The sequence below is a fragment of the Pseudomonas sp. NY15374 genome (assembly GCF_048068255.1).
GTDB classification, from domain to species: Bacteria; Pseudomonadota; Gammaproteobacteria; order Pseudomonadales; family Pseudomonadaceae; genus Aquipseudomonas; species Aquipseudomonas machongensis.
On record NZ_JBLUPZ010000009.1, the window covers coordinates 57,672 to 113,718 of the forward strand.

Below are 56,047 nucleotides of genomic sequence, written 5' to 3' on the forward strand. Positions count from 1 at the left end.
GATCGCCCAGTGAAACCCCTCCGGCCAGCCTGCAGAATTCTGACCCCCAGGTCCGGTTCCACCGCCCGGCAGCATTGCCCTCTGGCGGGTGCCGAAAGCCGTCGAATTAGGCTAGAATGCACGGCCTCTAAGCACACCCCTTCCTGAGGCTGTCCCGACGATGTTGATCCTGCGCGGCGCTCCTGCCCTTTCTGCCTTTCGCCACGGTAAATTACTCGAGCAACTGAGCCAGAAAGTCCCCGCTGTTACTGGTTTGTATGCCGAATTCGCCCACTTCGCCGACGTCGACGGCGAGCTGACCGCCGACCAGCAGCAGGTGCTGGGCCGTCTGCTCAAGTACGGCCCGAGCGTGCCGGTACAGGAGCCGAGCGGCCGCCTGTTCCTGGTCGTGCCGCGCCTGGGCACCATTTCGCCCTGGGCCTCCAAGGCCAGCGACATCGCCCATAACTGCGGCCTGCAGTCGATCCAGCGCCTGGAGCGCGGCATCGCCTACTACGTGGCCGGCTCGCTCAGCGACGCCGACGCCGCGCAGGTGTCCGCCGAACTGCACGATCGCATGACCCAGCGCGTGCTGACTCAGCTGGAGCAGGCGGCAGACCTGTTCAGCCACGCCCAGCCCAAGCCGATGACCTCGGTCGACATTCTCGCAGGTGGCCGCGCCGCCCTGGCCCAGGCCAACGTCGACCTGGGCCTGGCCCTGGCCGAAGACGAGATCGACTACCTGGTCAACGCTTTCCAGGGGCTCAAGCGCAACCCGAACGACATCGAGCTGATGATGTTCGCCCAGGCCAACTCCGAGCACTGCCGCCACAAGATCTTCAACGCCAGTTGGGACATCGACGGCCAGGCTCAGGAAAAGAGCCTGTTCGGCATGATCAAGAACACCTACCAGATGCACAACGAAGGCGTGCTGTCGGCCTACAAGGACAACGCCTCGGTGATCGTCGGCAACGTCGCCGGCCGCTTCTTCCCGAATCCTGAAACCCGCCAGTACGGTGCGGTGCAGGAGCCGGTGCACATCCTGATGAAGGTCGAGACGCACAACCACCCGACCGCCATCGCCCCGTTCTCCGGCGCCTCCACCGGCTCCGGCGGCGAAATCCGCGACGAAGGCGCCACCGGCCGTGGCGCCAAGCCCAAGGCCGGCCTGACCGGCTTCACCGTGTCCAACCTGCGCATCCCGGGCTTCGAACAGCCATGGGAGCAGGCCTACGGCAAGCCTGAGCGCATCGTCGACGCCCTCGACATCATGATCGAAGGCCCGCTGGGCGGCGCCGCGTTCAACAACGAATTCGGTCGTCCGGCCCTGACCGGCTACTTCCGTACCTTCGAGCAGAGCATCAACACCCCGCACGGTGAAGAAGTACGCGGCTACCACAAGCCGATCATGCTCGCCGGCGGCATGGGCAACATCCGTGAAGACCACGTGCAGAAGGGCGAGATCACCGTCGGCGCCAAGCTGATCGTGCTCGGCGGCCCGGCCATGCTGATCGGCCTGGGCGGCGGCGCTGCTTCGTCGGTGGCCACCGGTGCCAGCTCGGCTGACCTGGACTTCGCCTCGGTCCAGCGTGAAAACCCGGAAATGGAGCGCCGTTGCCAGGAAGTCATCGACCGCTGCTGGCAGCTGGGCGACGACAACCCGATCGCCTTCATCCACGACGTCGGCGCCGGCGGCATCTCCAACGCCTTCCCGGAACTGGTCAACGACGGTGGCCGCGGTGGTCGCTTCGAACTGCGCAACGTGCCCAACGACGAGCCAGGCATGGCCCCGCACGAAATCTGGAGCAACGAATCGCAGGAGCGCTACGTGCTGGCCGTCAGCGCTGTCGACTTCGAGCGCTTCAAGGCCATCTGCGAGCGTGAGCGCTGCCCGTTCGCCGTGGTCGGCGAAGCCACCGAAGAACAGCACCTGACCGTCACCGACAGCCACTTCGACAACACCCCGGTCGACATGCCGCTCGACGTGCTGCTGGGCAAACCGCCACGCATGCACCGCTCGGTCACCCGCGAAGCCGAGCTGGGCGATGATTTCGACCCGAGCGAGCTGGACCTGGACACCGCCGTACAGCGCGTGCTGAGCCACCCGGCCGTGGCCAGCAAGAGCTTCCTGATCACCATCGGCGACCGCACCATCACCGGCCTGGTCGCCCGCGACCAGATGGTCGGCCCGTGGCAGGTACCGGTGGCCGACTGCGCCGTCACCGCCACCAGCTTCGATGTCTACACCGGCGAAGCCATGGCCATGGGCGAGCGGACTCCGCTGGCACTGCTGGATGCCCCGGCATCCGGGCGCATGGCCATCGGCGAAACCATCACCAACCTGGCCGCCTCGCGCATCGACAAGCTGTCCGACATCAAGCTGTCGGCCAACTGGATGTCCGCTGCCGGCCACCCAGGCGAAGACGCGCGCCTGTACGACACCGTCAAGGCTGTCGGCATGGAGCTGTGCCCCGAGCTGGGCATCACCATCCCGGTCGGCAAAGACTCGATGTCGATGAAGACCAAGTGGAGCGAAGAGGGCGTCGAGAAGAGCGTTACCTCGCCGATGTCGCTGATCATCACAGGCTTCGCCCCGGTCACTGACATCCGCAAGACCCTGACCCCGCAACTGCGCATGGACAAGGGCGAGACCGACCTCATCCTGATCGACCTGGGCCGCGGCAAGAACCGTATGGGCGCCTCGATCCTGGCCCAGACCTACGGCAAGATCGCAGCCCAGGCGCCGGACGTCGACGACGCCGAAGACCTCAAGGCGTTCTTCGCCGTGATCCAGGGTCTGAACGCCGACGGTCACCTGCTGGCCTACCACGACCGTTCCGACGGCGGCCTGGTCACCACCGTGCTGGAAATGGCCTTCGCCGGCCATTGCGGCCTCGACCTGCAACTCGATCCGCTGACCGACAGCAAGGGCGACGTGCCGGCCATCCTCTTCAACGAAGAGCTGGGTGCGGTCATCCAGGTTCGCCAGGACGCCACGCCGGACGTACTGGCCCAGTTCAGCGCCGCCGGCCTGGGCGAGGAGTGCGTCGCGGTAATCGGCAAGCCGGTCAACAACGGTGAGGTGTCCATCAGCCTGAACGGCGAAGTGCTGTTCGACGATGACCGCCGCATGCTGCAGCGCCAGTGGGCCGAGACCAGCTATCAGATCCAGCGCCTGCGCGACAACGCCGACTGCGCCGACCAGGAGTTCGATGTCCTGCTCGAAGAGGACAATCCAGGCCTGTCGGTCAAGCTCGGCTACGACGTCAACGAAGACGTCGCCGCGCCCTACATCAAGAAGGGTGTGCGTCCGCAAGTGGCGATCCTGCGTGAGCAGGGCGTCAACGGCCAGCTCGAGATGGCTGCAGCCTTCGACCGTGCAGGCTTTGCCGCGATCGACGTGCACATGAGCGACATCCTCGCCGGTCGCGTCGACTTCGAAGCCTTCAAGGGGCTGGTCGCCTGCGGTGGCTTCTCCTACGGCGACGTACTGGGCGCCGGTGAGGGCTGGGCCAAGTCGGCGCTGTTCAACAGCCGTGCCCGCGACGCCTTCCAGGCCTTCTTCGAGCGTACCGACAGCTTCGCCCTGGGCGTGTGCAACGGTTGCCAGATGATGTCCAACCTGCACGAGCTGATCCCGGGCACCGAGTACTGGCCGCACTTCGTGCGCAACCGCTCGGAGCAGTTCGAAGCGCGTGTAGCCATGGTCGAGGTGCAGAAGTCCAACTCGATCTTCCTGCAGGGCATGGCCGGTTCGCGCATGCCGATCGCCATCGCCCACGGCGAAGGCCATGCCGAGTTCGCCAGCGAAGAGGCACTGCTGGAAGCCGACCTTTCCGGTTGCGTGGCCCTGCGTTTCGTCGACAACCACGGCAAGGTCACCGAGCAGTATCCGGCCAACCCGAACGGTTCGCCACGGGGCATCACCGGTCTCACCAGCCGCGACGGTCGCGTCACCATCATGATGCCGCACCCTGAGCGTGTGTTCCGTGCCGTGCAGAACTCCTGGCGTCCGGATGAGTGGCGGGAAGACGCTGCGCTGATGCGCATGTTCCGCAACGCGCGGGTGTGGGTGAACTAAGCGGTGCACAAGCTCGCCTTCTTCGTCCCCGCCAGCCATGTCGAGGTGGTCAAGGCCGCCGTGTTCGCCGCTGGAGGCGGACGTATCGGTGACTACGACCACTGTGCCTGGCAGACACTTGGCCAGGGTCAGTTCCGCCCGTTGGATGGCAGCCAGCCATTCCTCGGGCAGGTGGGCCAGGTCGAGGTGGTGGAGGAGTGGAAGGTGGAGCTGGTGGTGGCCGATGAGCGGGTTCGCCAGGTGGTCGCCGCATTGAAACAGAGCCACCCTTATGAAACGCCGGCGTATGAGGTCTGGCCTTTGCTGGACATCTGAGTGCGCTGAAATTTTGCTGCTGCACATCGACAAGCCCCGGCAGTCTTCTGCCGGGGCTTGTCGTTTCTACAGGTTTTAACTGAACAGCCCTTTCAGACGTTCCCAGGCGCTTTCATCCACCGCTGGCGCCTCATGATCGTGGTTGAGCGCTTCGAAGACAGCAGGGTCGCTGGATTTCTGGATTTCCTTGGGATGCTCGCTTGCCCATTTGCTGACCAGTTCGTCCTGCCATTCGCTGTCATTGGGGTGGGTAAAGTAGCTGCGCGCTATCTTGACCGGATCGCGCAACCGCCCCCCCTCCCAGTATTTGAACATGGCGAAACCGACATCGCGCACTGCAACCCGGGCCATCAGGGTGGCCAGGGTATGCAGCGGATGCACGTCATGGTCCTTGGCAAGCTGGGAGTGGGTCGGATTGGTCGAGCCGGTGAGCATGGGATTGCCCATTCTGTACGTCTGGATATCGTCGACCGAGTTGCCGATCAGGTTGAGGATGGCCCGGTAGCCAACCTTGGGCAGGTCGGCCGCAAGGCGCAGCGGTGAGCCCGTGATCCAGGAAATGCGCCTCGCCACATTGAACCCTGGCAGGTCCGCCAACGTGTCGCGAACTTCCAGTGCGGTGTTCAGGTATTCCTGCCACTGCGGATCGGGGTGGTCCTGAAGCAGGATCAGCAGCGCCAGTTCAGTGTCCGAGCGCTGCCCTGGCGTGATGTTCTCGAAGTCGCCGGAGGGGGCGAAGAGTGCATTGGCCATCGGCTCGGCCAGGCTGGCTATCACATCGCTGCCGGCGAACATGCCGGTGACGATGGGCCAGCCGTGCTTGCAGTCGGCTTGTGCGGTCCAGGTCAGTACCGTGTCGTGACCCTGCTTGTGCAGGCTCAATTCGGCGTAGTTGGAGTGGGCGAAGTAATCTTCCAGCACGTGCAGTGCTGCACCGAATTCGCGCATGCCCTCAGGGGTCGGGCCCGCCGCCATTGCCTCGCGTAGTCGTTCGCACATGTAATCGACCGAACTGAAGATGTGGCGCTTCATGGACGTATCCGGATCGACCTGCAACCGCGGATCGTCCTGTGCGACAGGCGGCTCGAAGTCTGCATCGATGGTGCTTGGATCAGTCGCTGACGGGTTGGGGTTATAGGGATTGTCGATGTGCTCGGTAGGACGATACACCCCGAGCATCTGCGGTGTGACCACGTAGTGCGCGCGCTCTTGCGGCGTGGATTGCAGGCTGGGAAATGCCTTGAGCGCCAGCAGGTCTACGAGTTGGGTCAGGACTTTCCGGGAGAGCTTGCGCGGGAACTCTTTGGGCGCGTCCTCGGCGCGGACCAGCTTGGGATCGAGCAACTGCGAGTAGTCGCGCAACCAGTTGCCGAAATAGATCGCCTTGCGTTGTTGCTCATTGAACCCGGCGTACTTGAGGTCGTCCTCGATCGACTCATGCCCCCAGGACATTTCAGGGTTTTTCTTGTCGCCCTTGCCCGCAGAAAAGCCCTCGGTGCTGCCTTCATGGGTGTTGGCGCGTTGCGCATGTTCATCCTGGCTCTGGCGGATGAACAGGCGCATGGCCTGGTCATCGGCTCGCAGGGTGATGGTTCGGCCTGCTTCGGTCAGTTGGGCAATCTGCAGCTCACCGCTTGGGCGTGACTTCATGCAACCGATCAGGTAGGCGAAGCGCGCACCTTCCTCAAGTTCTGCATCCTCGGCGATCGAGGCAAAGCCATCGTCCAGGCCTTTCGCGAAGTCTTGGCGCAGAAGGTTGTCCAGGTGATGACCGAACTCGTGCAGCAGGATGGTCGCCAGTTCACAGGCCGCCTGTGGCTGCAGCAGCGCGGTAGCGATCACCTCGGGGTGCAGGTGGATGATACGCGTGGCATTGTCGTAGCAGGCTTTGCCTGCCACCTGTGGGTTCACCTGGTGTACAGGGTTGCTCAGCGTGCCGTCGCGCAGTGCGTCCTGCAACTGCTGGTAGCAACTGTCTGGCAGGTCGTCACCGAACACAGGGATGAGCATTTCGCGGAAGGCCTGTGCTGAGAGTGGCCGGCTGATTTCGGTGAGTCGATCAAGAGCGAAGCGGGTGTGCAGGCGTAGTGGGATCATGCTGGGGACTCATCAATTGACGGAGTCCCCAGCATGTGAGCCGCGTGGTGCAAGAGGGAGCAGGCAACGCCTCCCGCTGTAGGCGCTACGAAAGGCGGGTGCGGTTTTGAAGGGACCCGCAGGCCAGCAGGCCGATCTCGAACAGCAACCACATCGGGATGGCGAGCATGGTCTGGGAAAACACGTCAGGAGGCGTGAGGATCATACCGGCCACGAAACAGCCGACGATCACGTAGGGCCGGCTACGGCGCAAGCTGGCAACATCGGTCAGGCCTGCCCAGACCACGATGAAGGTTGCCACCGGAATTTCGAATGCCAGGCCGAATGCCAGGAACAGGGCGAGAATGAAGTCCAGGTACTGGCTGATGTCGGTCATCATTGCCACGCCTTCGGGGGTCACGCTGGCGAAGAAGCCGAACATCATCGGAAACACCAGGAAGAACGCGAACGCCATGCCGCCGTAGAACAGCAGGATGCTCGACACCAGCAGCGGCAGGGCTATGCGTTTCTCTCGCCGATACAGCCCCGGCGCGATGAAGCCCCAAGCCTGATGCAGCAGCACTGGCATGCTGATGAACAGCGCGCACATGGCCGTCAGCTTGAAGGGCGTGAGAAACGGCGAGGTGACGCTGGTTGCGATCATGCTCGCGCCCTCGGGCAGGAAGCGGCGCAGCGGCTCGGAGACCAGGGTGTAGAGGGTCTGGGCGAAGGGGAACAACACAGCGAACGCCAGGGCGATGGCCAGCAGGCAACGCACCAGGCGCTTGCGCACGTCTCGCAGGTGTTCGGTCAGCGGCACTGCCGACCTTCCGTGGACAGCGAAGCTCATGATGTACGTTCCCTGGCGGGTGCTTCATCGAGGCTGACACCCTGGCGGATGTCCTGCTCCAGTTTGCGCAGCGCCGCATCGTCCAGGGCTGGCATGTCGATTTCCCGCTCGACCTGGGCGCGCAGCATATTCATTGCCTGCCGCGCCTGCCCAAGACCGCGCCCGACGGTGCGCATCGCCACCGGCAGGCGTTCGGGCCCCAGGACCAGCAGAGCGACGACGCCAACCAGTAGCAGTTCGCTGAAACCGATCTCGAACATCAGCCTTGGCGATCCGTTGGCTGCTGCTGTTGAACCTGTGCGTTGGGTGATGCGCTGCTGTTGTCGTCACCGCCCATCGACTTGCGAAAACCCTGGATCGCTTCGCCGACATCGCTGCCCAGGCCTTTGAGGCGCTTGGTGCCGAACAGCAGGAAAACGATCAGCAGCACGATCACCAGTTGCCAGATGCCTATACCGCCCATGTGCGAGAACTCCTGTAAGGTCATGAAAAGGAAGGCCAATCCTGCCTGCTTCAGATGACGCCAACGTGACTGTCGGGAAACGTTGCCATGTGCTTGCAACACGCACCGTGTTGACTGGCGCCTCCACGGATGACGAGGCGCGGTGCAATGGGTGGTGGGCGACAACAGGGTGCAGCGTTGCTGATGGTGATGGTGGCGCTGGCGATGCTTGCAGCGGGCCTGGCCTGGCTGGTTGAGGAGGGGCGTCGGCAGGTCGATGAGACGCGCTTGCTGCGCCAGCGCGTGCAGGTGCGGGCGATGGAGCAGGCTGGCCTTGCCTATGCCAGCCAGGCCCTGCGCGATCCGACCTGGCGCGCCAGCCCCCTGTTCTGGCAGGCCCTGCGCGGCCAGGCGCTGGAGTATGACTTTGGTGCAGGCAAGGCGCGCCTGCAGGTGCGCGACCAGCACACCTGCTTCAACGTCAATGCCTTGCTGGGGGAAGACGCCGAGCGTGCCGAGCGCCAGTTGCGTCGATTGCTCGGCGACGACATGGCTGCCGAGCGATTGGTCGACGCCCTGGCCGATTGGCTGGACGTTGACAGCGACACCCGCCTGCAAGGTGCCGAGAGCGGCCAGTACCTGCGCCAGCAGCCACCACGTCTGGCGGCCAACCAGGCGATGCTCGACCCGAGCGAGTTGAACCTGCTGCTGGAGCCCGATGCCGGGCGCCAGGGGCGCTATCCGATGCTGTGCGCATTGCCGCAGACCAGCGGTTGGCGGCTCAATGCCAATGCCTTGAACCTTGAGCACCTGCCGTTGCTGGAGGCGCTCTACGAGGGGCATTTTTCCCGCTCGCTGCTTAGCCGGATCATCACCAATCGGCCGGCGTCGGGTTATGTCGATGCGGGAGGGTTACGCCAGGCACTGGGCGCTTTGGATGACGAGAGCTTTGCTCGGTTGAGCGAGGGATTGTTGCTCAACAGCGGGTTCTTCCTGTTGCAGCTTTCGTTCGAGGAAGACGGGCGAGTGGTGCGCAGCCAGTTTCAGGTCGAGGCGTTGGGGGTGGTGCAGTGGCATGCGCGGGTGCCGGCGCAACAGGTTCGGATTCGCGGGCGCGAGCCAGTGTTCTAGCGTTCAAGCGCCGAAGCCAGATGGGGCCGCAAGGCGGCCCCGGCGAGGGTGAGCTGGGCAGGCAATCCGCGGCCTTTGAGCACCGCGGACTACAGGCTCCGGATCAGGCCGTTCCGATCTCACCGCCATCATTGCGCTGAATCACCACGGTAGACGCCCGTGGTCGCACTCGGCTCCCCGCAGGTGTCACATCCGTCGCCTTGTCGGTATAGGGCCAGTTGCCCGGGTGCTGGATGTTGATGAACAGCGTCTTGTTGTCCGGCGTGAAGCTGATCCCCGTCACCTCGCAGCCGTTAGGGCCGACGAAGAAGCGCCGCAGGTCCACCTGATTCTGCGCGTTGACCGGAATCTGCTTGCCGGTGGCATCGACCAGGTCGGTCGGGATCACCGCCAGCAACTGGTCATTGGTGTAGCTGGTCAAGGTGGTCTCACCGTTGTCGGTCTCGAACCACAGCACCCCGCGGCTATCGAAGCTCATCCCGTCGGGGCTGGCGAACTGGTTCAGTTCGGTCAGGCCCGAGCGGTTGATATCCGGTGCACCGGCGGCGTTGGCGCCGAACACGAAGATATCCCAGGTGAAGCTCTTGTGATCGTCGCTGTCGTGCCAACGGATGATGTGGCCGTGACGGTTCGGGCCGCGGGGGTTGGCCGCATCCACCTTGGCGGCGGTACGCGCGCTGTTGTTGGTCAGCGTCAGGTAGACATCGCCGTTGAGCGGGTTGACGGCGGTCCACTCAGGGCGGTCCATCGGCGTGGCGCCGACCGCGTCAGCCGCACCGCGGGTGTTGAGGATGATGCCCGGCAGGTCGCCGTACAGTGCACCCAGCGTGCTGCCGGCGGTGGTGGGGGTGGCAACGTCCAGCAGCAGCCACACACCCTTGCCGTCGGCATTGAAGCGGGCCACGTAGAGCTTGCCCTTGTCCATGTATTTGGCACCGGTGGCCAGGCGGTCGGCCGGGGTGGCGTCGGCCGGATCCCAGACGGCGTCGGAGACGAACTTGTACAGGTACTCGTTGTTCGAGTCGTCGCCGGTGTACCACACCAGCGGCTTGCCAGCGACCGCCAGGCCCGGGCAGCAGCCCTCGTGGCGGAAGCGACCAAGGGCGGTGCGTTTCACCGCCAGGGTGGCGCTGTTGTACGGGTCGATCTCGACGATGTAGCCATAAGTGCTGGCTTCGTTGCGGTAGTCGTCGGTGGCGCTTGCACCGGTCGGTGTCACGTTGAAGCGGGTGAACTCACCGTTGACCTCGCTGGCATCACCGGCAGCGGTCTCCCACTTGTACTGGCCGCTGCTGGCACTGACGCCGATGCGCACCTGGTCTGCCGGGCGCACGCCCTTGTTGACGAAGATGCCAGGCCAGTTTTCTTCGCACGTCAGGTACGTGCCCCACGGCGTATAGCCGTTACCGCAGTTGTTGTTGGTGCCGCGTGCCTGGGTGCCGGTCGGCGAGAACTTGGTCTTGACGTGATCGGTGCCGCGCAGGGGCCCGGCGATGTCCATCAGCGAAGCGGTGGTGAAGCGGCGGTTGAGCGGGTCGTTCTGCATCACCTGCCAGCGGCCGTTGACCTTGCTCAGGCGCACCACGCCGGCGCCGTGGGCGTTGATCTCCTTGCGCACTTCCTCGACCGGGCGCTTGCCAGTGCCATCGGTGGTCGGGCCGTTCGGGTGCAGCGCGTCGGCTTCGATGTATTCGAAGTTGATCGCCAGCAAACCATCGTCGGAGCTGCCGTTGAGGGGGAAGAAGTGCATGCCGTCATGGTTCATGCCCATCGCGTTGGCCTGGTCGGTCGAGGTATTGCTGCCGTCGGACTTCCACGGGTTGCCGTTGCTGTTCAGCGGCGTGCCCCACGGCGCGATCACGTAGGCGCTGTAACCGGCGGCAATGACGCAAGCGTCGGTGCGCGAGCCGGCGATGGACTGGAAGCCCAGCTTGAGCTTGGCTGGCGGTTCGGTCACAGGCGGCTCGGTGACCGGATCATCGTGATGGGAGCTGCCGCCACCACCGTCGAAACAGGCGGTCAGGCCGGTGCCTGCGATCATCGCGATGGCCGCGCCGAGGCTGCCGCGCATCACGGTACGACGGCTCAGGTAGGTATCCATCACACTGGCCATCGGCAGGTTGCCGCTCTGGTTCCGGTCCAGGTTATCGCCGGTTTCTCGACTCATCAGGGTGTCCTTGTAATGGCTGAGTAAGAGGAACCGCGACTGTAGGGGGCAAGTGTGATGATTGATTGGCAAAAATATTAACGGGGTTTTAAAACCTAGCGCTATTAGTAACAAGATTTGTCAGAGCTTTACCGCATCGGTTGTCGGATTTCTGCCATCAAACTGTCACGCAGCCACCCCAATATCCGGGGCCGAACGTGAACTCAGGTTAGGGATGGCGGGGTCGATGGCGAGCAGTGTGCGCAGACGCGAAGTGATTGGCTGGATGGGCGTCGGGGCCTTGGCGCCTTTGTTGGGCGCCTGCTCCGCGATCCCCGGTCAGCGCGGCGGCGATGCCTCGCTCGAACTGCTCTATGTCGCCGACACCCTCGATGCCCGCGAGCCTGGCCTGCCAGTGGTGCCTGCTACGCGCCTGGGGCCGGTCAGCCATCTGGGGCGTGCTCCATGGATGACCGGCAGCCATGCCAGTAGCGGCCATGCCGAGCTCGCGCCATTGCTCGATGCCGGCCAGGCCAGCCAGGCGCGCCTCGGCGGTTATGCCGTGTTGGCCGCACTGATGGAGCAGATGCGCAACGAGGCCGGCGCCGAGCGCTGCCTGACCCTGGAGAACGGCCAGAACTGGAATGGCAGCGGCCTGGCCTACCTGACCCAAGGCGATAGCGGCGTGCAAGGCAGCCGGATACTGGCCAGCGACGTGCGTGTGAGCAGCGATGAGCGCGTGCTGTGGCCGCAACGCTGCGCCGCCCTCTATCGCCAGTCCCCTGCAATCACCCTCGGCGCAGGTCTTGGTGCTGAACAGGCCAAGGGCCTGGGTGTCGAGCCCCTGCGCGTGTTCGAGCGCGGCGGCGTGCGCATTGCGGTGGTCGGTGTGACTGACCCTTACGCCCAGGATCAGAAAGCCTCGCTCAAGCAGTGGTACCAATCATTGCTGCCAAGTTTCCAACAAGCGCGGCGCGAGGCCGACCTGGTGGTCGCCCTGGCGGATATCGGCACTGGCCCCGGCCTGTGGCTTGCCGAGCGGATCGACGACATCGATGTGCTGCTGTGTGCCCGTGGCCAGGACCTGTGGCCGACTCCGGTACCTGTCACGCAAGCATCGGGGCGCCAGGTGCCGGTGCTGTTCGCCGGGTGTCGCGCCAGTGGCGTCTATCGCCTGCGTTGTCAGCAAACCGCAGGGCAGTGGCGCTTCGAGGCGCGCTTCGTACCCGCTTCCGACGATCAACTTTCGCCCACTGCCCAGGCGCGTGCCAGCCAGTTACGCAGCACGCTGCGCCAGCAACGCGCCGGTCATGCCGCCTGGCTCGACCAGCCGCTGGCCCGTGCGCCGCAGCCCCTGTGGCGCCGCGACACCCGTGGCGGCAGCTGGGACCGTCTCCTGCACCAGGCCCTGGCCGACGACTCGAGCATGCCGGTGCTATTGCCGGGCCTGCGTTACGACCATCCGCTGCCAGCAGGCCAGGCGATCACCCGCGAGCACCTGATCAGCCTCACCGGCGGCTACCCGGCGCCGGTGGTCGAGGCGCCTGCGCGCCAGGTGGAACAGGTGCTGGAGAATGCCGCCGAGCAGTTGTTCGGCGATCCGCTGCTGCTCGACAACAGCCAGGACCTGCCGCGCTGGCAAGGCCACGCCTGGCAGGTCAGCTACAGCCCGATGGGCAAGCGTGTCGCCGGGTTGCCCACGGTGCAGGGCCTGTGCCGCACCTTCGGCCTGCACTTCGATGCCCAGGCCGGCGAGCCGCTGTGGCAGAAGGTCGAGGCCTGGCTGGCGCGCCAGGAGCCGAACTGGCAACTGGCGCCGCTGCAACTGCCCCAGGTGCGCTATGTGCAGGGGCATCCGGGGTGGCATCCGCGCCAGGTGGCCTCGTGATCGGGCTGTCGCGCCTGCCCAACGTGATGCTGCTGACCCTGGCCGGCTGGCTCGCTGCCCAGTGCATGCTGCAACTGAGTCGCCAGCCGCAACCGCTCAGTGTCCCGCGCGAACAGACACCCACCTTGCCAGGCCTGATGGCCGGTCACTGGCAGGCGCCACCCGAAGAGGGCGGCATTCCCCTGACGCGCCTGCCCCTGCAATACCTCGGCGGGCTCAAGGCCGAGCCGCTGTCCGCCACCGTGGTGGTGCTGCGCTTCGGCCAGCAGGTTCGCACCCTGGGCCGCGGCCAGCGCCTGGCGCCAGGGATCGTGCTGCAGGACATCGACGCCGATGGCCTGATTTTCGACAACCAGGGGCGGCGCGAGCGCCTGCCCTGGCCGCCACGGCCCGCCGTGACCGGCTTCAAGCGGCAAGGATGAGCAATGATCGCAAGATACGCTGTGGCCTGCGTGCTGAGCCTCGGCCTGTGCTTTGCGCAGGCCTGGGCCGAAGACCCTGAAGTCGACGAAGAGGGCGTGCCCCAATACGAGGTGAACTTCGTCGACACCGACATGGGCGAGTTCATCGACAGCGTCTCGCGCATCACCGGCACCACGTTCATCGTTGATCCGCGGGTCACCGGCAAGGTCACGGTACGCACCGTCGATCGCCATGACGCCGAAGCCATCTATGACATCTTCCTCGCCCAGTTGCGTGCCCAGGGCTTTGCCGCCGTCGACCTGCCCAACGGCAGCGTGAAGATCGTCCCCGACCAGGCCGCGCGCCTGGAGCCGGTGCCGGTGGAGAACGCCGGCAAGCAGAGCAAGGGCAGCGACGGCGTGGCGACCCGAGTATTCAATGTGCGCAACGCCGCCAGCGAACAGATGCTCGGCATCCTCAAGCCGCTGATCGACCCGCGCGTCGGGGTGATCACCCCATACCCTGCCGCCAACCTGCTGGTGGTCACCGACTGGCGCAGCAACCTGGAGCGCATCGACAAGCTGCTACGCCAGCTCGACCAGGTCAGCGACGAACCCTTGCAGGTGATGCCACTCAAGCATGCCAGCGCCGCCGACACCGCGCCCCTGGTCACCCGCCTGCTGGCCCGCGAGCAGGGCGCCGACAGTGCCCAGGTGGTGGCCGACCCGCGCAGCAATGCGCTGCTGGTGCGCGGCAGCGCCGACAGCCGCGAGCGCGTGCGTGCGCTGCTTGGTCAACTCGACCGGCCCAGCGACAACCTGCACAGCAGCAACACCCAGGTGATCTACCTGCGTCACGCCAATGCTGCGGAAGTGGTCAAGGTGCTGCGCGGTCTCGGCCAGGACGGCGGGGTGCCCGATGCGCCCGCAGGCGAAGGCAGGGAGGCGCCGGTACGCACGGCCAGCGATTCTGGCGTGCGCCTGGAGTATGAAGAAGGCGCCAACGCGGTGGTCATGGTTGGCCCTGACAGCGAGCTTGCGGCCTATCGCAACATCGTCGAGCAACTCGATATCCGCCGCGCCCAGGTGGTGGTCGAGGCGATCATCGCCGAGGTGTCCGACAGCAGCGCGCAGGAGCTCGGCGTGCAGTGGCTGTTCGCCGACGAGAAGTTCGGCGCCGGCATCGTCAACTTCGGCAGCAACGGGGTGAACATCGCCAGCATCGCGGGCGCTGCTGCCAGCGGCGACAACAAGGAACTGGGCAAACTGCTCTCGGCCACCACCGGCGCCACCGCCGGCATCGGCCATTTCGGCAGCGGTTTCAACTTCGCCATGCTGATCAATGCGCTCAAGGGCAAGAGCGGTTTCAACCTGCTGTCGACCCCGACCCTGCTGACCCTGGACAACGCCGAGGCGTCGATCCTGGTCGGTCAGGAGGTGCCCTTCGTCACCGGCTCCGTGACCCAGAACAACGCCAACCCCTACCAGACCATCGAACGCAAGGAGGTGGGGGTGAAGCTGCGCATCAAGCCGCAGGTCAACAGCGACAACAGCGTACGCCTGGACATCGTCCAGGAAGTGTCCTCGATCGCCGATTCGCGCGCCGCCAGCGATGTGATCACCAACAAGCGCGAGATCAAGACCAAGGTCATGGTCGATGACAATGGCCTGGTGATTCTCGGTGGCCTGATCAGCGACGAATCCACCACCAGCAACCAGCGCGTGCCGTTGCTCGGTGACATCCCCCTGCTGGGTCGCTTGTTCCGCTCCGACAGCAACCGCAACGTGAAGCAGAACCTGATGGTATTCATCCGCCCGCGGATCATGCGCGACGGGCCGAGCCTTGCCGGGCTGAGCCAGGAAAAGTACCGCAGCCTGCAGCAGGATACCGCCTTGCAGATGCCGGAGCTCGCCGAAGGTGGCGCCTTGCTCAAGGCGTTTCCGGCCAGTCGCGCGCGGCTTGAAGGCGGTGACTGGTGATGCTCGGCTACCGCCTGGCGCGTCAGGCTGGCGTTGCCATGGCCCCGGACGATCAGGGCTGGCAGCTATGGTTGCGCGAGGATGCCGACAGCGATCAGGTGCAAGAGCTGCTGCGCGTGCATGGCCAGCCACTGCGCCTGGAGCGCCTCGATCGCGCCGCTTTCGACGAGCGCCTGGGCCAGCTCTACCAGGCTGCCGACTCGGCTACCGCGGCATTGATCGAAGGCATCGGCGAACAGGTTGACCTCGATAGCCTGATGAGCGAAATGCCACGCATCGAAGATCTGCTCGAAAGCGACGACGAAGCGCCGGTGATCCGCCTGATCAACGGCCTGTTCGGCCAGGCCCTGCGCCTGCGTGCCTCGGACATCCACATCGAAACCTTCGAGCAGAGCCTGGTGGTGCGCCTGCGCGTCGATGGGCACCTGCGCGAAGTGCTGCGCCCGCCGCGTGCGCTGTCGGCCATGCTGGTGTCGCGGGTCAAGGTCATGGCGCGCCTGGACATCGCCGAGAAACGCCAGCCCCAGGACGGACGCATCACCCTGCGCGCCGCCGGGCGGGAGGTGGACGTGCGAGTCTCGACGCTGCCCGGCATCCACGGCGAGCGCGTGGTGATGCGCGTGCTCGACAAGCAGGCCAGCCTGCTGGCGCTGGACAACCTCGGCATGCCCGCCGCGGCTTTGCAGGGCCTGCGCGCGTGCCTGGCGCGGCCCAATGGCATCGTGCTGTCCACCGGCCCCACCGGCTCCGGCAAGACCACCACGCTGTATGCCAGCCTCAACAGCCTCAACGACGGCAGCCGCAATATCCTCACCGTCGAAGACCCAGTGGAGTACGCCATCGCCGGTATCGGCCAGACCGCGATCAACCCGCGTGCCGGGCTGACCTTCGCTACCGGCCTGCGCGCGATCCTGCGCCAGGACCCGGACGTGATCATGCTCGGTGAGATCCGCGACCAGGAGACTGCGCAGATCGCCGTGCAGGCCAGCCTGACCGGTCACCTGGTGCTCTCGACCTTGCACACCAACAGCGCCGTGGGCGCAGTGACGCGCCTGCGTGACATGGGCATCGAGCCCTTCCTGATCGCTTCCAGCCTGCGCGGGGTGCTGGCCCAGCGCCTGGTCCGACGCCTGTGCAGTTGTGCCGAGCCGCGCCCGTTGCTCGCCGCCGAGCGGCGTCTGTGGCCGGAACTGGCGGCGTTGCAGGCCACCCACCACCCCGTGGGCTGCGACAGTTGCCAGGGCAGCGGTTATGTCGGGCGCCTGGGGTTGTATGAATTCATCGAGCTGGATGCAGGGTTGGTCGCCCTGCTTTATGAGGGCGCCAGCGAAGTAACGATGCAGGCGCACCTGGCCACACGTCGGCAGAGCCTGGTGGCCATGGCCAGCGACTGCCTGGCCCGTGGCGAGACCAGCCTGGCCGAAGTGCTGCGCGTGGTGCAGGGCTGAGTATGCCGACCTATCGCTACCAGGCCCTGGACCTGGCAGGTAAACCGCACAAGGCCAGCGTGCAGGCCGACAGCGAGCGCCATGCCCGCCAGTTGTTGCGTGAGCAGGGGCTGTTCGCGCGCAAGCTGCGACGCCAGGAAGGCAGCCTGCGGCAACCGCGCCGTCAGCGCCTGAGCCGTGCCCAGCTGTGCGAGCTGACCCGCCAACTGGCCACGCTGACCGGGGCTGGCATCCCCTTGGTCGATGCCCTGGCCACGCTCGAACGGCAATTGCGCGCGCCCGCCTTGCAGGCCGTGCTGGTGTCGGTGCGCGGCGCGCTTGCCGAAGGCCTGGGGCTGGCCCGCAGCCTAGCCCGTCAAGGCGCGCCGTTCACCGGGCTGTACTGCGCGCTGGTCGAAGCGGGCGAGCGCTCCGGGCGCCTGGCGCAGGTGTTGACGCGCCTGGCGGATCACCTGGAGCAGGTCCAGCGCCAACAGCACAAGGCGCGCACTGCGCTGATCTATCCCTGCGTGCTGATGGGCGTGTCGCTGGCGGTGGTGGTGGGGCTGATGACGTTCGTGGTGCCCAAGCTGACCGAGCAGTTCGCCCATTCCGGGCAGGCGCTGCCGCTGATCACCTCGCTGCTGATCGCCATCAGCCAGGGCCTGGCCAGTGCCGGCCCCTGGCTGCTGGGTGCAGCGATCCCGCTGACGCTATTGAGCGGCTGGCTGTTGCGCAAGCCGCACTGGCGTCTGCGCCGCGACGACTTGCTGTTGCGCCTGCCGCGCATTGGCAGCCTGCTGCAGGTGCTGGAGAGCGCACGCCTGGCGCGCAGCCTGGCGATTCTCTGCGGCAGTGGCGTGGCCCTGCTCGAAGCCCTGCAGGTGGCCAGCGAAACGGTTGCCAACCAGCGTATCCGCCTGGCCCTGGAGCAGGTGCGCCTGCAGGTCCAGGGCGGCACCAGCCTGCATCGGGCGCTGGATGCCAGCGGCCAGTTTCCACCGCTGCTGGTGAACATGGTCGGCAGCGGCGAGGCCAGCGGCACCCTGGCCGACATGCTGGAGCGCGTGGCCGACGACCAGGAGCGCGGCTTCGCCCGCCAGGTCGACACCGCCATGGCGCTCTTCGAACCTCTGATAATCCTGGTGATGGGCGGCGTGGTGCTGTTCATCGTGCTGGCGGTGCTGTTGCCGATCATGCAGCTCAACCAGGGTCTGCAACTGTGAAAAGGAGTCTTTGCATGCAGTATCGCGCCAAGCGTCAGCGCGGCTTCACCCTCATGGAGATCATGGTAGTGATCTTCATCATCGGCCTGCTCATCGCGGTGGTCGCGCCCAGCGTGCTGGGCAACCAGGACAAGGCCATGCGCCAGAAGGTGATGGCTGACCTGGCCACCCTCGAGCAGGCACTGGATATGTACCGGCTCGACAACCTGCGCTTTCCCAGCAGCGAACAAGGCCTCGCTGCATTGGTGAAGAAACCGGCCCAGGAGCCGGTGCCGCGTGCCTGGCGCAGCGATGGCTACATCCGTCGCCTGCCGGAAGACCCGTGGGGCACACCGTACCAGTACCGCATGCCGGGCGAGCATGGTCGTGTCGATGTCTATTCGCTCGGCGCCGACGGGGTGGCCGGTGGCGAAGGGCTGGATGCCGACCTGGGCAACTGGGAGCTCTGACTTGCCTGCCCAGCGCGGCTTCAGCCTGCTCGAACTGCTGGTGGTGCTGGCCATCGCCGGGCTGATGACCGGCTTGAGCGTGGCCTGGCTCGACAACGGTCGTACGCGGGTCGACCAGGCCATGCAGCGGCTGCTTGCCGCGACCCGCGAGCAGTCTGCCGTGGCGCGCCACACCGGCCAGTTGCGTGGCCTGCGCTGGAACGGCAAGCGTCCTGAGTTCGTTCGCCATGACGGCACCGGCTGGGTGGTGGAACCGGTCACGCTGGGTGACTGGCCGCAGGACCTGCGCCCAGACTGGCCAGGCGCAGCAGCGCCGCAACTGGTGTTCACCCCCGAAGGCTGGGCAAGGCCCGGCAAGGTGAACTGGCGGAGTGCCGAAGGTGGCCAGCGCTGGAGCTGGGGCCGCGAAGGGCGGCTGCAAGTCGCGGTGCTGCCATGAAGCGCCGCCAGCGTGGGTTCACCTTGCTCGAAGTCAGTGTGGCGCTCGGTATCGCCGCGGTGCTGGCGGTGATCACCAGCCAGGTACTGCGCCAGCGCCTGGCGGTGCAGGACGGCGTGCAGCAGCACCGCCTCGGCGCCCTGTGCGCCCGCGAGCTGCAGGCACGGTTTGCCGTCGAGCAGTACTGGCCAGGCAGCAATCGCACTGTCGGGGAGCTGCAGCAGGGTGGGCAGGTGTGCCACTGGGACCTGCAACTGCGCAACACCGGCGTGCGCGATCTGCGCCGTGGCGAGCTGCGCCTGTTCGCCGACCGCGATCAGCGCGTGCCGCTGGGCTTGTACACCCTGTTTCTGGAGCGCCCATGAAGCGTCGCCAGGCGGGTCTGACCCTGATCGAGTTGATGGTCGCGCTGGCGCTCACCGCCGTGCTGGGCATCCTGCTGGCGGCGTTGGTGCATGGCTGGCTCACGGTGCGCGAGCGTCTCACCGATCAGCAGAACGAGCCCGGTGTGCTGGAGTTCTGCCTGGCGCTGGAGCGCCGGTTCGACAGCCCGGTGCTGCGCAAGGTGTACGAGCAGCGCCTGCCGCTGGCCACGCGCTGGCTCGATTGGCAGGCGCAAAACCAGCAGTTGCTGTGGGTCGCTGCTGCGGCCTGGCCCCAGGCCGAAGGGGGTTCGCGCTTGCAGCGTCAGCGCCTGCGTTTCGAGCCCAGGGAGCAGCGCGTGCTGCTGGAAACCTCCGCCGATCTCTACGCCGCCGACAAGCCGCGCTGGGTGGTCCGCGAGCGCCTGGAGCGGGTCAGCGAGATGAGCATCCTGTATTTCCAGGGCGGCAGTTGGCTGGCCTGGCCTTCCGATCAACCGGCGCACCCTGGTCGTGGCGTGCGCCTGCATCTGCAGCGTGACGGAGCACCTTATGTCTGCACATTCGTCCTGCCTTGGGGGCGCTCATGAAGTTTGAATGGCGACGGCGCTCGCCAGCGCGGCCCTGGTTGCTGTTGCGTCCGCTGGCTGACGGCGGTTGGCACTGGTGCCTGCTGGACAGCGGCGTGCTGCGTGACGAAGGGCAGGGCCGCCCGCCGCAGAACCTGAGCGCCAGGGTTGCCGTGGTGATGCCGGGCGAGGCGTGCAGCCTTTTCCAGTTGCCTGCCCCGCCCGGGCTCAAGCGTGAGGAATGGCCGCTGCTGCTGGAAGATCGTCTGCTGCAAGGCAGCGATGAAGTTCACTGCGCATGCATCGGCCGTGCGGCGGGGCAACTGCGACTGGTGGTGGTGGCGCGCGAGCGGCTCGACGGCTGGTTGGCCCAGTGCGTGGAATGGGGCCTGGAGGTGGAGCGTTGCTGGGCGCAGTTCCAGCTCTTGCCGGTGCTCGACCGCGGTTGTGGATGGCAATGGCGGCAGGAGCAGTCGAGCCTGTATGCGCGGCTCGACGAGGATGGCGCAGAACACTGGCTGGCCTGGCCAGAGGTGTTGGGCCCTGCACCTGCGCCGTGGGATAACCAGGTGCTTGAGCAGGTCGATGGACGCTGGCCACAGCGAATGGCCGATTTCGATACCTTGCCGACGCTACGGGAAACGCGTCGCCCGCGCCGATCATTGAAGGTCACGGGCCGGCAAAAGCGCTTGATCGCCGCTTGCCTGGTACTCGCTGCTGTCTGGGGCGGTCTGTGGAGCAGCCAGCAATGGCGTCAGGCCCAGCTGTATCGCCAGCAGGTGCTGGCGGTCACCGGCCCGCAGGCCACGCCGCGCCAGGCCGCGCAGGCGCTCAAACGGCTGCGTGACGCCGACGGCGAGCGGGCTTTGCGTCTGCGTCGGCTCGAAGGCTTGCAGGAGCAGTTGCAGGCCTGGTTGCACGCGCATCCGCAGTGGCGCTTGCGCGCTGTGCGCTTCGATGGGCAGCGCTGGCATCTGCAACTGGACGGCGAGGGCACGTCGGTGCCGTGGCATGAAATGGCCGCTGCAGTCGGCGCTACGGTGCAGGTGCAGGCTCAGGGCGCGGTGTTCGATCTGGGGAGCAGTTCATGATCCGCGCATTTTCGCAGCGCCAGCGCATGCGCGTGGCATGGGGGCTGATCGCGCTGTTGCTGATCGTCATCCTGGTACGTGAGGTGGGTGCACGCTGGGCCGAGATGAGCCAATGGCGCGGGCTGGCCGAAGTGGCGGTCAGTCTTGAGGGCGGGCCTGCGTTGAGCCTGGAGCACCTGCGCCAGTCCGCTCAGGCCCGGCATATCGAGCTGACGGAGATCGAGCCGCAGGATGAGCGCTGGCAGGTACGCGGCTCGGTCACGGACGAGCATGCGCTGCTGGCGTGGTTGCAGGCTTTGCAGGGCGAGGGCGCGCAGCCGCTGCAGTGGGGCATGGAGCAGCAGGGCAAGCGCCTGCGCTTCGACCTGCAGGTTCGGCCGTGAGTGTGCGCGTGCTGTTGTGGCCGGTGCTGGTGTGCGTGGTTACGCTGCTGGTCGAGTTACCTGCAAGTTGGCTGTTGCCAGGCCGGGCGGTCAGCGGCAGCCTCTGGCAGGGGCAGGCCGAACAGGTGGGTGATGTCGGGCCGCTGAACTGGCAGTGGCAACCCTGGCGCCTACAGGCGCAAATCCGCTTGGGTTATCAGGGGCAGGATTGGTTGGCGCGGCTGAGTGGTTGGCCTTGGCGCTGGCGCGCGGATGTCGAGGCGCTCGAAGCGGCGCCGAGTGTACCGCTGGCTTATCGCCTGGCGGGGCACTGGCAGGGGCGTGTCGCGGTGCAGGGTGTGTGGCAGCGGTGCGTCGGTGCCGAGGGGCGTTTGCAGGTGAACGACCTGGCGCTGGTCTCGCCGTGGTCATTGGATCTGGGGCAAGGCTGGCTCGCAATGCGTTGTGCCAGTGACTGGCGTTTGCAGGGCGGGTTGGCGCTGCAAGGCCAACATCAACTCGACCTTGACGCCGACCTGCTGGCCCGACGCGCCCGGGTCGGACTCGAAGTCCAGCCTGATGCTGCGCTGACGCCCTTGCTGCGCGGCGCCCAGTGGCTGGCGCCGGAGACTGCCAAGGGCGAGCGGCAGCTCAGGTGGTAGTTGCAGAGCTTGAGATCCCAGCTTGCCTGTTGCTTGCTGGAGCAACGCCCTTATCCAAAAATCTGAAAGCCAGCCCAATCCCTGTGGAGCAACTGTCTTGATCAAAATCTAAAGACCAGCTCAATCCCTGTGGGAGTATCTGTCTTGATCAAAATCTAAAGGCCTGCCCAATCCCTGTGGGAGCGGGCTTGTCCCGCGATCACCGGCATAGCCGGTGCCATCCGCCGCGGTGTTGCCATCGCGGGACCAGTCGCAGCGGCGAACCGCCGCTCCCAAAAGCAACTCAACGCCAGATCCGATAAACCCGCCTTTACCGGCGCATCCCCAGCTCCGCATCGTCCATCAATGCCTTGGCCAATGCGCTCAGGTAATACGAAGCCCAGACCAGTTGCGGGTTCTCATCCATCACCCCGCTCAAGGTCATGTCGCGCACATACCCCATCAACTCCGAGGCCTGCTCACGCGCACGCTCGCACGGGATGCCCGGCTCGATGCAGAACAGCGGCTGGGTCAGCCCCTTGCCTTGGTAGAACCGTGTTTTGCCGACAGTGGTATTCGGTGTGGTGTCGCTTGTATCCATCCTTTCATCTCCCTGAAAACCGCTTAGTGAGCCGTCTGCGGCTCTGCCGGCATCTGAACCTGTATCAACGCCGACTCCAGCAAAATCCTCAGCGCTTCCATTTCATGAATGGCAGCCATTATCAGGAGCGAGACGGGAGACTTGGGTTGGAGGAGGACCGCTTGATGGGCCACGGTTTGTGCGCAGAGTGCGTACTCGGTGGCTTGGATGATGGTGTCTTCGAGGGAGTGGTTGTTGTGGGGTGGGTCGGGGACGATCTTTAACATAGCTATTTACCTTCATGTGCGGCCACCGACCTGCTGTCAAACAGAAGGGTGGCAGCTGTACGTGGGTTGACAGACCGGCGGAAATAGCAAAGTTCCGGCGCACGCGAGCGTGCCCGCACGTACAGCCGCCATCAAGGGTTGGCCATACGCTATTTACCGTCACAGCCTGTCAAAGCTGTGTCGTTGATGTGCAACGACGCGCCGAGACTAGAGCGCTGCCCCAGGGGCCGCAACGGAAAAAAGGCGGTAGGAGTATCTTTGGGAAATGGACTACAGGAAAGGCGTATTTTCGGATTTTCGAACAATGCGCGCTTAGGAGACGCCAAAGATACCCGGCACTCATGCCTGCCCCCCTGTGGGAGCCTCGGTTCGCCGCTGCGACTTGTCCCGCGATCACCGGCATCGCCGGTGCCACTCAGTGGTATTGCCATCGCGAGACAAGCCCCACCCTCAACGATCAGCGCCCGCCCTTGCTCCCGACACTCGATGCCCACTCTTCACTGCGGCTATGCCCACTGGTGCGCAGCAGCCCCAGGTCCAGCGCATTTTCGCCGTCCGCCGCGCCTTTGCTCTTGGACAGTTCGGCAATGGCCGTCCCTATGTCGACCGGTGAGTTGGAGAAGTCCACCGACACATTGCGTTGGTAGTCGCGGCCCGTGAGCGTTTCGCGGCTGACCGACTGGGCTTGCAGATCGACATCTCCAGCGCCGGCCTGTATCCGTGCCCCGACCAGGCGTGCCTGGCCGCCGACGTTCAACTCGACGCCTTCACTGCCCTTGATCCTGGCCTGGTGGGCGACGGTGTCGCGCTGGGTGTGGGACACCTCGACCTTTACCGTCGGCGAGAGCTTTGGGTCCACCTTGGACAGCGTCGGGCCGACTTTCTCGGTGACCTTGCCCGCCGCAGGGCCGGAGAGGGCGCCGGCAGCATCGAGATAGCCCTGGGGGTTCTTCTCGTGGCTCAGGCGGCCATCGACCTTGACGGTAAGGGTGTCGACGCTGTCCTTGCGGCTGGCCAGCAACAGGTCGCCACCGATATCGCCGCGAACCTTCTGTGCATCCAGGCTTGCACCCTCGATCCGGGTGTCGCCCTGGCTCGCCAGCTCGATACGCTCGGCGCGCAGGGTGCTGGCATTCCAGGTCTGGTTGTCGCGCTTGTCGAGGTTGACCTGCACCCGGCCGTGCAGACCACGGATATCCTTGTCCGGCGTCTCGCCGCCGTTGAGCCTGAAGCCGGCACCGGCGGTGATGTCGAGATTGTCGCGTTTTTCAGTGTTGCCCGAAGCTTCGACCAGCATGCCGCCGTTGCCGGCGTGCAGCTTGATTTCGCTGGCCGAGGCGTGCAGACCCTGCACGTGCAGGGCGACATCTTCACGGGCACGGCTGCTGATCAGCAGTTTGCCTTGAGTGTTGAAGTGGGCATCGACGGCCTGGCTTGCCTGCTCGTCGAGCTTGCCGTTGGCGAAGTGGCCGCCGAGGGCACCGCCTTTACCGGTGCCGAGCTTGGCAGCGATTTCCAGACCGCCACCCAGGTTGCGCCCCGTGGCCTGTTGGCTGTCGTGGCCCGCCTTGACCTGCAGCAGGCCGGCGCTGTCCAGTTCGATACTGGCTACAGGCGCTTCACGGCTGCCGATGCGGGTGCCTTCGAGGATGAGGTCGCCGCCGCTGGCGAGCACGACCTTGCCCTTGGCGTCGATCTGCGCCACTTGAGCCTTGCTTTGCTGTTTCTGGCGCTCGGCTTGGTCGAGATAGCCGCGGGTTTCGATGCCAGTGCTGCCGGGGCGGTTGCCGACCTTGGCCCAGGCGTTGCCGTCGGTCTGGCGTGTGTGCTCGTTGTGTTGGTCGTTGGCCTGAGTCAGCAGCAGCTTGCCGTTGCTGGTGATGCTGAGGTCGCCGTTGCCGGCGTTGAAGTGGCTGCCTTCATACAGGCCGTCGGCGCCCAACTGGACCTGGATGCCCGTTTGCCCATAAAGGCTGCCGACGCGCGCAGTGCGTACGTCTTGCATGCTGCTCGACGAGCCGCCCTTGCCGCTGGCCCGTACATTGAGGTCCTGGCCGGTACTGGTGTCGACCCTGGCATCGCCACCAAAGGCCAGTTGCTCGACGCCATGGGATTGCTCGTCGACTGCCGCACGCTGGTGATGCTGGTTAGCGCTGATCGCCAGCAGCCCTTGATTGGCACGCCAGGCGGTGCCCTGGTCGTCGATACGCTCGGCCTGGACCTTGACGCTGGCACCCGACAACTCGCTGACCTGGGCGATTCCGCGGCGCTGGTTCTCCAGGCGTTTGAGATGCTCCACGGTCATGTCACCGCCGACGCTGGGCGCGACCATCGCGTCCTCGGGCGATGCCTGCTGGAAGCGCGCAGCTTCCTCGCCAAGTACCAGGCGCTCGATCGGTCGGGTCAGGTCGCGGTACTCGATGCTGGCACCGAGGGTGCCGCGCCAGTTGTCGTTGCGCTGAGTGCGTTCGTGCACATCCTGTACGGCACGATTTTCGATCTCGTTGGCCTCGACTACCAGGGCCTTGCCGGCTTCGACGCGGGCGGCCTCGGTAACCAGCTTTGCTGTGCCGATCTTCACATCGCCTCCTGCCTGCAATTCGCTGCGTTGTATCTTGCTGTCGCGCTCACGCACGTTCTCCTTCTGATGATGCCCTTCGAAGTGGCTGCCGATCCGGTCGATGCCGCCGGTCACGGCCAGGCTGCCGCCGCTGTGGGTGGTCTGGGTGTCTGTCTGCTGGTCGTTGCGGGTGGCGCCAAGCGTTATCTGTTGCCCTTGCAGGTTGAGGTCGCCGGTATCGGCCTTGACCTTCGAGCCGTTGACCTGCAAGTGCGCGTCACTGTGCAGCTCGACCGTCGCGCCCTTGAGTTCGCTGGCGACCTGCTCGGTGGCGCGTTGCTCGCTGTGCCGGTTGACCACTGCGTAGCCGACCCCGGCTTCATACTGGCGTGAACCGGGCTTGTCGCCGTCGGCCTCGGTGGTCTGGCGGGCGTGGGCGGTGAGGGTGCGCTGCTGTTCGTCGGTCTTGCTGTCGCTGCGTGCTTGAGCGCTTTCGACGATCAGATCGCCCTTGGCCTCGATCTTGAGCTGCTTGCCAGCCTCGACTTTGGCACCCTCAATGCGCAGTTCCTCGGCACTGGCCAGGCGCAGGTCGCTTTTCGAGCTGACGTCGCTCGCCAGCACCTTTTCCTGCTGGCTGCTGTGGCTGCGGTCGTGGCCGATCAGGCCGAACAGCTTGCTGTCGCTCTGTTTTTCGGTGGTGCTGGAGCGGTTGTGGTCGGCTTCGATCGCCAGGTTGCCGTTGTTGCTGTAGAGCACCGATTCACCTTCGCTGGCGATGGTGCTGCCCTTGACCCTGACCTGCCCGGCGGTGACGTTCAGGTTGGCGCCCGAGGTGATGGTGCTCCCGGCGACCTGCCGCGCGGTGTCGTCCTTGCCCTGGCGGTCGCCGAAGAAGCTGCCGGACACCAGGTCGCCGCGGTAGTCGCGTTGCGTGCCGCGCTTGTCCAGGGCCGTGGTGGTGATCTCGATCTGCTGGCCGGCCAGGGTCATATCGCCCTCGCTGTGCAGGTGGCTGCCTTGCACCTTGAGCGTGCCACCGGCCTTGGCGGTCAGCGTGGCGCCTCGCAGATCGCTGGCTTTGGCGGTTTCCTGATAGTGTTCACTGTCGCTGTCACCCCGCCAGAGATGCTTGCGATGGCGAACCTGCTCCTCGACACGCCCGCTCTCCTTGCCTGCTTCGATGTTCAGGTTGGCCGCGCTGTCGAGGGCGAGTGCGCCACCGGCTTGCAGGGTGGCCGCTTGCAGTTGCATGTCGCCGCCAGACTTGAGCGCCAGGCGGTCATCGGCTTTCAGTTGCGTGCCCTGCAGTGTGTGCTGGGTTGTGGTGGTGTTGCTTTCATAGGTTTCGGTGGTGACGAACAACCATTTTTTGTCCCAGGCCTTGCGCTCACGCTCGATGTTCTCCTGGGCTGCGGTGTCCAGCGTGAGTTTCTGCCCTGCATTGACGTCGATCGATTTGCCCTGGCCCGTGACGGCCTGCAGCCTCAGGTCGCCGCTGGCATTGAGGTTGAGGTTACCTTGGCTGCTGCGCAGTACGGCGCTATGCGTGCCGTCGTCACCGATATACAGGCTGCCGGCGGACTGGATGTCGATGCCGTCGCGACCGTGCATGGCAATCGCCCCGACCCGCACGCCAGCGCCCTCGGCAGTGCTGACCACGCGGATGCGGCCGGCGTGCATGGCGCCGAACAGGCTGGCGTCGATGCTTGCCGGGGTGCCTGGCAGGTGCTCGACGACCTGGCCATTGGTGGCGTCGATGCGGTTGCGCCCGGCAATCAATTGCAGGTCGTCGCGGGCGTTGAGCGTACCTTTGCTGTCGATGCGCGGGGCAATCAGTTCTAGTGCGCCGTCGTCGTTGCTCTGGCCTCCGCCGAGCACAGTCAGCGCGGCGCTGGCGCTCATCGAATCACGCAGGCGCACGCGACCGTCCTCGAGCTGGACATCACCGACCAGAAAACCTGCGCGGGTGGTGTTGATGAAGCTGCCGCCATTGAGGGTGATGCCGTTGCTGTTGGCGAGGATGTAGTCGGCGGGGCGGCCGAAGATTTCCTGGGGGCCTTCGATCAGCGAGGCGTTGCGGCTGACCACTTCGTTGAGGATGGTCGAGGCGGCCTGGCCCTGGAACTGGGGGTTGGCGGCCAGGGCGCCAGCCAGTTGCGACTGGCCCGATTGCAGGGCGTTGTTGAGCACCGCACCCGCCTGGCCGACGTTGTAGTCGAGGAACTGGTTGTGCGACAGGCCGCTGGCGTTGGGGGCGACGATCTCGATTACCGGTACGCCATGGGCGTTGTTGATCAGTGGTGTTCCCGCCGGGCCGGGAGTCGGTTGCAGCCCGCCTTGGGCGAGCAGGGTCGGGGAGGTGGCCATCAGCGTCAGGAAGATGCTCCAGCGCAAGGCATTGGGCGACGTCGGGACATGCAGTTTTTTGGTGTCGTTCACGGGCTTGTCTCTCTTGTTGTGGGTGAATCAGATACTCAGGTTCCATTCGAGCACCCAGACACCGGGCTCCAGGCTGCCGCGCGGCAGGTCGCTGGAGCTCAGCGCGCGCTGGTAGTCCAGGCGCAGGCGCTGGCTCGGGGTGCTCAGCATCACGCCCAGGGTGGCGCCGACCATCCGCTGTGGGCTGCTGCCGTGGTCGAAACGGGTCCAGCCCAGGTCCAGGCCGAGGTGCGGGCGGATTTCCAGGGGCAGGGCGACGGACAGGGGGCGGCTCAGCGTGTTGCGCCACACGGCGCCGCTCGCGCCGGAGACGCTGTGCTGGCGAAAGCCGCGCACGGCCAGGTCGTCGGATAGGGCAAGCTGTTCGATGGCGGGCAGGCGGTCGGGGCTGTACTGCAGGTTCAGCTCGCTCTGCCAGCGCCACTTGCCCTGGTTCAGGTACAGAAGCGTGGCGCGGTACTTGCGAAACCCGGGCTCGGCGCTCTTGCGTCCAAGCGGCTCGCGGTCGGCACCCAGCCAGTCGACGCCCTGGGCGATGCCGAGGTACGCGTTCCACAGGCCGGCTTCGAGCCAGAACAGGTTGATGCCGGCTTCCAGGGTGGTCAGCACCGGGCTTTGCTGGGCGACCTTGAGCGGGCCGAACCAGGTGGCCACACGCTTGTGATCCAGGCGCAGGCTGGCGTTGAGCATGCCTTGTTGATTGCGCCAGAGCATGCGCTCGACGCTCAGGCCTTGCAGGCTGCTGTTGCCGTGGCTGCCGATCTGGCTGCCGGGCAGCGGCGCGCGGTATTGCAGTTGGCTGGCGTTGAGGGCGAAGGTCCAGGGACCATAGGGGAGGCTGTAGTAGAGGCTGGCGCCCTGGCTGCGACCTGGCGCGTCGAATACCGTCGAAAGCAGCGACAGACGCAGGTCGTCGTTCAGGCTCAAGGGGCTGTCCAGGCCCAGCGTGAGGCTCAGCCGGTGGCGGCCGGTGAGTGCACTGCCGCGATTGTCCAGACGGCTGTCCAGGTGCCAGCGCGAGCTGACGTGGCGTGGTTCGATCTGGATGTGGGTGCCGCCAGGCAGGTCGCCGGGTCGCACGTTGGCGCCAAGTTCATAGGCTCTGAGGCGATTCAACTGGTCCAGCCCTTGTTCCAGGTCAGGCAGGTGCAAGGGCTGGCCGAGCATGCCGGGGAAGGCGCTGGCCAGTGACAGCGGCAGCGCGTTGTCGAGTGCGATGCTTTCGACGAATCCTTCGATAATCACGATATCGAGGGGCATGCCAGCACCTGGTTGGCGCGCCAGGTAAGGGCGGCTTGCGGGATATCCGGCTTGGACGTAGCGTTCAGTGATGGCCAGCAGCAGGCGGTTGATGTCCGCCGGCCCCATGCAACCGTGCAGCAGGGGCCGCAGGCTCTGTTCGAGGGCGGTGTTGGTGACGCGCCTGTTACCGCTCAGGCGCAGGCCGCTGACCGGCCAACATTGCTCTGCAGGCGTTGCCGATGGCGCCTGGCGCTCCAGTGTTTGCGGGGCAGAGCGGCGCTGCCATTGCTCCAGCCGCTGCTGTTGCTGCAAGTGCTGAAGTTCGCGTTGCTGGTCGCGCAGTTGCTCGCTGGCGGGATCGGCTGCAAGGGCAACCGAGCTGGTCAGCAGCGCGAGCAATACATGGGTGATAGAGCGACAAATAGCCGGAAACGGGGTGTTCGCCATGGAAGAATTCCGCAGAGGTCGTACGGTTCGCGTACTCGTTTGCGTGGATTCTAAAAATTCGAACAGTCGTTTGGATGCGGTACGTTGCCTGCTTGGGTATCAGGCAAATAACGTTTTTGAGTCGGGATATTCTGAGGATTTGCTGTAGATGTAGGACGCCGCCCGTCAGGCTACGCCGCCTTCCTCAGGTGGGCGCCCTGCAGCGCAGCAGTGGAAGGTGCAGGAAGCCCGCAGGCTCAGGGGCGAATCTCGATCATGGTGCCGTCCTTGACCATGCTCCACACTTCACGCATGTCGTCGTTGCGCATGGCGATGCAGCCTTCGGTCCAGTCGAGGGTGTGGAAATACCACTCCGGGTATTCTTCGTCGATCGGTGTGCCGTGGATCATGATCATGCTGCCGGCATTGACCCCTTCGCGGCGCGCCTTGGCGGCGTCGCTGATGTTTGGGTAGGAGATGTGCATGGCCAGGTTGTAGCGGTCGCTGACCTTGCGCCAGTCGAGCCAGTAGAAGCCTTCAGGGGTGCGCTTGTCGCCTTCGCGCTCCTTGGCGCCCTTGGGTTGCTTGCCCAGGGAGATGCGGTAGGTCTTGAATGGCTCGCCGCGGCTGATCAGTTGCAGGCGCCGCTCTGACTTGAGCACCAGCACCTTGTCGATCTGCGGCTGGCTGCTGCTTTGCGCAGGCCTGGCCTGGGGCTGCGTGCCCTGCGACGTGGTCGCGGGCAGGGGCTTGCGAATGATGGTCTCGGTGAACGCCGCCTGGGACACCGATGCAACGCACAAGCAGAAGAGGGCAAGCAACCAGCGCATGAAACGTATCCTGAAGTAGCTAGGTGGACGACGAAACGTTCATCGGCGGCAGGTATTCATGGCCTATGGGGTACTGCTGCCCGATGCGGTCGCGATAATAGCATTCTAGTGTCCGCGTGACGGTGCGGAAAGCCAGTTCGTTCCAGGGTATTTCATGCTCCTCGAACAAGCGCACCTCCAGGCTCTCGACACCCACGTCGAAGTCCAGGTCGGCCAGTTCTGCGCGGAAGAACACATGCACCTGGTTGATGTGCGGCAGGTCGAACAACTGATAGAGGGTGGTCGGGCCGACGCGTGCGCAGGCTTCCTCGACGGTCTCGCGGCGCGCGGCCTGGTCGAGGGTTTCGCCGTTTTCCATGAAACCAGCCGGCAGCGTCCAGAAGCCGCGGCGCGGCTCGATGGCGCGGCGGCACAGCAACACCTGGCTGCCCCAGACGGGCAAGACGCCTGCGACGATGTTGGGGTTCTGGTAGTGGATGGTCTGGCAGGAGGGGCAGACGTACCGCAGGCGGCTGTCACCCTCGGGAATCTGCTGAATGACCGGCTGGCCGCACGCGCTGCAGAATTTCATGCTTTTATTCCTGTGTGAGCCGCTATCTTGGCGCGGCCGGCGGGGTTGCCGCAAGCCGTCGGGGCTTGGGTGCCTCGCGGCTTTGGTGCATCATGCAAGGCAGGCCTTGGAATCGAGAGTGCGTAATGCTGGACGAGCTTCTTCGCCGAATGAGCAACCATACCCCCGCGTCACTGGAGGCGGATCGCCGTTTTCCCGAGGCGGCGGTGCTGCTGCCCATTACCCGTAGCGAAGAGCCCGAGCTGGTGCTCACCTTGCGTGCCAAGGGGCTTTCCACCCATGGTGGCGAAGTGGCCTTTCCGGGAGGGCGCCGCGATCCGGAAGACCCGGACCTGGTGTTCACCGCCCTGCGCGAAGCCGAGGAGGAAATCGGCCTGCCGCCGGGGTTGGTCGAGGTGATCGGCCCGCTGAGCCCGCTGATTTCGTTGCACGGACTGAAGGTTACGCCGTTCGTCGGGTTGATTCCGGATTACGTCGAGTACCAGCCCAACGATGCCGAAATCGCAGCGGTCTTCAACGTTCCGCTGTCGTTCTTTCGCCAGGACCCACGCGACCACACCCATCGCATCGACTACCAGGGGCGCAGCTGGTACGTGCCCAGCTACCGTTATGGCGACTACAAGATCTGGGGGCTGTCGGCGATCATGATCGTCGAGTTGGTCAACGTGCTGTTCGATGCCGGTATCAGCCTGCACCAGCCGCCAGAGCGCTTTATCCAGAACTGAGCGGGGCTCACCCGCCGACCGCGTCCAACCGTGAGGAACATGACATGAAATACCGCCTGGGCGACCTGCGGGTCGAAGCCCATCCCAGCAGTTGGGCCGCGCCCACTGCCACCTTGATCGGCAAGGTGCGCCTGCAGGCCCGGGCCAGTGTGTGGTTCGGCGCCGTGCTGCGCGGCGACAACGAGCTGATCGACATCGGCGAGGACAGCAATGTCCAGGACGGTACGGTGATGCACACCGACATGGGTTCGCCGCTGACCTTGGGCAAGGGCGTGACCATCGGTCACAATGCCATGCTGCATGGCTGCAGCGTCGGCGACTACAGCCTGGTCGGCATCAATGCGGTCATCCTCAACGGCGCGCGGATCGGCAAGCACTGCATCATCGGCGCCAATGCGCTGATCCCCGAGGGCAAGGAGATTCCCGACGGTTCGCTGGTGATGGGCTCGCCAGGCAAGGTGGTGCGCGAGCTGACCGAGCAGCAGATGCGCATGCTCGAAGCCAGCGCCGCGCACTATGTGCACAACGCCGAGCGCTATTCGCGGGAGCTGGTGGTCGATGAAGACTGACGAGCGGCCGGTCGCTTCGCCGTGCGTGAACGTCTGTGCGCTGGATGAGCAGGACATCTGCATCGGTTGCCAGCGTACGGTGCAGGAGATCACCCGGTGGGCGCGGATGGACAATGACGAGCGGCGCAGGGTGCTCGCGCTCTGTCATGAGCGGGCCGTCGCGGCCGGGTTGGTGATCGGTTAGTTCGTTTTCCGGGTTGGCCTTTTCGCGGGTAAACCCGCTCCCACAGGGTTCACCACTGTTCTTGAAAGCGGTGGCGAGTCCAGGGGGAGTGGGTTTACCCGCGAAGCGGTCAGCGTTAATCTGTCGGGCTTGCCTCTCGAATACCCGGATCATGTTCTACCTCATCGCCTACATCAGCAGCGTGGTGCTCATCAACTACGCCTTTTCCAGCGCCCCGCACCTGGACATCATCTGGTCCGCCTGGGGCGGGCTGGTGTTCATCCTGCGCGACATGGTGCAGACCCGTTACGGGCATGGCGCGCTGATTGCGATGCTGGCGGCGCTGGTGCTGTCCTACGCGACTTCGGAGCCGGCCATCGCCCTGGCCAGTGCTACGGCGTTCTTCGTGTCCGAACTGATCGACTGGCTGGTGTTCAGCATCACCCGCAGGCCCCTGCGTGACCGTTTGTGGCTGAGCTCGGCGCTGAGTATCCCGGTCGACACCTTCATCTTCTTCGGCATGATCGGTGCGCTGACGCCTGCCGTGATCGGCACGGCGATGGCCTCGAAGTTCGCCGGTGTAACGGCGGTCTGGCTGATCATGGCATGGCGGGCGCGACGCGCGCTGGCGGTGGGTTGATCCGCGCCCGATTGATGTAGAATACCGGTCCTTTTTCAGCGGGCAGCACCAGCCGGCGCGCCCCGGACGCCTTCGAGGACCTGAAATGACCCGTATCGGAACCCCATTGTCGCCGACTGCGACCCGCGTACTGCTGTGTGGCTGCGGCGAACTGGGCAAGGAAGTGGTGATCGAGCTGCAGCGCCTGGGTGTCGAGGTGATCGCCGTTGACCGTTACGCCAACGCGCCTGCCATGCAGGTCGCGCACCGCAGCCATGTGATCAACATGCTCGACGGCGTCGCCCTGCGTGCGGTGATCGAAGCTGAAAAACCGCACTACATCGTGCCGGAAATCGAGGCCATCGCCACCGCTACGCTGGTCGAGCTGGAAAACGAAGGTTTCAACGTGGTGCCGACCGCCCGCGCCACCCAACTGACCATGAACCGCGAAGGCATCCGTCGCCTGGCGGCTGAAGAGCTGGAACTGCCGACCTCGCCCTATCATTTCGCCGACACCTATGAAGACTTCGCCAAGGGCGTGGCCGATGTTGGCTACCCGTGCGTGGTCAAGCCGGTAATGAGCTCGTCGGGCAAGGGCCAGAGCCTGCTGCGCAGCGATGCCGACCTGCAGAAAGCCTGGGACTACGCCCAGGAAGGCGGACGTGCCGGCAAGGGCCGGGTGATCGTCGAGGGTTTCATCGATTTCGAGTACGAAATCACCCTGCTGACCGTGCGTCATGTGGGCGGCACCACCTTCCTCGCGCCGGTCGGTCATCGTCAGGAGAAGGGCGACTATCAGGAATCCTGGCAGCCTCAGGCGATGAGTCCGAAGGCGCTGGCCGAGTCGCAGCGTGTGGCCCAGGCCGTCACCGATGCGCTGGGCGGCCGTGGCCTGTTCGGCGTCGAGCTGTTCGTCAAGGGCGACCAGGTGTGGTTCAGCGAAGTGTCGCCACGTCCGCATGACACTGGTCTGGTCACCTTGATTTCCCAGGACCTGTCGCAGTTCGCCCTGCATGCCCGTGCGATTCTCGGCCTGCCGATCCCGGTGGTGCGTCAGTTCGGACCGTCGGCCTCGGCAGTGATCCTGCCCGAGGGCCAGTCGCAGCAGACCAGCTTCGCCAACCTGGGCGCAGCGCTGAGCGAGCCAGACACCGCCATTCGCCTGTTCGGCAAGCCGGAAATCAATGGCACCCGCCGCATGGGCGTGTGCCTGGCCCGCGACGAGTCGGTCGAAGCGGCACGGGCCAAGGCGACCCGTGCTTCGCAGGCGGTCAAGGTCGAGTTCTGATCTGAGATCGCACGGGGCTGCCGAGCAGCCCATTCGCGGGCAAGCCCGCTCCTACAGACTCCTGCAGGAGCGGGCTTGCTCCAACTGCTCAAAGCTCGGTATGGCGGGTTTCCTTCAGGCACAGCACGGCAATCAGGCTGATCACCGCCGCCACGGATACATATCCCCCCACCCAGCTCAAACCGCCCATGCTCACCAGTTGCTGGGCGAAGAACGGTGCCGCCGAGGCGCCGACGATGCCGCCCAGGTTGTAGGCCGCCGAGGCCCCGGTGTAACGCACGTGGGTCGGGAACAGTTCAGGCAGCAGCGCGCCCATCGGGGCGAAGGTCACGCCCATCAGGAACAGTTCGATCGCCAGGAACAGCGCCACGCCGGCAGTGGAGCCCGAGGTCAGCAGGGGTTCCATGGTGAAGCCTGAGGCAATGGCCAGCAGGCCGCCGACGATCAGCACCGGCTTGCGCCCATAGCGGTCGCTCAGCCAGGCCGACAGCGGCGTAGCCAGGGCCATGAACACCACGGCGAAGCACAGCAGGCCGAGGAAGGTTTCGCGGCTGTAGCCCAGCGTCGACACGCCGTAGCTCAGCGAGAATACCGTGGAGATGTAGAACAGTGCGTAGCACACCACCATCGCCGCAGCGCCCAGCAAGGTGGGCATCCAGTATTTGGCGAACAGGTCGACCACCGGCATTTTCACCCGCTCTTGACGGGCTACGGCCTTGGCGAACACCGGGCTTTCCTCGAGCTTCAGGCGTACGTACAGCCCGACCAGCACCAGCGCAGCACTGAGCAGGAACGGAATGCGCCAGCCCCACTCACGGAACTGCTCGTCGCTGAGTACCAGTGCCAGGGTCAGGAACAGACCGTTGGCGGCGAGGAAACCAATCGACGGGCCCAACTGCGGGAACATGCCGAACCAGGCGCGCTTGCCGGGTGGTGCGTTCTCGGTGGCGAGCAGGGCCGCGCCGCCCCATTCGCCGCCCAACCCCAGCCCCTGGCCGAAGCGCAGCACGCAAAGGATGATCGGTGCCCACACGCCGATGCTGTCATAGCCTGGCAGTACACCGATCAGCGTGGTGGATACGCCCATCAGCAGCAATGAAGCGACCAGGGTCGACTTGCGCCCGATGCGATCACCGAAGTGGCCGAACAAGGCCGAGCCCAGCGGTCGGGCAAGGAAGGCGATACCGAAGGTGAGAAAGGCTGCCAGCATCTGCGCAGTGCCTGAGCCGGACGGGAAGAATACTGGCCCGATCACCAGCGCAGCGGCCGTGGCGTACACGTAGAAATCGTAGAACTCGATGGCGGTGCCGATGAAGCTGGCGGTGGCGACCCGGGCGGGCGAATTGACCGGGGTCGCCGAGTCAGGCTCGGCGTAGGTGCTGCTGGTTGTCATGCGTAGGTCCCTGAACAGTCGTTCGCGCGGCCGAGCAGGCGGGCCGCAGCGTATTGTTGTGGTTCGCCAGGCTGACGAGGGCCCAAGGGGTGGCAGGGAGCGGGCGCTGCTCGGGGTAGGACGCAGGGCTGCTGGCACGTCAGTGAGGCGGACTGGCCGTGGGGCGCCGGGTGCGGGTAGCAGGCGGGACGGCAGGGCTGGGTAAGCGTGGCCCGAGTATAGCTATCGGGTTACGGTCCAGACCAGTACCTTGCTGGCGCAATTGTCCTCGGTTTCGAGGATTTCCAGGCGGTAGCGTCCGACTTTCAGGCATACCGCGCTTGCCGGGATGCTTTCCAGTGCTTCGGTGACCAGGCCATTGAGGGTTTTCGGGCCGCCGTCGCAGGGCAGGTGCCATCCCAGGCTGCGGTTGAGCTCGCGCAGCGAGGCGGTGCCTTCGATGATGAAGCGGCCATCGGGCTGGGGATGGATATGGGGGTTGTCCAGGCTCTGTTCGTCCTCGAACTCGCCGACGATCTCTTCAAGGATGTCTTCGAGCGTCACGATCCCCAGCACTTCGCCGTACTCGTCCACGACCACGCCCATTCGCCGCTGCTGCTTGTGGAAGTTCAGCAGTTGCATTTGCAGCGGGGTGCTTTCCGGGACGAAGTAGGGCTCGTAGCAGGCGGCCTGCAGCTTCTCCAGGGTCAGTTCGGCGCGTGGCAGCAGGTGGCTGATGAGCTTGGTGTTGAGGATCGCTTCGACCTGGTTGATGTCGTTGTGATAGACGGGCAGGCGGGTGTGGCGGCTGAGGATCAACTGTTCGATGACCTGTTCGATCGGGTCGTCGAGGTTGATGCCGTCGACTTCGTTGCGCGGGACCAGAATGTCGTTGACGGTAATCTTGTCCAGCGCTTGCAGGCCCTCGATCAGCCCCTGGCGTGGTGGTTCGTGGGGCTCGTCGTCATCCTGGGCGTCGTCATCCTGTGGGTGCAGGGCGACGGCGTTGGGTTGTACGCGCAATGGGCGCAGGATCAGCTTGGCCGTGCCGTCGAGCAGGCAGGCCACAGGCTGCAGTGCCGCCAGTGGCAGCTTGAGCAGGCTGGCGCCAAGGCTGACATAGGCCTGTGGGTTGCGCCGGGCCAGGCGCCTTGGCAGGTATTCGGTCAGCACCAGCAGTGCCAGCGTGGCGCACAGCCCGGCCAGCCAGAAACCATGCTCGCCGCTGTAGCGCTGGCCGATCAGGCAGGCCAGGCCCAGCACCAGCAATCTGCCCAGGCTGGCACAGAGCACCAAGGCCTGGGCGGGCAGGGTGGGCTGTTCGGCTTCACCGGCGCGGGCGTGGCCGTTGAGCTGCTGGCGGGCGGCCTCGACCGCGCTGAACAGCGCCGACCACAGCAGCGCCAGTATCAGGGTGCCGAGCAGCGGGGCGTACGGCAAAGTGTCCATGATTGCCCGTCAGATGTGCAGGATGAATTCGCGAACCAGCTTGCTGCCAAAATAGGCCAGCATCAGCAGGCAGAAGCCCGCCAGGGTCCAGCGGATCGCCTTGTGCCCGCGCCATCCCAGGCGATTGCGCCCCCACAGCAGGACGCTGAACACGATCCAGGCCAGGCACGACAGCGAGGTCTTGTGTACCAGGTGCTGGGCGAACAGGTTCTCGAAGAACAGCCAGCCGGAGATCAGCGAAAGCGACAGGAAGATCCAGCCCGCCCAGAGAAAGCCGAACAGCAGGCTTTCCATTGTTTGCAGTGGAGGGAAGTTGCGGATCAGCCCCGAGGGGTGCTTGTGCTTGAGCTGGTGGTCCTGGAGCAACAGCAGCAACGCCTGGACCACAGCGATGGTGAACAGGCCGTAGGCGAGGATCGACAGCAGGATATGCGCCAGGATGCCGGGTTCTTCATTGACCAGCGGCACGGTGCCCGCCGGTGCGAACTGGGCCAGCAGCGCCGTCACTGCCCCCAGCGGGAACAGCAGCACCAGCAGGTTCTCCACCGGAATGCTCAGGCAGGCGAGCAGCGTCAGGGCGATCACCGCGGTGGCGATCAGGCTGGCGGCGCTGAAGAAGTCGAGGCTCAGGCCCAGCGGGGTGAGCAACTGGAAGAACAGGGCGCAGGTCTGTGCGACAACGGCAATCACGCCCAGCAGGCCGAGCAGGCGTTTGTCGACCTTGGCACCCTGTGCCAGGCGCGAACCTTGATAGGCCGTCGCGGCAATATAAAGGATGGCTGCGATCAGGTTGGGGATGAGGCTGGGTGAGGAGAGCATAGGTCCTGGTAGGCGAGCCCTTAAAGGAGGGGAGTTTGGCATAGAACGCGGTTGCCTAGGAAGACTGCAGACCGCGTCGGCCTTTTCGCGGCCAGTCCTGCTCCTGCAACCCCTGAGTTTCGTGGGCGCGGGCTGCCCGCGAACGGCCCCCCGATCACCGCTCGGCACCAAGGTGTGCGCCACCGCCGCTCTCCGTTATAATGCGCGGCTTGCTGTGCCCTTCGCGTGTGGATATCCGCCAGGGCACCTGAACAACCTCGGCTTTATTGGGCCTGAAAGGATCACCATGTTCGAAAACCTGACCGACCGCCTGTCACAGACGCTGCGCCATGTCACCGGCAAGGCCAAGCTGACCGAAGAGAACATCAAGGACACGTTGCGTGAAGTGCGCATGGCCCTGCTCGAGGCCGACGTCGCCCTGCCGGTGGTCAAGGACTTCGTCAACAGCATCAAGGAGCGTGCGGTCGGCACCGAGGTGTCGCGCAGCCTGACGCCGGGCCAGGCGTTCGTGAAGATCGTCCAGGCCGAGCTGGAAAGCCTGATGGGCGCGGCCAACGAAGACCTCGCGCTCAATGCCGCTCCGCCAGCCGTGGTACTGATGGCAGGCCTGCAGGGCGCGGGCAAGACCACCACTGCCGGCAAGCTGGCGCGCTTCCTGAAAGAGCGCAAGAAAAAGACCGTCATGGTGGTGTCCGCCGACGTCTACCGCCCGGCGGCGATCAAGCAGCTCGAAACCCTGGCCAACGACATCGGCGTGACCTTCTTCCCGTCCGACATCAGCCAGAAGCCGGTCGATATCGCCGAGGCGGCGATTCGCGAAGCCAAGATCAAGTTCATCGACGTGGTCATCCTCGATACCGCCGGCCGTCTGCACATCGACGCCGACATGATGGACGAGATCAAGGCCCTGCACGCAGCGGTCAAGCCGGTCGAGACGCTGTTCGTGGTCGATGCCATGACCGGCCAGGACGCCGCCAACACCGCCAAGGCCTTCGGTGAGGCGCTGCCGCTGACCGGCGTGGTGCTGACCAAGGTCGATGGCGATGCCCGTGGCGGTGCCGCGCTGTCGGTGCGCGCCATTACTGGCAAGCCGATCAAGTTCATCGGTATGGGCGAGAAGACCGAAGCCCTCGAGCCTTTCCACCCCGACCGCATCGCCTCGCGCATCCTCGGCATGGGCGACGTGCTCAGCCTGATCGAGCAGGCCGAGCAGAACATCGACAAGGCCAAGGCCGACAAGCTGGCCAAGAAGCTGAAGAAGGGCAAGGGCTTCGACCTCGAAGACTTCCGCGACCAACTGCAGCAGATGAAGAACATGGGCGGCCTGGGTGGCCTGATGGACAAGCTGCCCAGCATCGGTGGCGTCAACCTGTCGCAGATGGGCAACGCGCAGGGTGCGGCCGAGAAGCAATTCAAGCAGATGGAAGCGATCATCAACTCCATGACCCCTGCCGAGCGTCGTGACCCCGACCTGATCAGCGGTTCGCGCAAGCGCCGTATCGCCCTGGGCTCCGGCACGCAGGTACAGGATATCGGCCGGCTGATCAAGCAGCACAAGCAGATGCAGAAGATGATGAAGAAATTCTCCGCCAAGGGCGGCATGGCCAAGATGATGCGTGGCCTGGGCGGGATGCTGCCGGGCGGCGGCATGCCGAAGCTGTAACCGAATCCGCTTGGTCGCCTTGATAGGCGGCCAGGCAGACCCCGCCTTGGCGGGAAAGCGCCGCAAAACAGCGGCTTAAGCGGCAGGTCTGGATTGCTTTGCATGGCTCTTGCGAAAAAGCCATTTGCAAATGTCCGTGTATTCCCTGAGAATATGCGGCCTTTTGGGCACCCGTGTGCCTATTTGGCATTCAGATTTGCAGCACTGACTGCAGTACCGACTATAGGAACGATGTTCACATGGTAACCATTCGTCTGGCCCGTGGCGGCTCGAAAAAGCGCCCTTTCTACCACCTGACCGTGACCAACTCGCGTAACGCCCGTGACGGCCGTTTCGTTGAGCGCGTTGGCTTCTTCAACCCGATCGCCTCGGGCGCCGAAGTCAAGCTGTCGGTCAACCAGGAACGCGTCACCTACTGGCTGAGCCAGGGCGCGCAGCCGTCTGAGCGTGTTGCTCAGCTGCTGAAGGACGCTGCCAAGGCTGCTGCCTGAGCAGTATGAACGCGACGCCAGAAAAGGCTGACGACCTCATCGTCGTTGGCAAGATTTTTTCGGTTCACGGCGTTCGCGGCGAGGTGAAGGTGTATTCCTTTACCGATCCGATTGAAAACCTGTTGGATTATCCGCGCTGGACGCTTCGGCACGAAGGCAAGGTAAAGCAGGTCGAGCTGGTCAACGGTCGTGGCTCCCAGAAGGGCCTGGTCGTGAAACTGAAAGGCCTCGACGATCGCGATGAAGCCCGTCTTCTGAGCGGTTACGAAATCTGCATTGCGCGGAGCCTTTTGCCCAACCTGGCCGCCGACGAGTACTACTGGTACCAGTTGCAGGGCCTGAAGGTCATCAACCAGGACGAACAACTGTTCGGCAAGGTCGATCACCTGTTGGAGACCGGTGCGAACGATGTAATGGTGGTCAAGCCTTGCGCAGGCAGCCTGGATGATCGCGAGCGTCTGTTGCCCTATACGGAGCAATGTGTGCTGGCAATCGACCTGGAAGCAGGTGTGATGCGAGTCGAATGGGACGCGGATTTCTAGACGATGGGTAACCTTCGAGTAGAAGTCGTCACGTTGTTCCCCGAGATGTTCTCGGCCATCACGGAGTACGGCATTACCAGTCGTGCGGTGAAACAGGGGTTGCTGCAAGTGACCTGCTGGAACCCACGGGACTACACCACTGATCGCCACCACACGGTGGATGATCGGCCGTTTGGCGGTGGTCCGGGCATGGTGATGAAGATCAAGCCTCTGGAAGACGCCCTGGCCAGTGCCAGGCAGGCAACCGGAGCATCGGCGAAGGTGATCTACCTCTCGCCACAAGGCCGCAAGCTGACTCAGCAGGCGGTCAAAGGCCTGGCCGAACAGGAATCGTTGATCCTGATCGCCGGTCGTTATGAAGGCATCGACGAGCGTTTTATCGAAGCTTATGTCGATGAGGAGTGGTCGATTGGTGACTATGTACTTTCCGGTGGCGAGCTGCCGGCCATGGTACTGATCGATGCGGTTACGCGGCTGCTGCCCGGAGCTTTAGGGCATGTGGACTCGGCGGAGGAAGACTCCTTCACCGATGGTCTGCTGGATTGCCCGCACTACACCCGACCTGAGGTGTATGCGGATCAGCGTGTACCCGACGTGTTGCTAAGTGGCAACCATGCACACATCCGGCGTTGGAGAATGAAGCAGTCCCTTGGTAGGACCTTCGAACGACGCGCCGATCTTCTGGAAAGTCGCTCGCTTTCTGGAGAAGAGAAGAAGCTGCTCGAGGAATACCTCCGCGAGCGGGACGATAGTTAACGTATCGATGGTGGATCGAGTTATCCATCTTAGGAGCACAGCATGACCAACAAGATCATCCAGCAGCTCGAAACCGAGCAGATGAGCAAGGAAATCCCGACCTTCGCACCAGGCGACACCATTGTCGTTCAGGTTAAAGTGAAGGAAGGCGATCGCTCGCGTCTGCAGGCGTTCGAAGGCGTTGTTATCGCCAAGCGTAACCGCGGTCTGAACAGCGCTTTCACCGTGCGCAAGATCTCCAGCGGCGTTGGCGTAGAGCGTACCTTCCAGACCTACAGCCCACAGATCGACAGCCTGGCCGTGAAACGTCGTGGTGACGTGCGTAAAGCCAAGCTGTACTACCTGCGCGACCTGTCCGGCAAAGCCGCTCGCATCAAGGAAAAACTGTCCTAAGTGCAGTTTGACCGGTGGCTTCGGCCACCTGGCGAGAGAAAAAGCAGCCTTCGGGCTGCTTTTTTGCATTCTGTGGTATTGGTGTTGCCTGCTTCGCGGGTCGCTCCGCTGCCATTCCCTTGCAAAGTGAGTACCCCATGACTACCACCCCAAGAGATCAGGAAATCCAGCGGCGTACCGAGCTGTCGATCACTCGCGTGACCAAGGCCGTTTTCCCCAACACCACCAACCACCACAACACCTTGTTCGGCGGCACCGCGCTGGCCTGGATGGACGAGGTGTCGTTCATCGCTGCTACGCGTTTCTGTCGCCTGCCGTTGGTGACCGTGTCCACCGACCGCATCGACTTCAAGCACCCGATCCCGGCGGGCTCGATCGTCGAGCTGGTTGGCAGCGTGATCAAGGTGGGCAATACCAGCTTGCAGGTACAGGTCGATGTGTTCGTCGAGAACATGTATCTCGACGGCCGCGAGCGCGCGATTCATGGGGTTTTCAGCTTCGTCGCCATCGACGAGGACAAGCGGCCGGTGCCAGTACTGGCTCAGGCCTGAGTTCTCCAGTGCGGGCCCTTTCGCGGGGAAACCCACAGGTGCTACGCGATCCCTGTAGGAGCGGGTTTACCCGCGAAGAGGCCGATACAGACAACAATTATGCGTCTGTGAAACACTAGCCCACTTTCAACACCCAGCAGCCCTCCGAATGCCCGCCCTGGACCACCCCCTGATCGATCAGTTTCTCGATGCCCTTTGGCTGGAAAAAGGCCTGTCCGACAACACCCGCGTGTCCTACCGCAGCGACCTGGCCCTGTTCAATGGCTGGTTGCAGGAGCGTGGCGTGACGTTGCCCGATGCAGGTCGCGATTCGATCCTCGACCACCTTGCCTGGCGCTTCGATCAGGGTTACAAGCCGCGTTCCACTGCACGTTTTCTCTCTGGAGTGCGTGGTTTTTATCGTTATCTGCTGCGGGAAAAGCTCATAGGTGTCGACCCGACCTTGCAGGTCGATATGCCGCAACTGGGTAGGCCTTTGCCCAAGTCCCTGTCTGAAGCGGATGTCGAAGCGTTGCTCAAGGCGCCGGACCTGGCCGAAGCCATCGGCCAGCGCGACCGCGCCATGCTCGAGGTGCTCTACGCCTGCGGCCTGCGGGTCACCGAGCTGGTGAGCCTGACTCTCGATCAGGTCAACCTGCGCCAGGGCGTGCTGCGGGTGATGGGCAAGGGCAGCAAGGAGCGCCTGGTGCCGATGGGCGAGGAGGCGGTGCTGTGGATCGAGCGCTACCTGCGTGACGGTCGGGCCGAGCTGCTCAACGGGCGTCCCAGCGATGTGCTGTTCCCCAGCCTGCGGGGCGAAGAAATGACCCGCCAGACCTTCTGGCATCGCATCAAGCACCACGCCCGCGTGGCGGGGATCGACAAGCCGCTGTCACCGCACACCCTGCGCCATGCTTTCGCTACGCATCTGCTCAATCACGGGGCCGACCTGAGGGTGGTGCAGATGCTGTTGGGGCACAGCGACCTTTCCACCACGCAGATCTACACCCACGTCGCCAAGGCTCGTTTGCAGCAGTTGCACGCCCAGCACCATCCGCGTGGATGAATGATTTTCATGTTCCGCCCGGCGGCCATCAGACAGTGATTTCGCTGCGGCCTGATGTGGTAGGCTTGAGCGGTTTGCACCAGGGACCGCCCGGTTGCCGCGATTTTTCCGCAGGCGACGTCCTCCGGTCCCCGTCCGCCTTCAGGAGTACCCCATGCGCGTGACCCAGATTTTTGCCGCCGCCGCCCTGGCGCTGGCCAGTACCTTTGCCGTTGCTGCGGCCACCGACGTCACTGCCGGTGCCGAGCAGGCCATTCGCAACACACTCAAGACCCTGGAATTGGAAGTACCGATCGAAAGCGTCGCCAGCAGCCCGGTCGGCGGCTTGTACGAAGTCAAGCTGCAGGGCGGTCGCGTGCTCTATGCCAGCGCAGACGGCCAGTTCGTCATGCAGGGCTACCTGTACCAGATCCAGGATGGCAAGCCGGTCAACCTGACCGAGAAAACCGAACGCCAGGGTATCGCCAAGCTGATCAACGGTATTCCTGCGGCTGAAATGGTGGTTTACCCGGCCAAGGGCGAAACCAAATCGCACATCACCGTGTTCACCGACACGACCTGCCCGTACTGCCACAAGCTGCACGCCGAAGTGCCAGAGCTGAACAAGCGCGGTATCGAAGTGCGCTATGTCGCCTTCCCGCGCCAGGGCCTGGGCTCGCCGGGTGACGAGCAGTTGCAGGCCGTCTGGTGCTCCAGCGATCGCCGTGCGGCGATGGACAAGATGGTCGACGGCAAGGAAATCAAGGCGGCCAAGTGCGCCAACCCGGTCAGCAAGCAGTTCCAGCTCGGCCAGTCGATCGGTGTCAACGGCACGCCGGCGATCGTGCTCGAAAGCGGCCAGGTGATCCCGGGCTACCAGCCGGCACCGCAGGTGGCCAAGCTGGCCCTGGCCGGCCAGGTGCAAGCCGCCAAGTAATTCATTCAATACGCCGTCGTCATGGGGTGACGGCATGTTTCACGGTCGGCGCAGGTGCCGGCCGTTCAATGGGGAGTTCACAGTGAAACCGGTCAAAGTAGGCATCTGTGGGTTGGGGACCGTCGGTGGCGGTACCTTCAATGTACTTCAGCGCAACGCCGAGGAGATTGCCCGCCGTGCCGGGCGCGGTATTGAAGTGGCTCAGATTGCCATGCGCTCGCAGAACCCGAACTGCCAGATTACCGGTACCCCCATTACCGCTGATGTGTTCGAAGTCGCGACCAACCCCGAAATCGACATCGTCATCGAGCTGATCGGTGGCTACACCATTGCACGCGATCTGGTGCTCAAGGCCATCGAGAACGGCAAGCACGTGGTCACCGCCAACAAGGCGCTGATTGCCGTGCACGGCAACGAAATTTTCGCCAAGGCCCGTGAAAAGGGCGTGATCGTGGCCTTCGAGGCTGCAGTTGCCGGCGGTATCCCGGTGATCAAGGCGATCCGCGAAGGCCTGTCGGCCAACCGCATCAACTGGTTGGCCGGGATCATCAACGGCACCGGCAACTTCATCCTCACCGAAATGCGTGAAAAGGGCCGTGCCTTCCCTGACGTGCTGGCCGAAGCCCAGGCGCTGGGTTACGCCGAGGCCGACCCGACCTTCGACGTCGAGGGCATCGATGCTGCGCACAAGCTGACCATCCTGGCCTCCATCGCCTTTGGTATTCCGCTGCAGTTCGACAAGGCCTACACCGAGGGCATCACCCGCCTGACCACTGCCGATGTCAACTACGCCGAAGCCCTGGGCTATCGCATCAAGCACCTGGGCGTGGCCCGCCGTACCGCCGACGGCATCGAGCTGCGCGTGCACCCGACGCTGATCCCGAGCGACCGCCTGATCGCCAACGTCAACGGCGTGATGAACGCGGTGATGGTCAACGGTGATGCTGCAGGGTCTACGCTTTATTACGGTGCCGGTGCCGGCATGGAGCCGACCGCTTCGTCGGTGGTCGCCGACCTGGTCGACGTGGTGCGTGCCATGACCTCCGATCCGGAAAACCGCGTTCCGCACCTGGCCTTCCAGCCGGATTCGCTGTCGGCGCACCCGATCCTGCCGATCGAGGCTTGCGAAAGTGCCTACTACCTGCGTATCCAGGCCAAGGATCACCCAGGCGTGCTGGCCCAGGTCGCCAGCATCCTGTCCGAGCGTGGCATCAACATAGAGTCGATCATGCAGAAGGAAGCCGAGGAGCAGGACGGCCTGGTGCCGATGATCCTGCTGACGCATGGCGTGGTCGAGCAGCGTATCAACGATGCTATCGTCGCCCTTGAAGCCCTGCAGGATGTGGTCGGCAACGTCGTGCGCATCCGCGTCGAACAGCTCAATTAATTCAGCGGCGGGCCGCGACGGCGGCCCGCGCCCAGAACCGAAGGTTTGCACAATGCGCTATATCAGTACTCGCGGCCAGGCGCCGGCCCTGAATTTCGAAGACGTCCTGCTGGCTGGCCTTGCCAGTGATGGCGGCCTGTACGTGCCGGAGAACCTGCCACGCTTCACCCAGGAAGAAATCGCATCCTGGGCCGGCCTGCCGTACCACGAACTGGCCTTCCGGGTGATGCGCCCGTTCGTCACCGGCAGCATCGCCGACGCCGACTTCAAGAAGATCCTGGAGGAAACCTACGGTGCCTTCGCCCATGCCGCGGTGGCGCCGCTGCGCCAGTTGAACGGCAACGAGTGGGTGATGGAGCTGTTCCACGGCCCAACACTGGCGTTCAAGGACTTTGCCCTGCAACTGCTTGGCCGTCTGCTCGACCACGTGCTGGTCAAGCGTGGCGAGCGCGTGGTGATTGTCGGCGCCACCAGCGGCGATACCGGTTCTGCCGCCATCGAAGGCTGCCGCCGTTGCGACAACGTTGACATCTTCATCCTGCACCCGCACCAGCGTGTGTCGGAAGTTCAGCGTCGGCAGATGACCACCATCCTCGGTGACAACATCCACAACATCGCCATCGAAGGCAACTTCGACGACTGCCAGGAAATGGTCAAGGCCAGCTTCGCCGATCAGTCCTTCCTCAAGGGCACTCGCCTGGTGGCGGTCAACTCGATCAACTGGGCGCGGATCATGGCCCAGATCGTCTACTACTTCCATGCAGCACTGCAGTTGGGCGGCCCGGCGCGCTCGATCGCGTTCTCGGTCCCGACCGGCAACTTCGGCGACATCTTTGCCGGTTACCTGGCACGCAACATGGGCCTGCCGATCAGCCAACTGGTGGTGGCCACCAACCGCAACGACATCCTGCACCGCTTCATGAGCGGCAACCAGTACGTCAAGGATGCCCTGCACCCAACGCTGTCGCCGTCGATGGACATCATGGTCTCGTCCAACTTCGAGCGCCTGCTGTTCGACCTGCACGGACGCAACGGTGCCGCGATCGCCGAGTTGATGGCCAACTTCAAGCAAGGTGGCGGTTTCAGCGTGGAGCAGGATCGCTGGACCGAGGCGCGCAAGCTGTTCGACTCCCTGGCGGTGAGCGACGAGCAGACCTGCGAGACCATCGCCGAGGTGTTCAAGGCCACCGGCGAAGTGCTCGATCCGCACACCGCAATCGGCGTCAAGGCCGCTCGTGAGTGCCGTCGCAGCCTGGACACGCCGATGGTGGTCCTGGGCACCGCGCATCCGGTCAAATTCCCCGAAGCGGTGGAGAAGGCCGGTGTCGGCAAGGCCCTCGAGTTGCCGACGCACTTGAGCGACCTGTTCAGCCGCGAGGAGCGTTGCACGGTCCTGGCCAATGACCTGAAGGTGGTCCAGGCCTTCGTCAGCCAGCACGGCAACCGCGGCAAGCCGCTGTAATACGCGGCACTCGAGAGCATTGGGCGGGGCAAGTCGAAACATCGGCTTGCCCCGTTTGCGTTTGAGCGGTTCTTTTAATTACAGAATCATCCTTCGTCTTTTCAGGCTTTTCCTATTTGAGTCCCTATGCTGCTTTTCTAGAGTGGGCGCCCTGTCCATCAGGGCTCGCAGCCCTCAGGAGCGGCTCATGCACCGGCTCAACATTCTTATCGTCCAGTCTCATCCTGCCCAGCAGATCGCTTTGCACCAGGCCTGCAATGCCCTGGGGGTTTTCAACGTGCGCATTGCCTGCGATCTGGCCAGCGCCAAGGCAAGCATGGCGCAGATGCAAGCCTTGGACATGCTCATCATCGACCATGGCATGCCGGCGCTGAGCGCCCAGGCACTGTTGAAGCACGTGACCCGGCAAGGCCATGCCCGTGCGCTACTGTTCGTCGGACAGCCCCCTGTGCGCGGCCCTGACCTCGCTGTCGAGGCCCAGCGTCAGGGGCAGTGGGTGGTTGCCCAGTTGCCCTGGCCGTTGTCGATCAGGGGGTTGCAGGCGGCATTGCAGCGGCTGCGTCGGCCGCCGCGCAGGTACTCCGGGCGGGATATCGAAACGGTCATGTTGCCCACGCATGCTCGCTGATACAGACGCGTGCGGGCGAACTTTCCGAAGTGCCTGGCGGTCAGTTCCGATAGGTCCCCGACAAAGCGAGTACGCCGGATGGAAAGAATCTGCTCCCTGCTCAACGATGCCCTGTCCCCTTATCACACCCGCCTCGACGATGTAGATGCGCGCGGCAATCGCCAACTCACCTTGCTCGATGCGCAGGGCAACGAGGTGTTGCGCCGCGCCGTGAGTGTGCGTCAGCTACAGGAGCAGCGCTTGCTGGTCGATCTGGTCGACGGTCTGCACCGCGACCTGCAGATCGTCGAGGGGCGTCTGCAGCCTTGTGTGATCGCGGCCTTGCAACACCGACATCAACCTCAGGGAACCTTTGCCTGAGTGTCTCGTCAGACTTTGTAGGGTGTTCGAACGCTGCTTTGCTCCGGTAGCGTTGGACCGCCGTACAGAGTCCGCTCAAGGGCTTTGAGTTGACCCCGGATGTCTTCCCCAGCATCCGGGGTTTCTTTTGCCTGCGTCATGGCTGGGGGTTGGCTGCAGAGGGAAGCTCCTCGACCAGGTGCCGTGTCTGCTCCAGGTACTCTGTGCGCAGTTCGGGGTCGAGCCAGCTTGCGTAGAACTCAGGGAGTACTTCCTGGCGCAGGTGCGGCAACAGCTTGTCGATATGGGCGATGGCTTGGCGTCCCAGTGGCGTGTCGGAGCAGCCCACATGCAGAAACTGATAGCGATTCGCTCCCTTGATCGGGTGGAACTGGTAGCTGTCCAGCGAGCCGCCATGCTGCTGGATCAGGTAGCGCACCTCCGGCCAGTACCCAAGTACCAGTTGCAGGCGCCCCAGTTGCTGCATCTGCAAGAGGTTGGCGGTGGCATCGTTGCCGTAGTGGCGGCTCAGCGTGGTTTCTGGCAACTGGCGCAGGATATCGTCGACCACTACTCCGTAGCTGCGTTGGGCCACGATTCCCAACTTCATCCCTGGCCGTTCCAGCACCTGCTTCAGGTCCACAGGCGTGCCGTCCTCGGATTCGTCCAATCGTCCCGGGTCTGCCTTGCGGATGACCAGCCCGCTGCTGAGGATGGGCAGCGTGGGTTGGGAGAAATGCACGAAACGGGCGCGTTCCGGTGTCCATAGCAGGGTGGGGTCGCAGGTGAAGCTGCGTTCCTGAAGCATCTGGATGCCGCGCGCGCGATTTACCCGCAGGACCGTGTGATCGAATTCGGGCATCTGCTCGATGAGCAGGGGCAGCATGCGATCGACCACGCCCTGGCCCTTTTCCTGGCCTTCGAAAATAGTGAACGGCGGCAGGTCGCGCAGCAGCCAGGTCAAACGTTCACGGGCCTGGCCCTGCTGCGAGGACAACAGCAGGACGCAGAGCAGCACAAACATGCGCATCATGCTTGCTCGACGCCCGATCAGACCGCCCCCTGCTCGCGCAGGCGTGCCACCTCGGCAGTGCTATAGCCCAGCCCGGCGAGCAGTGTCGCCGTGTGCTCTCCCAGCGCAGGCCCGACCCACTCCGTGGAGCCGGGTGTCTGCGACAGCTTGGGCACGATCCCCGGCATCTTGAAGGGCTTGCCGTCTGGGAGCTTCGCCTGAAGGAACATTTCCCGGGCGAGGAATTGCGGGTCGCTGAACATGTCCTCGGCCGAATAGATGCGGCTGGCGGGCACGCCTGCGTCGTTCAGCGCCTGCATCACCTGTTCCAGCGGCAGGCTGTTGACCCAGCGGTCGATCACCCCGTACAGCTCGTCGCGACGCAGGTCACGGCCATCGTTGCTGGCCAGGGTTGCATCCTCGGCGAGGTCGTCGCGGCCAATGGCCTGCATGAAGCGTTTGAAGATCGCATCGCCGTTGGCGCCGATCTGCACGTGCCGGCCGTCGGCGCTGGTGTGGATGGAGGAGGGGGTGATGCCCGGCATGATGTTGCCGGTGCGCTCGCGAATGAAACCGAACACATCGAACTCCGGCACCATGCTTTCCATCATCGCGAAGATTGCCTCGTACAGCGCCACATCCACCACCTGTCCTTCACCGCCATTGACTTCGCGGTGGCGCAGGGCCATCAGTGCACCAATCACGCCCCAGAGGGCGGCGATCGAGTCGCCGATGGAAATGCCCGTGCGCACGGGCGGACGATCTTCGAAACCGGTGATGTAGCGCAGGCCCCCCATGGACTCGCCGACGGCACCGAAGCCTGGCTGGTCCTTCATCGGCCCGGTCTGGCCGAAGCCTGACAGGCGCACCATTACCAGGCGCGGGTTGAGGGCATGCAGCACCTCCCAGCCAAGGCCGAGTTTCTCCAGCACGCCAGGGCGGAAGTTCTCGATCAGGATGTCAGCATCGGCCAGCAATTGCTTGAGGATCTCGCGTCCTTCGGGGTGCTTGAGGTTGAGCGTGAGCGATTGCTTGTTGCGCGCCTGGACGAACCACCACAGCGAAGTCCCTTCATACAGTTTGCGCCACTTGCGCAGCGGATCGCCGCCATCAGGTGATTCGACCTTGATCACCTCGGCGCCGAATTCGGCGCAGATACGCGAAGCGAAGGGGCCGGCGATCAAGGTGCCGAGCTCGATGACCTTCAGACCGGCGAGGGGTTTGGCGGGGGTGTGCATGGTGCGTCCGTGGCGACAGAAAAGAGGCTTGGTTTTATCACAGCTGGTCAATGGCAGATACTGTTGCAAGGCAGAGTCCAGTGCACGCAGATGCGCAACCACCCACCCCAACAAACTCGGATCGGTTAAACTCTGCGACTTTCTCCAAAGAAGCCCCTTTCCCATGGCCCAGCCTTCCACCACCTACAAGTTCGAACTGAATCTGACCGACCTCGACCGCGGCGTGTACGAAAACGTGCGTCAGACGATCGCTCGTCACCCGTCGGAGACCGAGGAACGCATGGCCGTCCGTCTGCTGGCCTACGCCCTTTGGTACAACGAGAACCTGTCGTTCGGCCGCGGTCTGTCGGATGTCGATGAGGCCGCCCTGTGGGAAAAAAGCCTGGATGATCGCATCCTGCACTGGATCGAAGTCGGCCAGCCCGACGCCGACCGTCTCACCTGGTGCTCGCGCCGTACCGAGCGCACCAGCCTGCTGGCCTACGGCAGCTTGCGGGTGTGGGAGAACAAGGTGGTCGGCGCGGTCAAGGGCCTGAAAAACCTGAGCATCGCTGCTGTCCCGCAGGAAGTCCTGGAGGTTCTGGCCACCGACATGCCGCGTACCATCAAATGGGATGTGATGATCAGTGAAGGCACGGTATTCGTCACCGACGACCGTGGCCAGCACGAAGTCCAATTGCAGTGGCTGCTCGGCGAGCGCGGCTGACCTGATCCGATCTGACAGCCGAAGACCCCATGCGTATCGAACCCCGCCCCCTGCCATCGGCACTGCCCTTCCTTGGCAACCTGCCACCCCTGTTGACCCGGCTGTATGCCGCCCGCGGCGTGCAGAGCGAGTCCGAACTGGACAAGAGCCTGGCGCGCCTGTTGCCGTACCAGCAACTTAAAGGAATCGAGGCGGCCGTCGACCTGTTGGTCGAGGCCCTGGACCTGCGTCAGCGCATCCTGATCGTCGGCGACTTCGACGCCGATGGCGCCACCGCCAGCACCGTAGGTGTGCTGGGGCTGCGACTGCTGGGCGCGGCCCATGTGGATTACCTGGTGCCCAATCGCTTCGAGTACGGCTATGGCCTGACCCCGGAGATCGTGCAGGTGGCGTTGCAGCGTCAGCCGCAACTGCTGATCACTGTCGATAACGGTATCTCCAGTGTTGATGGCGTGGCGGCGGCCAAGGCTGCCGGGCTCAAGGTCCTGGTCACCGACCACCACCTGCCTGGCGAGCAGTTGCCCGACGCCGATGCGATCGTCAACCCGAACCAGCCAGGCTGCACATTCCCCAGCAAGTCGCTGGCCGGGGTGGGGGTGATCTTCTACGTGCTGATGGCCCTGCGTGCCCGTCTGCGCAGCCTTGGACGCTATGAGACGCAGGCCCAACCGAACATTGGCGAACTGCTCGACCTGGTGGCGTTGGGCAGTGTCGCCGACGTGGTGCCGCTGGACGCCAACAACCGTATCCTCGTGCACCAGGGGCTCGAGCGCATCCGTGCCGGGCGTGCTCGTCCTGGGTTGAAGGCAATTCTCGAAGTGGCGCGGCGCGATCATCGGCGCATCACCTCGACCGACCTGGGTTTCATCCTCGGGCCACGGCTCAACGCCGCCGGTCGGCTGGACGACATGAGCCTGGGCATCGAATGCCTGCTGTGCGAAGACCCCGCCGTTGCGCTGGACATGGCCGGGCAACTGGACGGGCTCAACCAGGATCGCAAGTCCATCGAGCAGGGCATGCAGCGCGAAGCCCTGGCCCAGCTCAAGGACCTGCCGATCGAGTCCATGCCCTATGGCCTGTGCCTGTTCGACGCCGACTGGCACCAAGGTGTGATCGGCATCCTCGCCTCGCGCCTGAAGGAGCGCTACCACCGACCGACCATCGCCTTTGCCGATGCGGGCGAGGGCATGCTCAAGGGCTCTGCCCGTTCGGTGCCGGGCTTCCATATCCGCGATGCGCTGGATGCCGTGGCTGCACGCCAGCCGCACCTGATCAGCAAGTTCGGCGGCCACGCCATGGCCGCCGGCTTGTCGCTGCCTGAGGCCAATTTCCAGGCCTTTGCCGATGCGTTCGACGAAGAGGTGCGGCGCCAGTTGTGCGAGGACGACCTGACCGGGCGCCTGCTGTCCGACGGCACCCTGGCGGTCGAGGAGTTTCATCTGGACCTGGCCCGCGCCCTGCGCAATGCTGGCCCTTGGGGGCAGCATTTTCCCGAGCCGCTGTTCCATGGCGTGTTCCAGATGGTCGAACAGCGCGTGGTGGGGGAGCGGCATCTGAAAGTGGTGCTCAAGAGCGAGTGCGGCTCGGTGAAACTCGATGGGATCGCCTTCGGCATCGACCGCGACGTGTGGCCCAACCCGACGGTGCGTTGGGTGGAGGTGGCCTACAAGCTCGATGTGAACGAGTTTCGCGGCAATGAAAGCGTGCAACTGATGATTGCGCACATGGAGCCGCGCTGACAGAGGGCAGCCCTCAGCGCGGGGCGTCTATCCGGCGGAACCTCCCCCCAGGGTAATCTGGTCTAGTCTCAGAGAAGACCGGTACCGGGCCACGGCCGCACACGAGTGTCCGGGCCGGATCACCATTGGAGTCCTTGGGAGGTCCCCTCATGAGCCTGCTGCTTGAGCCGTATACCCTGCGTCAGCTGACCCTGCCCAATCGCATTGCGGTTTCGCCAATGTGCCAGTACTCGAGCGTCGATGGCCTGGCCAACGACTGGCATCTTGTCCACCTGGGCAGTCGCGCCGTCGGTGGCGCCGGGCTGGTGATCACCGAGGCGGTGGCTGTCACTGCCGACGGAAGAATCACCGCCGAAGATCTCGGGCTGTGGAACGACGACCAGATCGTCCCACTGCAACGTATCACCCGCTTCATCACTTCCCAGGGCGCCATTCCGGGCATTCAGCTGGCGCATGCCGGGCGCAAGGCGAGCACCCATCGTCCCTGGCTCGGCAAGCACGGCAGCGTCAAGGTCGAGGACGGCGGCTGGCAGCCGGTCGGGCCTTCGAAGATCGCCTTCGATCCGGAGCATACGCCGCCGCGCGAGCTGAGCCACGATGAGATCCAGGGTGTTGTCCAGGCCTTCGTCCAGGCTGCCGAGCGTGCCAAGGCGGCCGGGTTCAAGGTCGTCGAAATCCATGCGGCCCATGGCTACCTGCTGCATCAGTTTCTTTCGCCGCTGAGCAACCAGCGGCGTGACGAGTACGGCAGCTGCTTCGAGAACCGTATTCGTCTGACGCTTGAGGTGACCGAGGCCGTACGTGAGGTGTGGCCGCAGGAGTTGCCGCTGTTCGTGCGGGTATCGGCCACCGATTGGGTCGAGGATGGCTGGAACCCAGACGAGACGGTCGAGCTGGCGCGTCGCCTGAGGGCGCTGGGGGTCGACCTGATCGACGTGTCCTCGGGCGGTACCTCGGTCAATGCCGAAATCCCGACCGGCCCGGGTTACCAGACCCGCTTCGCCGAGCGGGTGCGCAAGGAGTCGGAAGTCGCCACCGGCACCGTGGGCATGATCACCGAACCTGCCCAGGCCGAGCACATCCTGCGTACCGGTCAGGCCGACCTGATCTTCCTCGCCCGCGAACTGCTGCGCGATCCTTACTGGCCGCTGCATGCCGACGATGACCTGGGTGGCAACAAGGCAACCTGGCCTGCGCAGTACCAACGTGCGACCAGCCGGGCCAATCCGATTCATGAGTCGGATCTGCGGGAGTGATGGATCCGCGTCCCGTTCGACTGGCCGGATGCAACATCCCGAAGCAAATGCGTTAAGGGAGAATTCAGGCTGCGGGCCTACTCTGGAGCTTTCCTATCCGTCCAGGAGTCATCCAGATGAACACCCGTGGTCTGCTCGATCAACTGCTCAAGTCCGGCCAGTCACTGCTGCAGAACCAGCAGGGCAAGGGCGGGGCGGGCAAGGTGCCCGGTCTTGGTGATCTGCTCGGGGGTGGCCAAGGCAAGGGCTCTGGCCTTGGCGGCCTGCTTTCCGGTGCCGGAGGCGGGGCGCTGGCGGCCGGGGCCATGGGGCTGCTGCTGGGCAGCAAGAAGGCGCGCAAGTACGGTGGCAAGGCACTCACCTACGGTGGCCTCGCCGCCCTTGGCGTGCTGGCCTACAAAGCCTATGGCAACTGGCAGGCGCGCCAGGGCCAGGCCCCTGCGCAGGAGCCACAGACCCTCGATCGCCTGCCGCCGGCCCAAGCCGAGCAACACAGCCAGGCGGTGCTCAAGGCGCTGGTGGCGGCGGCCAAGTCCGACGGTCATATCGATGAGCGCGAGCGTGAACTGATCGAGGGCGAGTTCGTGCGCCTGGACAGCGATCGCGAGCTGCAGGCCTGGCTGCATGCCGAGCTGAACAAGCCGCTCGATCCTGCCGAAGTGGCCCGTGCCGCACAGACCCCTGAAATGGCCGCAGAGATGTACCTGGCCAGCGTGATGATGGTCGATCAGGAACACTTCATGGAGCGCGCCTACCTTGACGAACTGGCCCGCCAATTGCGCCTGGACCCGAACTTGCGCGAGGAACTGGAACGCCAGGTACGGGACGCTGCGGCACAGTGACGTGGCGATTGGCTATTTAATCGGCAGGGATGCCTGAATACTCCGCAATTCAACCGATAACGCGCCTGGCGCCTAGGCTATACTTCGACGATTTTCCCGCTCGTGAAGAATTCCTGAGGGCTGATTGTGAAGAACTGGACCTTGCGCCAACGGATCCTGGCAAGTTTCGCCGTGATCATCGCCATCATGCTGTTGATGATCGTAGCGGCGTATTCACGCCTGGTGACCATCGAAGCCAGCGAGCAGGCAGTGGGCACGGACAGCATTCCGGGGATCTACTACAGCTCGATGATCCGCAGCGCCTGGGTCGACAGCTACGTCGCCAGCCAGCAGTTGGTCGGCTTGTCCAACCATCGCGAGCTGACCTCGGCCGACCTCGAGCTGTTCAAGGGTTTCCACGACCGCCTCAGGGCGCAGATGGCCAACTACCAGGGCACGATCCAGGACGCGGAGGACCAGGCATCCTTCGACACCTTCGTGCGTCTCGAGGAGGCCTACGTCAAGGTGGTCGACCAGGTCCTGGCAGCCTACCGCGAGAAGAACTACCCCGAAGCCGAGCGCCTGATCGCCGAAGTACTGACACCGGCCTGGACCGACGGGCGCAAGCACCTGAACTCGGTGATCGACCGCAATACCGAATCCGCCAATGCCGCCACCCGCGAGATCGTCAGCGCCGTGGCCACCGCCAAGGGCAGCATGATCGTTTCGCTGATCCTGGCGATTGTCGCTGCTGGTATCTGCGGCCTGCTGCTGATGCGCGCCATCAGTGCTCCCATGCAACGCATCGTGCACGCCCTCGACAAGCTGCGCTCGGGTGACCTCAGCGCGCGCCTGAACCTGGACCGCAAGGATGAGTTCGGCGCCATCGAGAATGGTTTCAATGAAATGGGCGAGGCGCTTGCCAACCTGGTGGCCCAGGCCCAGCGCTCATCGGTGCAGGTGACCACCTCCGTCACCGAGATCGCCGCCACCTCCAAGCAGCAGCAGGCCACGGCCACCGAAACCGCTGCAACCACCACGGAAATTGGCGCCACCTCGCGCGAGATCGCCGCGACCTCGCGTGACCTGGTGCGTACCATGACCGAGGTGACCAGTGCCGCCGACCAGGCTTCGAGCCTTGCCGGTTCCGGCCAGCAAGGCCTGGCGCGCATGGAGGAAACCATGCATCAGGTAATGGGCGCCGCCGACCTGGTCAACGCCAAGCTGGGCATCCTCAACGAGAAGGCCAGCAACATCAACCAGGTGGTGGTGACCATCGTCAAGGTCGCCGACCAGACCAACCTG

At 64.4% G+C, this 56,047-nt stretch carries 53 protein-coding genes (1 of these 53 running past the window's edge); 37 read left to right on the plus strand and 16 right to left on the minus strand.

Annotated elements, in window-relative coordinates; all coding sequences use genetic code 11:
* The first annotated feature begins 160 nt into the window (after positions 1-160).
* Entirely contained in the window at positions 161-4,060 is a 3,900-nt protein-coding gene (gene purL, locus ACNFHO_RS18835; protein WP_416767065.1) for a phosphoribosylformylglycinamidine synthase, read from the plus strand.
* Between the two features lie 3 nt (positions 4,061-4,063).
* Entirely contained in the window at positions 4,064-4,375 is a 312-nt protein-coding gene (locus ACNFHO_RS18840; protein ID WP_151925310.1) for an NGG1p interacting factor NIF3, read from the plus strand.
* 75 nt (positions 4,376-4,450) lie between these two features.
* Here ACNFHO_RS18840 and ACNFHO_RS18845 read toward each other — a convergent pair whose 3' ends face one another.
* From ACNFHO_RS18845 to tatA, 4 genes are all read right to left on the minus strand, one after another.
* Positions 4,451-6,472, minus strand: a complete 2,022-nt coding sequence (locus tag ACNFHO_RS18845) for an HET-C-related protein (RefSeq protein WP_416767066.1) — start codon at positions 6,470-6,472, stop codon at positions 4,451-4,453.
* Between the two features lie 85 nt (positions 6,473-6,557).
* Entirely contained in the window at positions 6,558-7,301 is a 744-nt protein-coding gene (gene tatC / locus ACNFHO_RS18850; protein ID WP_063543264.1) for a twin-arginine translocase subunit TatC, read from the minus strand.
* The gene (tatB, locus tag ACNFHO_RS18855) at positions 7,298-7,561 is read right to left on the minus strand and encodes a Sec-independent protein translocase protein TatB (protein ID WP_054894696.1); all 264 of its coding nucleotides are present in this window, start codon (positions 7,559-7,561) and stop codon (positions 7,298-7,300) included. Before tatB ends, tatC begins: the two co-directional genes overlap by 4 nt.
* Complete coding sequence (gene tatA / locus ACNFHO_RS18860; protein WP_054894695.1) at positions 7,561-7,764, minus strand: twin-arginine translocase TatA/TatE family subunit; 204 nt, start codon at positions 7,762-7,764, stop codon at positions 7,561-7,563. The genes tatB and tatA overlap by 1 nt, the downstream gene beginning before the upstream one ends.
* A gap of 147 nt (positions 7,765-7,911) precedes the next feature.
* On the opposite strand from tatA, the gene gspK reads away from it, so the two are divergent.
* Entirely contained in the window at positions 7,912-8,874 is a 963-nt protein-coding gene (gene gspK, locus ACNFHO_RS18865; RefSeq protein ID WP_416767067.1) for a type II secretion system minor pseudopilin GspK, read from the plus strand.
* Positions 8,875-8,977: 103 nt separating this feature from the next.
* Here gspK and ACNFHO_RS18870 read toward each other — a convergent pair whose 3' ends face one another.
* The gene (locus ACNFHO_RS18870; RefSeq protein ID WP_416767068.1) at positions 8,978-11,041 is read right to left on the minus strand and encodes a PhoX family protein; all 2,064 of its coding nucleotides are present in this window, start codon (positions 11,039-11,041) and stop codon (positions 8,978-8,980) included.
* 226 nt (positions 11,042-11,267) lie between these two features.
* On the opposite strand from ACNFHO_RS18870, the gene ACNFHO_RS18875 reads away from it, so the two are divergent.
* Genes ACNFHO_RS18875 through ACNFHO_RS18930 form a run of 12 tightly spaced genes read left to right on the plus strand, consistent with a single transcriptional unit; the run spans position 11,268 to position 21,876 of the window.
* Positions 11,268-12,908, plus strand: a complete 1,641-nt coding sequence (locus tag ACNFHO_RS18875) for a lipoprotein UxpA (protein WP_416767069.1) — start codon at positions 11,268-11,270, stop codon at positions 12,906-12,908.
* 26 nt (positions 12,909-12,934) lie between these two features.
* Positions 12,935-13,330, plus strand: a complete 396-nt coding sequence (locus ACNFHO_RS18880; RefSeq protein WP_416767138.1) for a pilus assembly protein PilZ — start codon at positions 12,935-12,937, stop codon at positions 13,328-13,330.
* Positions 13,331-13,333: 3 nt separating this feature from the next.
* Entirely contained in the window at positions 13,334-15,289 is a 1,956-nt protein-coding gene (gene gspD / locus ACNFHO_RS18885) for a type II secretion system secretin GspD (RefSeq protein ID WP_416767070.1), read from the plus strand.
* Positions 15,289-16,737, plus strand: a complete 1,449-nt coding sequence (locus ACNFHO_RS18890) for a GspE/PulE family protein (RefSeq protein ID WP_416767071.1) — start codon at positions 15,289-15,291, stop codon at positions 16,735-16,737. Before gspD ends, ACNFHO_RS18890 begins: the two co-directional genes overlap by 1 nt.
* 2 nt (positions 16,738-16,739) lie before the next feature.
* Positions 16,740-17,942, plus strand: a complete 1,203-nt coding sequence (gspF, locus tag ACNFHO_RS18895; protein ID WP_416767072.1) for a type II secretion system inner membrane protein GspF — start codon at positions 16,740-16,742, stop codon at positions 17,940-17,942.
* A gap of 14 nt (positions 17,943-17,956) precedes the next feature.
* The gene (gene gspG / locus ACNFHO_RS18900) at positions 17,957-18,391 is read left to right on the plus strand and encodes a type II secretion system major pseudopilin GspG (RefSeq protein WP_125930627.1); all 435 of its coding nucleotides are present in this window, start codon (positions 17,957-17,959) and stop codon (positions 18,389-18,391) included.
* A gap of 1 nt (position 18,392) precedes the next feature.
* Positions 18,393-18,830: a type II secretion system minor pseudopilin GspH gene (gspH, locus tag ACNFHO_RS18905; protein ID WP_112897558.1), complete on the plus strand. Its 438-nt coding sequence runs from the start codon at positions 18,393-18,395 to the stop codon at positions 18,828-18,830.
* Complete coding sequence (locus ACNFHO_RS18910; RefSeq protein ID WP_416767073.1) at positions 18,827-19,195, plus strand: type II secretion system protein; 369 nt, start codon at positions 18,827-18,829, stop codon at positions 19,193-19,195. Before gspH ends, ACNFHO_RS18910 begins: the two co-directional genes overlap by 4 nt.
* Positions 19,192-19,782 carry a type II secretion system protein gene (locus ACNFHO_RS18915; RefSeq protein ID WP_416767074.1) on the plus strand — a complete coding sequence of 197 codons (591 nt, stop codon included), beginning with the start codon at positions 19,192-19,194 and terminating at the stop codon, positions 19,780-19,782. The genes ACNFHO_RS18910 and ACNFHO_RS18915 overlap by 4 nt, the downstream gene beginning before the upstream one ends.
* Entirely contained in the window at positions 19,779-20,852 is a 1,074-nt protein-coding gene (gene gspL, locus ACNFHO_RS18920; protein WP_416767075.1) for a type II secretion system protein GspL, read from the plus strand. The genes ACNFHO_RS18915 and gspL overlap by 4 nt, the downstream gene beginning before the upstream one ends.
* Positions 20,849-21,235, plus strand: a complete 387-nt coding sequence (gene gspM, locus ACNFHO_RS18925; RefSeq protein ID WP_416767076.1) for a type II secretion system protein GspM — start codon at positions 20,849-20,851, stop codon at positions 21,233-21,235. Before gspL ends, gspM begins: the two co-directional genes overlap by 4 nt.
* Positions 21,232-21,876, plus strand: coding sequence for a hypothetical protein (locus ACNFHO_RS18930; RefSeq protein WP_416767077.1), 645 nt, complete (start codon positions 21,232-21,234; stop codon positions 21,874-21,876). The genes gspM and ACNFHO_RS18930 overlap by 4 nt, the downstream gene beginning before the upstream one ends.
* 310 nt (positions 21,877-22,186) lie before the next feature.
* Here ACNFHO_RS18930 and ACNFHO_RS18935 read toward each other — a convergent pair whose 3' ends face one another.
* The 6 genes from ACNFHO_RS18935 to ACNFHO_RS18960 form a co-directional block, all read right to left on the minus strand.
* Positions 22,187-22,456, minus strand: coding sequence for a DUF3077 domain-containing protein (locus ACNFHO_RS18935; protein WP_054894681.1), 270 nt, complete (start codon positions 22,454-22,456; stop codon positions 22,187-22,189).
* A 23-nt stretch (positions 22,457-22,479) separates the two neighbouring features.
* Positions 22,480-22,722 carry a hypothetical protein gene (locus ACNFHO_RS18940; protein WP_054894680.1) on the minus strand — a complete coding sequence of 81 codons (243 nt, stop codon included), beginning with the start codon at positions 22,720-22,722 and terminating at the stop codon, positions 22,480-22,482.
* A 457-nt stretch (positions 22,723-23,179) separates the two neighbouring features.
* Positions 23,180-27,724 carry a hemagglutinin repeat-containing protein gene (locus ACNFHO_RS18945; RefSeq protein WP_416767078.1) on the minus strand — a complete coding sequence of 1,515 codons (4,545 nt, stop codon included), beginning with the start codon at positions 27,722-27,724 and terminating at the stop codon, positions 23,180-23,182.
* Between the two features lie 27 nt (positions 27,725-27,751).
* Positions 27,752-29,413: a ShlB/FhaC/HecB family hemolysin secretion/activation protein gene (locus tag ACNFHO_RS18950; RefSeq protein ID WP_416767079.1), complete on the minus strand. Its 1,662-nt coding sequence runs from the start codon at positions 29,411-29,413 to the stop codon at positions 27,752-27,754.
* Between the two features lie 236 nt (positions 29,414-29,649).
* Positions 29,650-30,222, minus strand: a complete 573-nt coding sequence (locus ACNFHO_RS18955) for a L,D-transpeptidase family protein (protein ID WP_063543292.1) — start codon at positions 30,220-30,222, stop codon at positions 29,650-29,652.
* A 19-nt stretch (positions 30,223-30,241) separates the two neighbouring features.
* Positions 30,242-30,793 (minus strand): NUDIX hydrolase, encoded by a 552-nt coding sequence (locus tag ACNFHO_RS18960; protein WP_063543294.1) that lies wholly within the window; start codon positions 30,791-30,793, stop codon positions 30,242-30,244.
* A gap of 125 nt (positions 30,794-30,918) precedes the next feature.
* Between ACNFHO_RS18960 and ACNFHO_RS18965 the strand changes: the two genes are divergently transcribed.
* From ACNFHO_RS18965 to purT, 5 genes are all read left to right on the plus strand, one after another.
* Positions 30,919-31,518 (plus strand): CoA pyrophosphatase, encoded by a 600-nt coding sequence (locus tag ACNFHO_RS18965; RefSeq protein WP_054894676.1) that lies wholly within the window; start codon positions 30,919-30,921, stop codon positions 31,516-31,518.
* A gap of 44 nt (positions 31,519-31,562) precedes the next feature.
* Positions 31,563-32,087, plus strand: a complete 525-nt coding sequence (locus ACNFHO_RS18970; RefSeq protein ID WP_054894675.1) for a gamma carbonic anhydrase family protein — start codon at positions 31,563-31,565, stop codon at positions 32,085-32,087.
* Positions 32,077-32,271: a DUF1289 domain-containing protein gene (locus tag ACNFHO_RS18975; RefSeq protein WP_416767080.1), complete on the plus strand. Its 195-nt coding sequence runs from the start codon at positions 32,077-32,079 to the stop codon at positions 32,269-32,271. Before ACNFHO_RS18970 ends, ACNFHO_RS18975 begins: the two co-directional genes overlap by 11 nt.
* Before the next feature lie 151 nt (positions 32,272-32,422).
* A complete protein-coding gene (locus tag ACNFHO_RS18980) occupies positions 32,423-32,890 on the plus strand; it encodes a VUT family protein (RefSeq protein ID WP_416767081.1) in 468 nt (155 codons plus the stop codon).
* Between the two features lie 85 nt (positions 32,891-32,975).
* Positions 32,976-34,157, plus strand: coding sequence for a formate-dependent phosphoribosylglycinamide formyltransferase (gene purT, locus ACNFHO_RS18985; RefSeq protein ID WP_112897568.1), 1,182 nt, complete (start codon positions 32,976-32,978; stop codon positions 34,155-34,157).
* Positions 34,158-34,245: 88 nt separating this feature from the next.
* Here the strand turns inward: purT and ACNFHO_RS18990 are convergent, their stop codons facing one another.
* The 3 genes from ACNFHO_RS18990 to ACNFHO_RS19000 form a co-directional block, all read right to left on the minus strand.
* On the minus strand, positions 34,246-35,550 hold the full coding sequence (locus tag ACNFHO_RS18990) for an MFS transporter (protein ID WP_063543298.1): 1,305 nt from the start codon (positions 35,548-35,550) through the stop codon (positions 34,246-34,248).
* Positions 35,551-35,772: 222 nt separating this feature from the next.
* Entirely contained in the window at positions 35,773-36,978 is a 1,206-nt protein-coding gene (locus ACNFHO_RS18995) for a transporter associated domain-containing protein (protein ID WP_063543300.1), read from the minus strand.
* Positions 36,979-36,987: 9 nt separating this feature from the next.
* Positions 36,988-37,797 (minus strand): cytochrome C assembly family protein, encoded by an 810-nt coding sequence (locus ACNFHO_RS19000; protein WP_054895622.1) that lies wholly within the window; start codon positions 37,795-37,797, stop codon positions 36,988-36,990.
* 286 nt (positions 37,798-38,083) lie between these two features.
* On the opposite strand from ACNFHO_RS19000, the gene ffh reads away from it, so the two are divergent.
* The 12 genes from ffh (at position 38,084) to ACNFHO_RS19060 (ending at position 47,991) form a co-directional block, all read left to right on the plus strand.
* Positions 38,084-39,460, plus strand: coding sequence for a signal recognition particle protein (gene ffh / locus ACNFHO_RS19005; RefSeq protein ID WP_063543302.1), 1,377 nt, complete (start codon positions 38,084-38,086; stop codon positions 39,458-39,460).
* Between the two features lie 239 nt (positions 39,461-39,699).
* Positions 39,700-39,951 carry a 30S ribosomal protein S16 gene (gene rpsP / locus ACNFHO_RS19010; RefSeq protein WP_008094480.1) on the plus strand — a complete coding sequence of 84 codons (252 nt, stop codon included), beginning with the start codon at positions 39,700-39,702 and terminating at the stop codon, positions 39,949-39,951.
* 5 nt (positions 39,952-39,956) lie between these two features.
* A complete protein-coding gene (rimM, locus tag ACNFHO_RS19015; RefSeq protein ID WP_063543304.1) occupies positions 39,957-40,493 on the plus strand; it encodes a ribosome maturation factor RimM in 537 nt (178 codons plus the stop codon).
* A gap of 3 nt (positions 40,494-40,496) precedes the next feature.
* Positions 40,497-41,249, plus strand: a complete 753-nt coding sequence (gene trmD / locus ACNFHO_RS19020; protein WP_372821419.1) for a tRNA (guanosine(37)-N1)-methyltransferase TrmD — start codon at positions 40,497-40,499, stop codon at positions 41,247-41,249.
* A gap of 42 nt (positions 41,250-41,291) precedes the next feature.
* On the plus strand, positions 41,292-41,642 hold the full coding sequence (rplS, locus tag ACNFHO_RS19025) for a 50S ribosomal protein L19 (RefSeq protein WP_416767082.1): 351 nt from the start codon (positions 41,292-41,294) through the stop codon (positions 41,640-41,642).
* 137 nt (positions 41,643-41,779) lie between these two features.
* Positions 41,780-42,193, plus strand: coding sequence for an acyl-CoA thioesterase (locus ACNFHO_RS19030; protein ID WP_063543306.1), 414 nt, complete (start codon positions 41,780-41,782; stop codon positions 42,191-42,193).
* Positions 42,194-42,341: 148 nt separating this feature from the next.
* A complete protein-coding gene (gene xerD, locus ACNFHO_RS19035) occupies positions 42,342-43,238 on the plus strand; it encodes a site-specific tyrosine recombinase XerD (RefSeq protein WP_054895088.1) in 897 nt (298 codons plus the stop codon).
* A 154-nt stretch (positions 43,239-43,392) separates the two neighbouring features.
* Positions 43,393-44,154 carry a DsbC family protein gene (locus ACNFHO_RS19040; protein ID WP_416767083.1) on the plus strand — a complete coding sequence of 254 codons (762 nt, stop codon included), beginning with the start codon at positions 43,393-43,395 and terminating at the stop codon, positions 44,152-44,154.
* Positions 44,155-44,236: 82 nt separating this feature from the next.
* The gene (locus tag ACNFHO_RS19045; protein WP_054895086.1) at positions 44,237-45,541 is read left to right on the plus strand and encodes a homoserine dehydrogenase; all 1,305 of its coding nucleotides are present in this window, start codon (positions 44,237-44,239) and stop codon (positions 45,539-45,541) included.
* Between the two features lie 52 nt (positions 45,542-45,593).
* A complete protein-coding gene (thrC, locus tag ACNFHO_RS19050) occupies positions 45,594-47,003 on the plus strand; it encodes a threonine synthase (RefSeq protein ID WP_416767084.1) in 1,410 nt (469 codons plus the stop codon).
* Between the two features lie 187 nt (positions 47,004-47,190).
* Positions 47,191-47,631 carry a response regulator gene (locus ACNFHO_RS19055; RefSeq protein WP_112897570.1) on the plus strand — a complete coding sequence of 147 codons (441 nt, stop codon included), beginning with the start codon at positions 47,191-47,193 and terminating at the stop codon, positions 47,629-47,631.
* 78 nt (positions 47,632-47,709) lie between these two features.
* On the plus strand, positions 47,710-47,991 hold the full coding sequence (locus ACNFHO_RS19060) for a DUF3509 domain-containing protein (protein ID WP_063543310.1): 282 nt from the start codon (positions 47,710-47,712) through the stop codon (positions 47,989-47,991).
* A gap of 136 nt (positions 47,992-48,127) precedes the next feature.
* On the opposite strand, the gene ACNFHO_RS19065 is transcribed toward ACNFHO_RS19060, so the two are convergent.
* Entirely contained in the window at positions 48,128-49,000 is an 873-nt protein-coding gene (locus tag ACNFHO_RS19065; RefSeq protein WP_416767139.1) for a TIGR02285 family protein, read from the minus strand.
* A 20-nt stretch (positions 49,001-49,020) separates the two neighbouring features.
* Positions 49,021-50,220, minus strand: coding sequence for a CaiB/BaiF CoA transferase family protein (locus ACNFHO_RS19070; protein ID WP_372821417.1), 1,200 nt, complete (start codon positions 50,218-50,220; stop codon positions 49,021-49,023).
* A gap of 163 nt (positions 50,221-50,383) precedes the next feature.
* Here ACNFHO_RS19070 and ACNFHO_RS19075 point away from each other — a divergent pair, with 163 nt between their 5' ends.
* From ACNFHO_RS19075 to ACNFHO_RS19095, 5 genes are all read left to right on the plus strand, one after another.
* Positions 50,384-50,926, plus strand: a complete 543-nt coding sequence (locus ACNFHO_RS19075) for a YaeQ family protein (RefSeq protein WP_054895081.1) — start codon at positions 50,384-50,386, stop codon at positions 50,924-50,926.
* A gap of 29 nt (positions 50,927-50,955) precedes the next feature.
* The gene (gene recJ / locus ACNFHO_RS19080; RefSeq protein ID WP_054895080.1) at positions 50,956-52,665 is read left to right on the plus strand and encodes a single-stranded-DNA-specific exonuclease RecJ; all 1,710 of its coding nucleotides are present in this window, start codon (positions 50,956-50,958) and stop codon (positions 52,663-52,665) included.
* Between the two features lie 149 nt (positions 52,666-52,814).
* A complete protein-coding gene (locus ACNFHO_RS19085; protein ID WP_416767085.1) occupies positions 52,815-53,921 on the plus strand; it encodes an NADH:flavin oxidoreductase/NADH oxidase in 1,107 nt (368 codons plus the stop codon).
* A 116-nt stretch (positions 53,922-54,037) separates the two neighbouring features.
* Positions 54,038-54,763, plus strand: coding sequence for a tellurite resistance TerB family protein (locus ACNFHO_RS19090; protein ID WP_063543314.1), 726 nt, complete (start codon positions 54,038-54,040; stop codon positions 54,761-54,763).
* Positions 54,764-54,889: 126 nt separating this feature from the next.
* Positions 54,890-56,047, plus strand: partial view of a methyl-accepting chemotaxis protein gene (locus ACNFHO_RS19095; RefSeq protein ID WP_112897572.1) — the 5' portion only. 465 nt of this gene lie beyond the right edge of the window; 1,158 of the gene's 1,623 nt are visible here — the first part of the coding sequence; it begins with the start codon at positions 54,890-54,892; its stop codon lies off the right edge, out of view.

Excerpts from the sequence above, each read along its gene's own strand:
- purL (WP_416767065.1), top strand. The coding sequence starts at position 161 with ATGTTGATCCTGCGCGGCGCTCCTGCCCTTTCTGCCTTTCGCCACGGT.
- ACNFHO_RS18845 (WP_416767066.1), bottom strand. The coding sequence starts at position 6,472 with ATGATCCCACTACGCCTGCACACCCGCTTCGCTCTTGATCGACTCACC.
- tatC (WP_063543264.1), bottom strand. The coding sequence starts at position 7,301 with ATGAGCTTCGCTGTCCACGGAAGGTCGGCAGTGCCGCTGACCGAACAC.
- tatB (WP_054894696.1), bottom strand. The coding sequence starts at position 7,561 with ATGTTCGAGATCGGTTTCAGCGAACTGCTACTGGTTGGCGTCGTCGCT.
- tatA (WP_054894695.1), bottom strand. The coding sequence starts at position 7,764 with ATGGGCGGTATAGGCATCTGGCAACTGGTGATCGTGCTGCTGATCGTT.
- gspK (WP_416767067.1), top strand. The coding sequence starts at position 7,912 with ATGGGTGGTGGGCGACAACAGGGTGCAGCGTTGCTGATGGTGATGGTG.
- ACNFHO_RS18870 (WP_416767068.1), bottom strand. The coding sequence starts at position 11,041 with ATGAGTCGAGAAACCGGCGATAACCTGGACCGGAACCAGAGCGGCAAC.
- ACNFHO_RS18875 (WP_416767069.1), top strand. The coding sequence starts at position 11,268 with ATGGCGAGCAGTGTGCGCAGACGCGAAGTGATTGGCTGGATGGGCGTC.
- ACNFHO_RS18880 (WP_416767138.1), top strand. The coding sequence starts at position 12,935 with ATGCTGCTGACCCTGGCCGGCTGGCTCGCTGCCCAGTGCATGCTGCAA.
- gspD (WP_416767070.1), top strand. The coding sequence starts at position 13,334 with ATGATCGCAAGATACGCTGTGGCCTGCGTGCTGAGCCTCGGCCTGTGC.
- ACNFHO_RS18890 (WP_416767071.1), top strand. The coding sequence starts at position 15,289 with ATGCTCGGCTACCGCCTGGCGCGTCAGGCTGGCGTTGCCATGGCCCCG.
- gspF (WP_416767072.1), top strand. The coding sequence starts at position 16,740 with ATGCCGACCTATCGCTACCAGGCCCTGGACCTGGCAGGTAAACCGCAC.
- gspG (WP_125930627.1), top strand. The coding sequence starts at position 17,957 with ATGCAGTATCGCGCCAAGCGTCAGCGCGGCTTCACCCTCATGGAGATC.
- ACNFHO_RS18910 (WP_416767073.1), top strand. The coding sequence starts at position 18,827 with ATGAAGCGCCGCCAGCGTGGGTTCACCTTGCTCGAAGTCAGTGTGGCG.
- ACNFHO_RS18915 (WP_416767074.1), top strand. The coding sequence starts at position 19,192 with ATGAAGCGTCGCCAGGCGGGTCTGACCCTGATCGAGTTGATGGTCGCG.
- gspL (WP_416767075.1), top strand. The coding sequence starts at position 19,779 with ATGAAGTTTGAATGGCGACGGCGCTCGCCAGCGCGGCCCTGGTTGCTG.
- gspM (WP_416767076.1), top strand. The coding sequence starts at position 20,849 with ATGATCCGCGCATTTTCGCAGCGCCAGCGCATGCGCGTGGCATGGGGG.
- ACNFHO_RS18935 (WP_054894681.1), bottom strand. The coding sequence starts at position 22,456 with ATGGATACAAGCGACACCACACCGAATACCACTGTCGGCAAAACACGG.
- ACNFHO_RS18940 (WP_054894680.1), bottom strand. The coding sequence starts at position 22,722 with ATGTTAAAGATCGTCCCCGACCCACCCCACAACAACCACTCCCTCGAA.
- ACNFHO_RS18950 (WP_416767079.1), bottom strand. The coding sequence starts at position 29,413 with ATGGCGAACACCCCGTTTCCGGCTATTTGTCGCTCTATCACCCATGTA.
- ACNFHO_RS18955 (WP_063543292.1), bottom strand. The coding sequence starts at position 30,222 with ATGCGCTGGTTGCTTGCCCTCTTCTGCTTGTGCGTTGCATCGGTGTCC.
- ACNFHO_RS18960 (WP_063543294.1), bottom strand. The coding sequence starts at position 30,793 with ATGAAATTCTGCAGCGCGTGCGGCCAGCCGGTCATTCAGCAGATTCCC.
- ACNFHO_RS18965 (WP_054894676.1), top strand. The coding sequence starts at position 30,919 with ATGCTGGACGAGCTTCTTCGCCGAATGAGCAACCATACCCCCGCGTCA.
- ACNFHO_RS18970 (WP_054894675.1), top strand. The coding sequence starts at position 31,563 with ATGAAATACCGCCTGGGCGACCTGCGGGTCGAAGCCCATCCCAGCAGT.
- ACNFHO_RS18975 (WP_416767080.1), top strand. The coding sequence starts at position 32,077 with ATGAAGACTGACGAGCGGCCGGTCGCTTCGCCGTGCGTGAACGTCTGT.
- ACNFHO_RS18980 (WP_416767081.1), top strand. The coding sequence starts at position 32,423 with ATGTTCTACCTCATCGCCTACATCAGCAGCGTGGTGCTCATCAACTAC.
- purT (WP_112897568.1), top strand. The coding sequence starts at position 32,976 with ATGACCCGTATCGGAACCCCATTGTCGCCGACTGCGACCCGCGTACTG.
- ACNFHO_RS18990 (WP_063543298.1), bottom strand. The coding sequence starts at position 35,550 with ATGACAACCAGCAGCACCTACGCCGAGCCTGACTCGGCGACCCCGGTC.
- ACNFHO_RS18995 (WP_063543300.1), bottom strand. The coding sequence starts at position 36,978 with ATGGACACTTTGCCGTACGCCCCGCTGCTCGGCACCCTGATACTGGCG.
- ACNFHO_RS19000 (WP_054895622.1), bottom strand. The coding sequence starts at position 37,797 with ATGCTCTCCTCACCCAGCCTCATCCCCAACCTGATCGCAGCCATCCTT.
- ffh (WP_063543302.1), top strand. The coding sequence starts at position 38,084 with ATGTTCGAAAACCTGACCGACCGCCTGTCACAGACGCTGCGCCATGTC.
- rpsP (WP_008094480.1), top strand. The coding sequence starts at position 39,700 with ATGGTAACCATTCGTCTGGCCCGTGGCGGCTCGAAAAAGCGCCCTTTC.
- rimM (WP_063543304.1), top strand. The coding sequence starts at position 39,957 with ATGAACGCGACGCCAGAAAAGGCTGACGACCTCATCGTCGTTGGCAAG.
- trmD (WP_372821419.1), top strand. The coding sequence starts at position 40,497 with ATGGGTAACCTTCGAGTAGAAGTCGTCACGTTGTTCCCCGAGATGTTC.
- rplS (WP_416767082.1), top strand. The coding sequence starts at position 41,292 with ATGACCAACAAGATCATCCAGCAGCTCGAAACCGAGCAGATGAGCAAG.
- ACNFHO_RS19030 (WP_063543306.1), top strand. The coding sequence starts at position 41,780 with ATGACTACCACCCCAAGAGATCAGGAAATCCAGCGGCGTACCGAGCTG.
- xerD (WP_054895088.1), top strand. The coding sequence starts at position 42,342 with ATGCCCGCCCTGGACCACCCCCTGATCGATCAGTTTCTCGATGCCCTT.
- ACNFHO_RS19040 (WP_416767083.1), top strand. The coding sequence starts at position 43,393 with ATGCGCGTGACCCAGATTTTTGCCGCCGCCGCCCTGGCGCTGGCCAGT.
- thrC (WP_416767084.1), top strand. The coding sequence starts at position 45,594 with ATGCGCTATATCAGTACTCGCGGCCAGGCGCCGGCCCTGAATTTCGAA.
- ACNFHO_RS19055 (WP_112897570.1), top strand. The coding sequence starts at position 47,191 with ATGCACCGGCTCAACATTCTTATCGTCCAGTCTCATCCTGCCCAGCAG.
- ACNFHO_RS19060 (WP_063543310.1), top strand. The coding sequence starts at position 47,710 with ATGGAAAGAATCTGCTCCCTGCTCAACGATGCCCTGTCCCCTTATCAC.
- ACNFHO_RS19065 (WP_416767139.1), bottom strand. The coding sequence starts at position 49,000 with ATGCGCATGTTTGTGCTGCTCTGCGTCCTGCTGTTGTCCTCGCAGCAG.
- ACNFHO_RS19070 (WP_372821417.1), bottom strand. The coding sequence starts at position 50,220 with ATGCACACCCCCGCCAAACCCCTCGCCGGTCTGAAGGTCATCGAGCTC.
- ACNFHO_RS19075 (WP_054895081.1), top strand. The coding sequence starts at position 50,384 with ATGGCCCAGCCTTCCACCACCTACAAGTTCGAACTGAATCTGACCGAC.
- recJ (WP_054895080.1), top strand. The coding sequence starts at position 50,956 with ATGCGTATCGAACCCCGCCCCCTGCCATCGGCACTGCCCTTCCTTGGC.
- ACNFHO_RS19085 (WP_416767085.1), top strand. The coding sequence starts at position 52,815 with ATGAGCCTGCTGCTTGAGCCGTATACCCTGCGTCAGCTGACCCTGCCC.
- ACNFHO_RS19090 (WP_063543314.1), top strand. The coding sequence starts at position 54,038 with ATGAACACCCGTGGTCTGCTCGATCAACTGCTCAAGTCCGGCCAGTCA.